Below are 57671 nucleotides of genomic sequence, written 5' to 3'. Positions count from 1 at the left end.
GAATCTCCTGGACTTGTAGTTCCCTAACCAGTACGGAGCGGCGGCCGCGGCCTGCACGGCCGACAGTGACGCGGGTGTCCACTCGTCGCCCTTGGGCGGTTGTGCGTGAGCGAACGCTGGACTGGCCGCCGCCACCAGCGCCCCGGCCATGACCGTCACGACGGCATTCCTGGTCCACGTTGTGCGCATCGTGCTTTCCCCTCGGGTTGAGTTCCTGTTCGGTGCCTCTTCGAGCCTCTGCCTGACGGATGGACCGGCGCCAGGACAGCAACAGGGCATTCAGCGGACATTCCTCTACAGAGGTTGTGGCATATGGTCATCGCCGACCTTTACTGGAATATCCGTTATGTTGGGCGGCCTGCTTATGCGGCCGGAGAAAGTACCACAAGGAATGAACGAGTCACTCTTTTTCGTCGTCCGACCATTATTCCCGGTCCGCTTGCACGTCGCCGAAGAGCCACCTCATATCGCCGCCACCGCAGGTCGGCAAGAGGTATGGGGACAGATCGCACGAATGGCACCAAGAAATGACCTAGACTTGACAGTGTCCATCCCGGCGTCATACGTTCGCTTTCATATTGCCGCAATGAAAGGCCCTGGGAAATGGACGGCTTCACGGCTGTCGCGGAGTCCGAGGAAAGCGGGGAATCGACGAATGTGGCTCGGTTGCGGTTGCTCGGCGCCTTCGAGGTCGCCGGAGGCGGACCGGCAACCGCGGAACGATGGGGAGAGCTTCCCCATAGCGCCCGTCGGCTCGTCGCGTTCCTCGGTTTGCACGGGCTCTCGACCCGCGATCTGGTGGCGGGCAGCCTCTGGCCCGAGACCCGCGAAGCGCAGGCGCAGGCCGATCTGCGTACCGCGCTGTGGCGCACCGGCACCATCTGTCCCGGGCTGGTCGTCGGCGGCCGGTCGTCGTTGCGGCTGGATCCTCGAGTCAGGGTGGACGTGGCCGAGCTGCAGGCGCTCACCCGGCGGCTGCATGCCGGGCATCCGGTGCAGTGCGGCGATGTGCCCGCGTACGGCGTGCTGCTGCCGGGCTGGTACGACGAGTGGATCGTGGTGGCCCGCGAACGCCTCAGGCAGCTCCAGTTGCACGCGCTGGAGGAGCTGGCCGAGCAGTTCCTGACACGGGGCGCGTACGGCGCGGCGCTGGACCTGGCGCTGACCGCGGTCGAGTACGAGCCGCTGCGTCAGAGTTGCCAGCACCTCGTGGCCAGGATCCACATCGCCGAGGGCAACTACGTGGAGGCGGTGCGATCGGTGCGCGCCTTCAAAGAACTGCTCTGGGACGAGCTGGGCGTGCTGCCCTCGCCCGAGCTCCTGCGCCTGGTCGCCCGCTGAAGACGGATGAACGGGGGCACGTCAGACGCGGGTGGCGATCAGCTCGGCGGGCGTCAGTGTGGACACCTCCCGGACGAAGCTCGCGTACAGGGCGAGGTCGGGGTGAAACGGTGGCAGGCCGGCGAAGTCCATCACGATCTGCGCCTGCTGCTCGCGGTTGAACCCCATGAGCCCGCGACCCTCCGCCTGCGCCCGGGCCAGCCCGGCGGCGCCGCCGTAGTCGTACCCGGCGCCCCAGATCTGGGCGTGCAGCGCCTGCGGCATGTAGATGGCGCCGGCCCGGTCGTACTGCCACACGTGCGTCAGCTCGTGCACGAGGACCTCGGGCGAGAGCCGGCCCCAGGAGTTCACGGTGTGGAAGCCGGTGTAAGGACGTCTGGAGAACGCCGGGCCGAGCACCGCCGACTGGTCCACCCGGATCGCCCCCAGATCGATGGAGCCGCCGAAGACCCGGCGGGCCGTGCTGATCTCCTGCGCGTTCAGGCTCCTGGTGTTGAACTTGACGAAGTCGGCGAGCGTCTCGTACACCTCGCCCACGCCGGCGATCTCCAGCAGGTCGACCAGCCGGTAGCCGAGCCAGCGCAGCAGGCCCAGCCAGGTCGTCACCTGGCCGAGCGAGGCCCACCAGGTCAGTGACCACGGCTTGAGGCCCTGAACGCCCTCCCACAGACCGAGCAGCAGCCGCCAGACCCGGGCCGGCAGCTTGGTGATCCAGCGCAGGATGCGCCCGAACGTGGCGAACACCTTCCCGCCGAGTTGCCCGCCGGCCCACAACAGTCCCCGCCACACGGCGCTCGCGGCGGTCGCGACGCCCCGGCCGATCGTCCCCGCCACGTCCGACACCGCCCGTCCCCACTTCTCGAACGTCGACAGCCCGCGTACGGCGACCTCGAACGTGCCCTCGCCCACCGTCAGGGACAACGTCGCGCCCTCCACCGGCACGTCAACCCGTCCGGTGACCGTGGAGGCGGCGGTCAACCGCCCGGTCACTTTGGGAGGCACGTCCGGCCCGGCCGTCAGGAGCTCTCTGGCGACCGCCACGAAACGTTGTCCCTCCGGGGTGCCGAGACACTCCCGGAGCCCGCCGCGACCGGCCGCGCATCGGGCCAGCAGGTCCTCCACCGCCTCCGCCAGCCGACGCCGCTGGAGCGCGCCGGTCAGCTCGTGGCCGAGCAGGTGGCGGCCCGAGAAGGCGTGCTCCCCGCTCGCCGGATCCCGCTGCCGGACGGCCCGGCCTTCACCGGCCGCCGCCTCGCCGGGCTGGGCGCGAAGACCCTGGTCGCCGAGAGTGCCGGTCACCGGGCCCGTGGACGACGGCCACAGGGACGTGACACGCATGGGCGTCTCCTGTCCTGTTCATGAAGGCGGAAGCTTGATCTTGAACTTGGGGTAGGGCCAGTCTTTGAACATGTAGGCGGTCTGCGGCACGCCGCCGACGATCGGTGTGACCCAGGCCTCGCCCCCCAGCCTTCCCTCGCTCAGGGCCTTGGCAAGAATCTTCGCCCACCTCTTCCCGACCTCCCCGCCTTCGCGGTGGAGCCGTTCGATGTTCCCGACCACCCAGGCGAACTCCATCTGACTCTTGGCCACCCTGGGTCCACGGCCTTTGCGAACCGTCATGCCCTTGTACTCCATGACGTAGAGGAAACCGGTCTCCGGGTTGCCGCCCTTGGCCACCATGACGTCGTCGATCCCCTGGTTGAAGGGACCGCGGTCGATGGGGTTCACGAAGCCCACGGGATCCTTCTCGCCGCTCGCGGCCGCCTTCCCGCCGGTCTCGCCTTGTTCCCAGACTTTCGTGTTGTGGATATGCAACTCTGCCGGAGTGAGCTTCGTGGGGTACTTTTTGCTCCAAATGCCAAGATTGAAGGACTTGACCCAACTGTCGAGCTGATCGGCGGTGTGCACGAGCTTGATCTGGGCGATGGCCGTGTCCAGGTCATCGCGCCAGGCGTGCAGGAACTTCGTCAGCGCGGCGCCGTCGTGCTCGCCGGTCCTGGCGATGCGGCCAAGCACCTTCTTCAGGGAGAGGACCTGTGCGGGGGTGGCTTCGGGCGGGGCGTGGAGCTGGATCTCCTTCGGAGCGGCCTGCGTGGGGGGTCGTTTGCTCCAGTGGGCCTGGTCGACGGCCCTGGTCAAGAGGTCGAGGTCCGCGGCGGTGCGCACGCGCTCGATCTGGTTGATGGCCGTGTCCAGGTCGGCGCGGCGGTCGTAGAGGAACTTCTTCAGCGCCTCCTCGTGGTGCTCGCCGGTCCTGGCGAGGCGGCGGAGCACCTTTTCCAGGCGGGTGACCTGCGCGGGCTTGACATCGGGCGGGAAACAGGAGGAGGCGCATCTCTTCAGGGCGGCGGCGGCCAGGGAGTGGTCGGCCAGCGCTTGGCGCAGCTCGTCGTTCGAGCGCAACCGGGCCTCGGACTCCGCGTCCATCTTGCCGAGGGCGGACATCTCCCGCTCGACCAGCTCCGCCCGAGCCGCGCCCCCCTCCGCCGCCGGACGGGACGGCCTGTCGGCGCGAACTTCGGGCGGCGTCTCGGCACGTTTCCCTGGCGGCGTCTCGGCGCGCGCTTCGGGTGGCGTTTCGGCATGTGGTTCGGGCGGAGTCTCGATACGGGCTTCGGGCGGCGTTTCGGCGCGCGCTTCGGGTGGCGTCTCGACATGTGCCTCGGGCAGGGTCTCGGCGCGCGCTTCGGGCGGGGTCTCGACATGTGCTTCGGGTGGCGTTTTGGCACGCGATCCGGACGGCGTCTCGGCGCGTGGCCCGGACGGCGTCTCGGTGTGGAGGCCGGGTACGGGCTCCGGCGCGCGGCGACGGGCGGCAGCCTCCGCGCGGACCTGCTGGGCATGTTCCATGGCCGCGCCACCGGCGATGATCCCCGCGCTGAGCAGGTGCTGACCGATCAGCATGAGCAGGGCCGAGGCCCGCTCGCCCGGTTCGAGCGCGTTCAGCTCGTCCAACTGCTTGAGGAACTGCGCGCCCATCAGCACGCCGTTGGCCGCGTCGATACCGAACCCGACGATCATCAGCCCCCTCCCCAGCCGGACCATCTGCAGGGACGTGGCACCGAGCCTGTTCAACCCCACGACCGCGCCGGCGATGTTGGCGATCTCCAGCGCGTTCTCCACATCAAGCTCGAACGTGCCCGCCTCCACCCGTTTCGCCACCCGGTACGCCGACGGGATCGCCCCCACGAGACCGATCGGGACCAGCAGTGACAACGACGCGCCCCCGGTGAACGGCGCGGCCGCGATGGCGGCGATGGACGCGACGGTGGCCACGTTGTCCACTGCCTCCGACAGGAGGCCGCCCAGGCTCGCCTCGATGCGGATCGTCCGCACCTCACCGCCCAGTTCCAGCGCCACCTGGCCGCGCCCGTACCCGTGGATGCTTTCGAGCAGTTCGCGCACGGCGGCCACGATGGCCTCCTCGCGGGTCCGCCCGGTGCCGGTGCCGTCGCCGCTCTTGGCAGTGGTGACGTCGGAGATGTACACCTGTGCTCGGCCGCCGACCGGCGGCCGGTCGGCGACCTCGATGCTGAGCGGCAGGTTCTGGCCGAGGTCGCTGACGAAGCGCGCGTTCAGCGACTCGGCGCCGGCCAGCGCGCGTCCGCCGCGCAGCTTGATGATCTTGTCGAGTTTCTCCTGGTCCTCGGTGGCCGCCTTCAGGCTGCGCTCGGTGGCGCCGGCCTTGATGGCGGCGGTGAGGCTCGCGGCCAGCTCGGCGCGACGGCGCTCAAGGCGCTCACCGAGCGGAGCCGCGTCCAGGCGCAGCCCGCTCAGCTCCTCCTGGATTCGCGCGCGCTCGGCGCTGTCGAGGTCACCGCGGTCGAGCATGGCCTGCAGGTCGGCGATGCGCTTCTGGGCGAGCCGGCGGCTGTCGCGGGCCGCCGTGACCCCGGCCTTCGCCATCACGGCGGGCTTGCGGGCCAGCACGGGCAGGTAGGCGACGCTGGGTACCCGGACGATCTCTTCGCCGCCCTTGCGGACCTGCGCCAGCGAGGCTCGGATGAGATAGAGGCCGGGGGAGGGGAACGTGATGAGCTTCTGGTCGTCCGGCAGGGTGAGCTGGTCGAGGGCGAGGCGGATTCCGGTGCCGAGGTAGCGCAGGATGGCGTTCGCGCCGAGCAGCGACAGGGCGCCGACGCCCGCCGGGCCCAGCTCCGTGTGCATGTTGTCGAGCGCGCGCCGGATGTCGGCCTTGGCGTAGGCGGTCGCGCGGTTGAAGCGTTCGGCGGCGACTTGGCCCGTTTCAACGCGCTCGCCGTGTTCGGCCTTGGGCGGGCCGGTCTTGGCGTGGTCGGCGCGTTCGGCCGGGGTAGGGCCGGTCTTGGCGTGGTCGGCGGTGACCGGGCCCGCCTTGGCTTGCTCGCCGTGTTCGGGGGTGGCGTCCAGCGGACGGTCTGTCTCGTCGTCGGGTATGCGGCGTACGAGGACCTGCTCCCAGGTGCAGGCGTAGCTTCCGAGCGCGTCGAGGGTGGACGGGTACTCGACGACCATGTGCATCCGGTGATCGGTGCCGAGAGCGGCTTCGTACAGCGGCGGCGGGGTGGGCGGGACCGAGGTCAGCGTCGACGGGAACGCCTGGGTGTTGGCCGTGGCCGGCCCGTTCCCCAGCTCCTCGTCGCTGAGGGTCGCCACGCCGCCGGTGCCGAGCCGCTCGGCGTAGCGGCCGAAGCGCTGGAGCAGCTCGGCGCGGGCCGCGTGGTACGCCAGCGCGTCGCGCGCCAGGACCGGCTGGGTGCGGGTGTAACCGAGGAAGAACACGGCGGCGACCTGGCTGCGCAGCCGCGCGCCGCCCTGCCGTCCCCAGAGCACCGTGTACGCGGGGTCGGCGGCCAGGGCGCTGTCACGCCGGACCGCTTCGAGGATCATGACGGGCCCGTACAGCGCGTCGATGACGTCGTTGACCGTTTCCCGGCCCGCGGCCTTGCCGGCGCCGGCGCGCACCTTGCCGAGCTGCTCGGCGTACGTCCGCAGCAGCCGCCCCTGCTGGGCCAGCTCCCGTTCGAAGATGTCCCGTGTGTACCAGGCGGGCAGCGGGTTGCCGGTCTCCTTGAGCGTGGAGACGAAGTCGGCCCACAGGTCGAGCGTGGCGCCGCCGAGCATGAGCAACTCCTCCTGCTCGGCGGTGACCCGGACGGGCAGGTGCTTGTCACCCTTCAGGAAGGTGAGCAGGGCCTGGGCGGCACGGATCTTCATGGTGATGGTGCCGACGGGTTCGCTGCCACGCGCCTCACGCTGGTCGAGGAAGCCTGCCGTACGTTCGAAGCGTCCCTTCAGCAGCTCGAACGCCTTCTGGTCCAGGCCAGGCTCACGGTCCGGGCCGACCAGCCGCTCCAGGACCAGGCTCATGAGCTGCGGGCTCTTGAGGCCCGGCCGGAAGGTGAGCGTGGCGGACGGCTCGAACACCAGGCCGCTGATCGAGGCCGTCATCCGGACGGGGGCCGCCTGAGCGGTGGCCAGGGCGTCGGCGGCCGCGTCGGCCTGCTGTTCGAGCTCGTCGGTGCCGGAGGTGCCGGTGTCCCGCTGCGGGCCCGCGGGTGCGCCCGTCCGGCAGCCGGACTGCTGCACGACGTGGGCCAGCTCGTGGGCGAGCAGTCTGCGGCCGGCGGGCGTGCCGGGTGCGTGCCGGTTCGTGCCGAAGACGATGTCGGTGCCGATGGTGTAGGCGCGGGCGTGTATCGATCCGGCGGCCTGTGCGGCGGTGTCGCCGGTGTGTACGCGTACCTGCCCGAAGTCGTGCCCGAAGTGGCGCTCCATCTCCTGGCGGACGGACGGGTCGAGGGGCCGCCCGGAGCCGGGCGGCGGACGCAGGGCCGCCTCGTCCGTCCGCGCCGCCGGAGCGGCGGGGCGCGCGGTGTCCGGCGAACGTTGCGGCCGGCCGCCACCCCGCCAGGGCTTGCCGGAGGCGCAGTCGGCGCACGGGTGAGCGTCGCCGCCCGCACCATGACACCCGCACGCGCTGCGCTGCGCCACCGGCGCGGAAGCGGAACCAGAGTCGCCAGGGGCGGGACCCGGCCCGCTGGGCGCGGGGGACCGGCCGAGGAGGCGCAGGGCCGCCTGGTTGCCGAGGTGCTGGGCGTCCGGGACGCCGCCGCCCGCCGTCCGCCGGCGGCCCGGCGCCCCATCCGTGCCCCGCGTAGCCTGGCGGTGGCGGGCCCCGCCCGGCATCACGTCCTCCGTTGCTGGGCGCGGGTGGTGGCCCGGCCTCGCTTCGGGGTCTCGGGGGCGCCCTCCTCAGCACCCGGCGCCGGCCCGTCAGCACCGGACACCGGCTCGGGACGGCCCGCCCGCGCCGGCTGAGGTTCGCCGCACGGATGCCAGGAGTCGCCGGTGGAGGGCACGATGCGGCGGCACGCGCAGTTGTCGATCGTGTCGACCATGCCGTCCTCGTCCACCGTCACCCGGGCCAGCACCACCCAAGGGCTGTCCGGCGCGCCAGGGCAGGCCGGGTTGCCCGCGGCGTCCGCCGGGGAAGGAGCCTCGTGGGAGGCCGGGCAGGCGTCCAGGATCCCGAAGGCGAACCCGTCGCGGAAGCGCGAGTACTCGCAGGCGAGCTGGTCGCAGTCACATCCCGACGGCTGCGCGTGCACCGGCCGGATCCGCCGCTCGTCGTAGCGCACGGCCACGTACAGGGGGCCGTCGTGGTCGCGCTCGTAGGTCTCGGAGCACCACGGGTCGGCCGGGTCGCCGCTGCGCAGCGGCACGTCCTGCGCGCGTTCGATGACGATCTCGTCGCCGTACGGGCCGAGGACGTAGCCGGGCTCGACGCGTACCTGCCAGGCACGTCCGGCGACCGCGCACACCAGCGCGCCGCACACCACGCCCCACCCGTGCAGGAACCGGTTGTGCCGCCGCATGCGGTCGCGGAAGTAGTCGGCCTCGAGCGTCAGCTCGTCGGCGGTGATGAGCTGGCGCGGGAAGTATCGGGGCCGTTCCAGCACGTCGGGCCCGCCCTGCCCGGACGGGCCCGGCTGCCCGCAGCAGCCAGGACGCCCGTCACTGGTGGTGTGCATACGCTCTCCTCGAAGGGGTGTCGGTGGCTATCGGCGCCGGTCGCCGCCGGACTGCTCCTCGACGACCCGGGTGATGACGTCGAAGAGCAGGGGGTTGGCGAAGACGACCGGCCGGATCTCGATCTCGATGTCCTCGATGGCGCAACCCTCGCCGTCGCGGCCCAGCCGCAGGTTGGCCAGGGGCAGGCAGGGGTCACGCGGCGGATCGGGGCACTCCCTGGTCACCCAGCGGGCCAGGGCCCCGTAGTCGATGTCGTCGCCGCGCAGGATGTCGGGGAAGCGGCAGCTCACCTCGACGGGGTCGGCGCAGCCGGGTTCGAAGCCGACCGCGTACCGTTCGAGCACCGCCCCCGGCGCGCACGGCGCGGCCGTGTCGCATTCGCCCGCGAGCACCGAGACCGGCTCGCCGTCGCACTCCTGGTAACACAGCAGGACGGTCACGGAGCGATCGGGCGGCCGGTGGCGGGAGCGGGACTCGTCGGCGACGCCGTCCTTCTCGTCCAGCACCCGGTCGGCGAGTTCGGGCGGGACGGGCACCGGCTCGCTGTCGCGCGGCACCACGATCTCGCGGCCCCATCCGTCGATGGCCACGCCCCGGGTGACGACGATCGTGCCGGGTTCGCGGCCCCGCACGACGTCGAGCCCGCAGACCACCCCCGGCCCGACCACCAAGCGGTTCATCAGCCGGCTCATCGTCAGGAAATAGGCGGTCTCCAACTCGAAGTGGTAGACGTCCAGCAGCTTGCCGTGGAAGTACCGGTTGCGGCGCGGCGTGCTCAGCCCGCCGTGCCGGTCCGGTCCGCCGGCCGTGCTCCTCTTGCTTGCGTACATCGGTGATCCTCCTTCAGTCATGAGCCCAGCACCGTGGTCACGCCGATCCGGCCGCGTTCGCCGACCTGCCCTGGCGGGCGTCCGCCGAGGACGAGGGCGCCGTCGAGGACCGCGTCGTCGTCCAGGCGGGCGGTCGCGGGCGGGCCGCCGACGATCGTGTCCACGCCGACCGTGGCCTGCACGCCGATGGCGAGCAGCGGCTCGACCACGGACATCCGGTACGCGGCGTGCGCGGGCCGCTCCCGTTCGACGACCTCCCGCGCCGCCCGCAGCCGGTCGGCGGAGAAGGCGGCGCCGCGGTAGACGCGGACGGCGAAGCGGTGCGCCCCGGCCTCCTCGAACAGCGGAGCGGCGTACTCTTCGCCGCTCAGTAGGTGCGACTCGTCCACGAGCGCCGTCGAGCCGAGCACGCTGCCCTGCGGCGGCGCGGCCGCGAGCACGGTCGTGACGCCCAGCAGGCAGGCGTGGCGGTCGTCCGTGCCGCCGCCGGCCAGAGCCCACCAGGCGGCGTGCGTGAACGGCTCCTCGATGGCCGTCTCCAGCCCGGTGCGGCGGCGCAGGGCGGCGCGCAGACCCGCGGCGGTGCCGCGGGCGGCCGCCTCGGTGAGCGCGTGCGCGACCGCGTCGCGCGCCTGCGCCGGCGTCCACGAGGGCACCAGGTCGAGCCCCACCCAGCGGGCCAGCAGCGCGAGGTCGGGCGTGGCGTCGGGGGCGAGCAGCCGCCCGAGCCCGTCGATGTCGTCCGCCACCTCGCCGAACAGGCTCTCGGCCAGCGCCAGGTAGCGGGTCAGGACCCCGTCGGGGCCCTGCTGGTGGATGGCGGGCAGGTGCCGCTCGTATCCCTGGTGGTCGTAGTCCAGCCGGATCTGCTCGACGGCGGGCGCGTCGCCGAGGCCCTCGCCGCCCAGCAGCACGCCGATCCACGCCAGCTCGCCCGGCGGCCGGTGGATCAGGAAGTCACCCAGGTCGGCGGGGCCGGGCGTCCAGGCGGGCGCGGGGAACGGCTCGGCCGCCGCCGGATCGACCGGCGGCACGGCGGCCGGGTCGTCGGAGGTGTGCACGTAGAAGCGCACCCGGGCCGTGGCCGGGACGTCCATGGCCGCGGCCAGGCGGTGCCAGGACTTCTCCGACGGCGTGAACCCGCCGAACGGGCCGCCCCAGGCGACACCGCGCCGGACGTAGGCGGCGTGCCGGTCCAGGCGCAGCGGTGGCGCCGACCAGCCCGGATGCACGAGCAGGACGCCGTCCGCGTCAAGCGCCAGGGCCGCGACGGGGCCGGGGTAGCCGGGCGCGAGCCCCACGTACGTGCCGTCCGGCCGCAGCCTGGCCAGCCGCCCCCCGCCCACGTAGATCGAGTCGGCGGTGACGGCCAGCGCGAGGGGGTCGCCGATCTCGGCGGGCAGCTCCGTCTCGCCGAGCAGCCGCCCTCGGGCGTCGGCCACCAGCACCACCCGGCGGGCCCGGTCGAGGATGTGCACGCGCGTCCCCAGCGCCGCGACGGCCACCGGCTCCGCCAGCGTCGCCTGCGCGGACAGGGTCGCCCAGAACCGGGGCACGACGTCGCCGGCCGCCGTGAACTGCTCGACCCGGTCGTCCCCGGCGACGTACACGCGCCCCGCCGCGTCCCCCGCCAGCGCCCCCGAGCCGCACGGGCCCTCCCATACGTCCACCACCTGGTACGTCGCCAGGTCCACGAGCGTCACGACCCCGTTCGCCGGGTCGGCCACCAGCAGCGCCCGGCGTCCCGGATGCACGAGCAGCCCGCGCCCGGACACGCAGGCCAGCACGCTGACCGTCCCGTCGCAGGGATCGACGCGCGAGACGGCGCCCCGTACCGAGAAGAACACGGTCCCGTCATGGGCGGCGGCCAGCCCTTCGGGACCTCCGGGCCCGCCGGGCAGTCCCTCGGGCAGCGGGCCTGCCGGGCCGGGCAGCCGGGCCGGAACCAGCCGCCCGTCCTCGATCTCGACGTCGTGGCGGACGAAGTCCGGCCAGACGCCGTCCCGGTTGGCGTACAGGTACGGCCCCATCAGCCCTCCACGCCCATCCAGCCGACCCGCCACTGCGACAGCAGCTCGGGCAGCGGCGGCAGGCCGGCCGTGCTCTCGGCGTCGAGCGCCAGCACCAGAACCCTGGCCCTGAAGCCGCCCGGCTTGGCGTCGACGATGGTGAGCAGCCCGTCGAACACCCCCTCGGGCGCGTCCCCGTTGAGCACCCCATCGGACGTCTCCCCGTTCTGCACCGGCTCGGTCGGCAGGGTGAGGATCCGCGGCCCGTCGATGCGGGCGAAGTAGCCGGGCGTGACCAGGAAACCGGCCGCGCTCGTGTCGATGTCCGCCTGCACGCCGCCGACCAGGGCGTACCCGGCGAACAGCCGCTGCTCGTCCCCGCCCAGCGGCCAGTCCTGCCACGGGGTGGGATCGGCCATGCCGCAGGCGATGCGCGGCACGGCCGCCGGGCGGGCGTTGCGCCGCTGCGCGACGCTGAGGTCCTTGTCCAGCTTGCAGTTGCGGACCGCGATCTCGGCCAGGACCAGCGCCCGGCCGCTGAGGATCTCCGCCTGGCTCGCGGCGGGGCTGCCGTCGGGATTGAGCGGCACCCAGCAGAACACCGGCTCCTCCCGCAGCCGTACGGCGCCGCGCGTGTCGCACAGCCCCTCGCGCAGCTCGACCTCCTCCAGGTCCTCGTCCGACGGGTAGCGCACGGTCAGGACGTAGCGTTGCGGCCCTCCGCCGGGGTCCCCGGCGACGGGCGGAACCGGGATCACCCGCTCGCCGGTCAGCACGATCTCCCGGCCGAGGTCGTCGACGGCGTAACCGGCGCCGGCGCGTACCTCGCGCCCGTCCTTGCGGCCGTGGACCTCGAAGCCGTTGCCGATGCCGGGCTGGTGCAGGCTCTGGTTGTGCAGCCAGCGCATCTCCCGGTTGAACGCCTCCAGCCCTTGCAGGTCGGCGGCGAACAGGCGCTGCCCGTCGAAGAAGCGCTGCCGCTCGACCGAGCGTGCCGCGTCAATGAAGCTCATGCGTGCCGCCGTCTCCTAGCTGGTGCGATGAGTACGGTTGAAGCTGCTGGATCCCGATCCACGTGACCGCGAGACCGGTGGACCTGGCCAGCGCCGCCACCTGGGCCGCGTCGCGTTCCTCCTGGTGCAGCCAGGGCATCAGCAGCCGGTAGCGGAAGCCGTCCTTGGTCGCCTGCGCGATGTGCCCGAGCGGGACGAAGGGCCGGTCCGGCTCGGCCGGCGTCACCAGGGAGCCGGTGAGCTGGGCGAAGTAACACGGCGTGCCGGTGAATCCGGCCGCCGAGGTGTCCACCGCGACCTCGATGCCGAAGGCCCGCACGCTGCAGTGACGCTTGCGGGTCAGGCGCAGCCAGGGGGTCTGGCCGGTGACGGTGGCGCCGTGCCCGATGAGCGGCCGGGCCTGGGGCCGCGCGCGCGGCGGCGTGAACGTGCTGCCCTGCTCGTCCGCGTCCAGCGGCGCAGCGTCCTGCTCGTTCGCGTGCGGTGGCGCCGTGTCCTGTCCGTTCGCGTGCGGTGGCGCCGTGTCCTGTCCGTTCGCGTGCGGCGGCGTCGCGTTCTGCTCGTTCGGGTACAGCGGCGTCGCGTCGTGCTTGTGCTCGTGCAGTGGCACCCCGTCCGCCGCCGCGAAGAGTCGGCGCGGCACCCAGCGCAACGCCGGCTCGCCGCCGGTGTGCGTCAGCACCAGGTAGGACGGCTCCTCGCCGGGCAGGGCCACCGTCCGGCGGGAGTGCAGGATCAGCTCGCGGCCGTGGCAGTCGTAGGCGAGTCCCGGCTGCACGGTGGCGCCGCCGGCCTCGATCGTGACCGTCAGTCCGCGGACGACGCCGTACGCGTGATGCAGGGCCCGGTTGTGCCACCACCGCACCTGGTCGTCCAGGCGGCCCTGGTCGTCGAAGTCGCGCCGGGCCAGCCGCTCTCCCTGGACGTGCACCAGACGCTGGGGGTCCACCGGTGTCAGCGGGGTCATGGGGTCACCTCGATCTCGTGCGGCCCGGACGCCACCAGGCCGGTCGGCCCGACGCACAGGTCCGCGCATCCGGGCGGCCCGTCGCCGGCCGCCAGTTCCAGCGCCGCCACGTGGGAGACCCCCGGCACCTCGTCCAGGACGCGCAGCACCTCGGCCCGGTAGACGTCCCGGCCGAACGGCCAGCCGGCGCCGTCGGGGCCGCCGGTCAGGGGGTCGAAGAACCGGTCGAGCGCGGTGTGCACGGCGGCGGGCAGCTCGGCCGGCCGGGCGCCGGGCGCGGGCGCGACCGTCGCGCGAACGGTGACGGTGACGTACACCGGTCCTGCGACCTCGATCCTGGTGCCGAGCACCCGGCGCGGGCACAGGTGCGCGGCGACGGCCCGCAGCAGCCCCGGGCTCGGCTCGGGCCGCCCCGCGGGCAGGTGGGGCAGGACGAGCACGGTCACGATGCCGGGCGTGGTCAGGCAGGGGAAGCCGGGATGCGCGTTGGCGCGTGCCTCGGCCCTCGCCGGCCGGGTGCCCGGGGTGGCCAGGGCCAGCGCCACGTGGTCGTCGAGGGTGACGGCCCGCGCGGGGGAGGTCCATCCGGCGGCGGCGCGGTGCCCTGCCTCGGCGACCGTCTCCTCGGCGGCTCCGCCGGTCGCGGGCACGACGTTGCGTACACCGAGCGCCGTGATGATCTCGTCCAGCCCGGGCAGCAGCGCCCGGTTGACCGGGGTGCCGGCCACCCGGTCGATCGCGCCCACCGGCAGGTTGCCGTGCTCGGCCCGGGTGAGGCGGGCGGTGAGCAGGAGCGTCGAGCCGGGCGGCGCGGTCCGGCCGCGCTCACCGTCGCCGAGCGTCACGCTCCCGCCGGTACGGCCGGCCACGGCGTGCGCGTCGGCCCGTCCCGAGGCGTCGAAGTCCGGCCGGATCGCCCACGTCCGCCACGACCCGCCCTCCTGGCTGTGCAGCCGGAGATCGTCCTCGGAGATCGGGGCCCCGGGGATCTCGATGCGCTGGGAGGGGGCGCCGGTGCCCCGGCACACGGCCGCGACGGCCAGCGTCAGCCTGCGCTCCGCCAGGTCGCATTCCAGCACCCGGACGAGCGGCCGGTCGCCCGGCGAGAACGGTCCGGCGGGGGAGTCCGGGGAGGACGGTCCGGCAGGGAGGCCCGGGGAGGACGGTCCGGTAGGGAGGCCCGGGGAGGACGGTCCGGTAGGGAGGCCCGGGGAGGACGGTCCGGCGGGGAAGCCGAGGCGGGTCACCTCGCCGGCCGGCGACAACTCCAGGTCCAGGTGGACCCGGCTGCCCGGCGCGGGCGGGTCGCCCTCGACGACCGCGTCACGGGCGATCGTCAGCGTCGTCACCCCCGGCACCGCCTGGACGGCCTCGACCGCGTTCATCGCGAGCGCCGTCAGCACCGGCGGCGCGTCGTAGCCGCCACGGGCCAGGCGGACACGGATCCAGGCCAGCCCGTCCTCCCCGGGCACCGCACGCGCCGGGAAGGTCAGCGAGACCCGGGCGGGTCCGCCGCGAGCGGTGAGCGGGGCCCACGTGCCGTGCCGGGTCAACTGCTCCCATGCCAGCTCCGCCGAATGCGCGCCTCCGTCGTCGGCGAAGGCCGTCCCGAGACTGAGCACGGTTCCGGCCGGCCACGGACACGGCAGGTCGAAGCCCAGGTAGAGCGCGGCACCCGGCCGGGGGTCCGGCCCGAAGGGCAGCACCGGCCGCTCGCGCGCCAGCGACGCGGACACGTCGCGCCGCACGCCGCCGTCGCCGCTCGGGCCCGCCCCGGCCGCGCCCGTGGCGACGGTGACCAGGCGGCCGGGCTGGACGGTGAGTCCGTGCCGGGCGCGGAAGCGGATCCGCTCGCCGAACGGCCCCCGCCCCTCGAACTCCAGCCCCGCCGGCACCGCCAGCGCCCGCCCGCAGGACAGCCCGAGCAGGGTGCCGGCGGGCCGGGGCGGCAGCGGGGTGATCCCGGCCAGCGCGAGCAGCCGGCGCCGGTGCCCGTCCGTCACCTGGTTGACGCGGTACAGGTCCATCTCCGCGAGCCAGGCGAACAGCTCCATCAGCATGATGCCCGGATCGTGCGCGTTGTGGTCGGTCCAGCCGGGCGCGTACAGCGGGATCAGCGCACGGGCCTCGTCCACGAGGTCCTGCCAGCGCCGGTCGTCCAGGCCGGGCAGCGGCAACCCGGTCACCATGGTCGTTCCTCCCTCATGTCAGCCTCAGCCTCAGCTCGCCCGCCACCACGGTGGCGTGCGGCGGGATGTCCACCCGGTTCCCGCCGATCCGGCCGCCCGCCGAGACGGCGAGCCGTTCGACGTGGTCGACCCCGTCCACCCGAGCGAGGACGGTGGCCACGTCGGACAGGTGCACGGCCCGTCCCGGCGGCCAGCCGCCGCCGTCGGGGCCGCCGCGCAGCGGATGCAGCAGGTCGCCCAGCGCCGCCCTGGCCCGCTGCTCGACCGCGCCCGCCTCCGCCGGGTCGCGCGGCACGAGCGTGGCTTCGACGTCCACCGGCCGGTAGGCGGGTCCGGTCACCTCCAGCAGCCGCAGCCCGGCGAGGCCGGCCGGGGCGCGCGCCTCGACGTAGGCCCTGATGTGCTCGCGCAGCCCGTGCGACGGCCACGGACGGGGATCGGGGGAGGCCGGGATGACGACGAGCGTGACGTGCCCGGGCCGCCGCCCGCCGCCGGCGGGCAGCGCGTGCGCGACGGCGACCGCCGGGGACGACTCGCGGGCCAGGGCCTCCAGGTCGGCGGCGGTCAGCCCCCGGCCGTGGTGGCGCAGCGTGGCCGGGCCCCGCTCGCGTACGGCGGGCAGCGACTCGGCGTCGGCGCCGCCCTCGGCCGCGACCGGGTTGGTGACGGCCTGCACGCCGCCGATGGCCGCCTGGAGCTGGGTGACGGTGTTGGCGGGCAGGTTGCCGAAGGAGCCGCCACCGCTCTGATAGCGCCGGGCGAGCACGGCGGCTCCGGCGGGCGGGACCATGCCGTGCGTGCCGTCGCCGAACGCCAGCCGCCCACGGGAACGTTCCAGCGCGTAGTGGCGGTCGGCGGGGCCGGAGCCGAGCAGGTCGGCGCGCCCCGTCCAGCGCACCCACACCTCGCTCACCCGCTTGACCCGGTCCCGGCGCAGCCGCAGGTCGCCGTAGTCGACGTCGAGCCCGCCGCCTTCGCGGCCGAGCAACTCCTCGATCTCGCGGACCGCGCGGCGGCCGTCGGGGAAGAGGGCGTGGGCGACGATCCGCCATTCGACGCCGGCTCGCGGCCCGGCCAGCTCACGTACCTCGATGCGCTCGCCGGCCAGCACCGGGATCTGGGGCACGGCGAAGACCTGGTCCGGCAGGCCGGACGAGGCGCCGATCGGGTCGTCGAGCAGTGTCTGCCGCTGCACCGCCCAGACCGCGTTGGGGAACAGGCCGCGGATCGCGGGCGCGCCGGGCGGGCCGTCCTCCTTGAGCCGGGCGCGCAGCCAGCTGCGCGGGGTGCCGAACCGGGCCAGCGGCGCCGCGTCCTCCGGCCCGATCAGCCCGATCAGCCCGGGCAGGCGCAGGCCGCGGGTCTCGTCGTCCACGTGCAGGCCGCGCCAGGCGCCGCCGTCCCAGTATTCCCACACCATGGCGGGGCCGGTGGGCTCGGCCGGGTCCTCGATGACGTCGGCGAGGAGGCCGAGCCTGGCGACCGGCAGCGGCCGGTCGAACCCCAGGTAGAGCGCGGGCGTCGGATCGGCGGGCGGCGTGAAGGGCCGGAACGTGCGGCCGGGCCAGACGGCCTCCCCCGTCCGGTCCGCGTACTGGAAGTCGTTGTAGGCGAGCACGTGCTCGGGCGGGAACGGCCCGGACGTCCACGCGTAGCCGAGCTTGAACGCCGACAGCGCGGGCGGCCGGTTGACGACGTAGGTCAGCGTGTTGACCTGCTCGTCCGCCCCTTGCCAGGTGATCGTCCTGGTGCTGCCGTAGCCGCCGCTGACCAGGCGGGCCCGCATCCATCTGGCCTCGACCCCGGCCACCTCCACGGGCTCCATGTCGGCGGGCACGATGGTCTGAATGGTGCCCGACGGGGCCGAGGACGGCGGGTCGAGGTCCGCGGGCGCCGACGTGGCGGCCGCCAGCAGGGGGAGCGGCGCCCAGATCCGGCCGTTCCAGTATTCCCAGGCGACCAGGTGCGGCAGCGGCTGGTCATCGGCGGCGGCCGTGCGATCCTGCGGCGTCTCGGTACGGACGTAGCAGATGCGCAGGTCGGCACCCGGTTTGGTGAACGCGTCGGCGGAGCTGAAGAAGAAGACCGAGCCCGGCCCCGGCTGCGGGCCGAAGGGGTGGAACGGGGCGCTCAGGTCGGCCTCGACGCCGTCGGCGACGCCGTGATCGGGTGTCAGCCCGCCGGCGATCTCGGGCGGGCCGCCGGCGGGGGAGCGTACGGCGATCTCGCGGGTGACGACGGCGGCCAGCCTGATCCGCTCGACCTCGGGCAGCAGGAGGGCCGGGTCGGGCGGCAGCGGCTCGGTCAGCCGTGCCCGCACCCAGCGGCTCTCGACGCCGCCCACCGCGACCGGCTTGCTGCTCGCGCAGCCGCTGACCAGATGGACGGCGCCGGTCCGCCGCAGCCGGTCGGTGCCGTCCTGCCGGTCGGCGGCGGCCCGGTCGCAGGCGGCGACGTTGTTGGCGAACGGCCGCCAGACCTCGCCGTCCCAGTATTCCCACACGGTGTCGAACGGCTCGGAGGCGCCCTGGCTCAGCTCGAACTCGACCGTGATGTGGCAGTCGCCGGACAGGTTGAGCAGGGTGCGGTGCGCGAGGTAGAGGTGGTGCGGCATGTCCTCCAGGTCGGACCGCAGCCAGGGGTGGAACGTCCGGCTCTCGGTGAGGGCGGGCAGGTGGTCGATGGACTGGTCGCGGCCCGGCCACACGCTGCGCAGCTCGGCCAGGCGGGCGGCGGCCAGGCCGGTGGAGCGCTCGGTCTCGAAGATCACCTGGTCGGGCGGTGCGGTGCGCGGGATGTCCGTGCCCGGAGCGGGCGCGGGCGGCTTGGCCAGCAGCCTGGTGCCGGCGGGCACGGACGTGTCGGCGGCGTCCGGGGCCAGGCTGAGGACGACCGGCACGCGGGCCGCCTGCGCGGGGATCAGGCGGACACCGAGCAGGTCGAGCAGGACGAGCTGCAGCTTGCCCGGCACGTGACCGAGCCGGAGCTCGACGGCGGCCAGGTAGCGGGCGAGCACCTCGGCCAGGGCCACGTCGGGTCCCTGCGCGCCGGGCCGCCACTCGGGCACATAGCCGGGACGGCGGGCGTGCAGCTCCGCCACGAACGCCGCCGCGTCCCGCGGTTCGTCCGGGGCGTGCAACTCCGTTACGAACGCCGCCGCGTCCCGCGGTTCGTTCCCCGGTCGGGGCGCGGTCGTCGGGGCGGTCATCGGGGTGCCCCCTCGCGCAGGCAGGCGGTCATTGGGGCGCCCCTTCGCGCAGGTAGAACGGGTAGACGAGGTTGTGCAGGCTGTTGGTGGCGCGGATGCGGTAGCCGACCTCGATATCGAGCCGCCCCTGCCGGTCCGGGTCGGCGGTGACGGTGACGTCGAGCACGTCGATGCGGGCCTCCCAGTCCACCAGCGCGTCGCGCACCCGGTTGCGGATCCTGGTCATCGTGGTGGCGTTGATCGGCTCGAAGACGAACGTCTCCAGGCCGGCGCCGAAGTCGGGCCGCATCACCCGCTCACCCGGGTTCGTGCCCAGGATGATGGTGATGGCCTGGTGAACGTCCTCCTCGTAGGAGGCCGTGGCGAAGGCGCCGTCCGGTCCCACCGAGACGGGGAAGGCCCATCCGGTGCCGAGGAAGGCGCGGGGGTCGTCGGGGCCGGGCATCGGCTCAGCCTCCGATCAGCACGGTGGGCAGGCCGGACACGATCGGCGCGCCGCAGCCGGACAGGTCGCCGGCCCGCGCCGCGCCGCGCCCGCCGATCAGCACGGTGAGGCTGCCCAGCACGAGCGGGCTGGGCGGATGCGGCCCGGCGGGCGGCGGCATGGCGCAGGCGTGGTTGTCGCCGAACACGGCCGCGGGGAGGCCGCCGATCAGCACGGTCGGCACGCCGGGCCCGATGATCGAACCGGGGTGGCCGGTGGGGTCGAGCACGCGTGCGGCTGGCGGCATGGCAGGATCTCCGGTCTCAGTTGATCTTCACGAGGGGTGCGGTGACGTTGCAGACGCCGCCTGACTTGACGGTCGTGGTGGCCGCGCCGTTGATCTCGACGGCGGCTCCCTCCAGCGAGATCTTGGGCGCCTTCAGCTCGATGGCGGCGGCCGAGGTGATCGACACCTTCTGCGTGGCGTTGTCCAGGATGATCCGCACGGTTCCGGCCAGGTTGGTGATCTCGATCTTCGTCGGATCCATGATGATCTTCTGTCCGGTGCTGGTGCTGACCTTCACGCTCTGCACCAGGTCGTCCATGACGATCTCGTGGCCGGTGCCGGCCGTCATCCCGCTGCGCACGACGCGCGTGGACTGCGCGGTCACCGGGTCGGAGACGGGGATCCGGTCCCGGGCGTTCCACAGCCCGCCGAGCACGAACGTGTCGGTGGGATCGTTCCCGGCCATCGCCACCAGCACCTCGTCACCCACCCGCGGCACGTAGAACACGCCCGCGCCGTTGCCCGCGCCGGGCGCCGTCAACCGGGCCCACACCTCCTGGCCCAGGGCCGGGACCCGGACGAGGACCTTGCCCTCCATGACCAGGTCCAGGTTGTTGACGACGGTCGCGGAGGCGATGCTGGCGGCAGGCCCGCGCCCGCCCTCCTCCTGCCCGGCGCTCCGCTCGAACAGCGTCGACATGTCGCTCCCCTCATCCGATCCGCTGGCCGTTGACGCGGGCCAGCCCGGCCAGCCCGGACGGCGTCGGCACCGGCTCGAACCACACCTCTTTGCGGACCTCGAACGCGGTCCTGAACCCGCCGCCGTCGATGGTGTGCGTGGCGGAGGTGACCCGGTACAGGCCGCTGAACTCTTTGCCCAGGCCACGCAGGTCGATCACCCGGCCCGCCTTGATCGCCAGATCACCGACCGCGCTGCCGCTGCCGGTCAGGCGGCCGTTGAGCCGGGGCAGCAGCTCGCTGAGCAGTTTCTTCGGCATCGTGGCCGGGCCGACGGCCGAGGTCGTGAGCACCTTGCGCGCCTTCTTCTCGCCGAGCAGGCTCTCCAGCCCGTCCAGGCCGGGAAAGATCCGCAGATCGAAGGCGGACCGGTCGTAGTCCCAGCTCAGCACGACGACGATCTCGGCCTTGACGCTCGGCAGCCAGACGCGGGCGGCGACGCCGGCCACCTGGCCGACCGTGCTCAGCCGGGGCGTGAAGTCGGTCAGCGACCGCCCCCAGACGAGCGCCGCGCTGGGCGCGTAGTCCTGGATGAGGAACTGGAAGCGCAGCACCCGGCCACGTGGCTCCAGCGTGTGGTCGATGTACATCTCCCAGCCGTTGTCCTTGGCGATCTGGCTGAGGAAGCCGAAGTCGCTCTCCTCCTGCTGCAGGCGCACGCCCCTCCTGGCCTCCGTCGGGCTGGCCGCGTACGCGATGGCGGCGGTGAGGAACGACAACGCGGCGCCCACCGGGTCCGGCAGCGGGATCAGCAGGTTCTCGGCCGACACCAGCGAGGTGACCAGCGGGTCCGGCAGCGGGAAGTGCCCGATGGCGGGAACGTTCACCATGAAGCCGCGGTCCTTGGTGCCGATGGTGAGCCGCTGCAGGAAGTCGTGCGCGACGACGGTCAGCGTGGGCATGCCGCCGTTCGGGAAGGTCGCGGTCACCCCGGTGATCTCGCCGGTGAAGACGAGTTCGAGCGGGTCGGGCGCGTAGCCGAGCGACAACGTGAACGGCTGGTCCACCTGCAGCAGCGGATGGTCGAGCCAGCGCAGATCCGGGTTGGCGACGGTCACCTCGACCCGGTCGGCGCCCTGCAGGCCGTCGGTGTGGCTGATGCGGCTCACGCAGCCGCGCAGCGCGGCGGGCAGCGGACCGCCGTCGATCTCGACCCGGAAGTCCGGCGCGTAGGAGGGGAACCTGGCCATGTCAGCGCACCACCTCGCCGCTCTCCGGATCGTGGTACGGCAGCGCCGGGATGCGCAGCACCAGCCCGGAGGGCAGCGCGCCGGGATCGGCGAGCGCGTTGGCGAGCGCGATCGGCCGCCACAGGCGCGGATCGTCGTAGTAGCGCGTGGAGAGGTCGCTCAGCGTCTCGCCGTCCACCAGGTGGTGCACCTTGGAGAAGTCGGCGGTCTGGCGGTCGACCTCCTTGGCCTCGCGCTCCGGATCGATCACCCGGTTGAACGTCACCGACACCCGCGCCCGCACGGGGCGGCCGTCGTCGGCGAACATCTGGAACTTCTGACCGGCCCGCACCAGCACGCAGTGGAAGTCCAGGCTGCCCCACTGCACCCGCAGCACAGGCGGCGCGTGCAGGTCCTTGTCGATGTCGAGCAGCTTGGTGATCTGGCCGGTCAGCTCGCGCACGTCGCGTTTGACGGCGCTGGGCGTGCTCCAGGTGTCGAACAGCAGCTCCATCTCCAGGGTCTGCGTGTTGCCGTTCACGAACTGCAGGATCGGCCCCGACAGGCCGGGGATGGCCTGGGTGGCGAACGTGTTGTCCCGGTTGAGCGTGTACTCCTCGGGATTGAGCGGCAGGTGCACCACTTCGCCCGTGTGGACGACCGTCACCTGGAGTTTCTCCAGCGCCATCGAAGCCTCCCCTCAGCCGCTCAGAAGCCCCGGCCGAACCGCTCGCGCTGCGCGGTCAGGCGGGCGTCGAGCCGGTCGACGATCTGGTCGGTGAGCCGCTCCAGGTCCGGGGACGTGCCGGTGCCGGTGCCGGTGCCGCCGGGCCACGACGGCTCCGCAGCGGTGGCGAGGGCCGTGGGCCGGGGATCCCGGACCTCGGTGGCCCGGGAGTCCGGGCCCGTTACCCGCGCCGGGTGAGATCCGCCCCTGGCCGCCTGGCGGACGACCGCGGGAGCCGCCGCGACCATCAGGGCGGCCGGCGGCGTGCCGGGGCGGGTGGTCCGGTCCGGCACGCCGGGCCGGACACCGCGAACGGGGAGCTGCTCGACCCGCCGGCGGGCGTGCACGAGCCGGGCGACCAGCTCCGTCCCGGCGGCAGTCCTCACAGCACTGACAATCCCCGCAGTGCCGGTAGTCCCCGCCGCCCGGAGCGCCGGCACGCCGGGCAGCACCATGCGCCGCCCGAGCGCCTCGCTCCGCCGCGGCCCCACGGGCGACGCCGGCCGCGCCGGCGACGCGGGCGGACGCCCGACCGGCACGATGACGATCCGGGCCGTGTGCCGGATGACCGGGTAGGGGCGGGACGGCGGCGAGCTCCACCGGCTGCCGCGCACGAAGAGGACCCGGCCGGGCACGCGCAGGAACGTCATGCCGACGCCGCGCGGCCGGTGCCGCGCCCCCGGGCGGACGGTGCGCCCGCGCGCCCACGCCAGCCAGCGGTTCTGCGTCACGTCGGGTTCCCTTCGTTGATGCGGTGGTTGATGGCCGAGATCTCCGCGACCCAGCGGCCACGGTCGGCGTGTTCGAGGTCCATGACCGACTCGACGGGCCAGTGGAAGTGATAAGCGATGAAAGCTACCTCCTCGTGCAGGGCCTTGAGGGGGTAGCTCAGGATCCCCCCGAGCCGTTCACCGCCATCGCGTACGCGTGCTCGCAGCGCGGGCAGGTGGTCTCGGCCGCGCCGTGCTGGTTGACCTGGTTGTAGAGCTCCTGCAGGTAGGCCAGGTCGGCCGCGTACAGGCCCTCGATCACCTTCGGGGTGATCTGGGAGAGCGAGCCGAGCGAGGTGATCACCCGCGACAGGATGATGACGATCAGGTACGCCTCGTTCTGCTGCACCCGGTGGTCGCGCAGCGGATGGATCTCGTCGGCGGCCGTGGCCAGGCGCAGCACACCCTGCCGGTGCAGGGTCCCCTCTCCGTCGAGGTAGCCGAGCGGCAGCGTGAACTCGTGCTCCGTCCGGAACATGCTCAGGCCCTCTCGATGCGCTCGTGGGCGAGTTCGAGGGTCTCGATCGCGACGTCCGTGCCCTTGGCGGAGAAGTCGGGGCCGTCCCATTTCGTGGGCCAGGCCTCGAAGAAGTTCCAGCGCAACGCCTCCTGCTTGCCGGACAGGTCGAGCAGGATGATGCTGCCGTTGCGCCGCGAGACGATGCCCTTGGTGACGTCGCGGAACCAGTCGTACAGCTCGCGGGAGTCGGTCAGCCCCCACTTGAGCATGATGTTGGGATATTTGGTCTGGCCGGGCAGCTTCAGGTTGGTGGTGTTGTCACCACCCTGGCGGTACTCGATGGGGTCGACGCTCGCGCCGAACCCCGAGCAGTCGGTGAAGCCGGCCTGGGTGATGCCGTCGATCTCCAGCAGGAAGTTGTAGTTGCGGTAGGGATCGACGCGCGCTCCGGTCGCCATCTGCGACGCCTCCTCGGGACGGGACGGGTTACTTGGCGGGAATCTGGGAGAACTGCGCGATGCGGAAGACCACGAACTCGGCCGGCTTGACCGGCGCCACGCCGACCTCGATGATCACTTGCCCGGCGTCGCGGATCTCCGGCGGGTTGGTCGAGGCGTCGCACTTGACGTAGAACGCCTGCTCGGGCTGGTCGCCGAAGAGCGCGCCGTCACGCCAGACCCGGGTCAGGAACGCCGTCAGGGTGCGGGTGATCTGCTGCCAGAGCGGATAGTTGTTCGGCTCGAAGACCGCGAACTGGGTGCCCTCGTCGATGGACTCGCGCAGGAAGATCATCAGGCGGCGTACGTTGATGTAGCGGGTCTTCTCGCTGTTGGCGGCGCCGAGCGTGCGCGCGCCCCACACCCGCACCGCGCCGTTGAGCACGCGGATGACGTTGATGCCGGCCGGGTTGACCACGCCCTGCTCGGCCTTGGAGGTCTGGTAGGTCAGGCCGAGCGCGCCGCGCACCACCTCGTTCGCGGGCGCCTTGTGCACGCCGCGCTCCTGGTCGACGCGGGCGTAGATGCCGGCCATCAGCCCGCTGGGCGGCAGCAGCACCTCCTTCTCCTTGCCGCTGGGGTCTCTGACCTTCACGTAGGGGAAGTAGATGGCCGCGTAGTCGCTGTCGTTCACCAGCGAGCCCATGATGGCGGCCTTGGTGATGGTCGTGGTGACCTGGCCGTCGAGGATGGCGAACCGGTCTCTCAGGTTGGCGTCATCGCAGTGCTCGATGAGCGCGAGCTGCACGTCGGCGGCGTGCGCGCCGGGCGCGGCCACGATCGCGATCTCGTCGATGGCCGCGAACTTGGTCAGCACGCCCTGGACGGCGGCGGCGTCGCCGAGGTTGGCCACGCGGGTCACCCAGCAGACCGAGCCGCCGTTGTTGAAGAAGCCGTAGACGGAGTGGGCGAGGATCTTGTTGCCGGGGCCGTCGGCGTCGCCCGGGTCGATGTCGCCGAAGTGCCGTTTGAACTGCTCGAAGCTGGTGATCTGGATCGGCTGGCCGAGCGGCGCGGCGGGGTATTTCGTCACCCCGTCCGGCTGGAACGGCATGAGGGCGCAGGTGGAGACGCCGATGATCCCGGCGGTACTGGTGCCGACGCCGCTGATCGACGGCGTGAGCTCAACCTCCTCGACGTAGACGCCGGGAGTCGCGTAGTCGGCCATCGGAACTCCTTCTCAGTTCTGCAGTTCGAGGTCGTAGGCGCCGAGCGGCGCGGGAACGGTGATCGTGCGCTCGGCCGGGCTGTGGCCGGGCGCCGTGGCGCGCAGGACGTGTGAGCCCGCCCCGACGTGGGACAGGACGTAGCGGCCCGCGGTGTCGGTGCGGGCGGATCGGGCGGCGTCGATGGTGACGGTGACGCCGGGGACCGGCGCGCCGCCGCCGGCGAGCCGGACCGTGCCGCCGATGGTGTAGCGGCTCTCGCCCGTGGTCGCCGGGGTGAGGTCGTCGTCCAGCGTGACCCTGCTGGTCGCCACCGGCGGGCCCTCGGGCTGGGTTTCCTGGGGGTCCACGGTGACGGTCACCGACAGGTGGAAGGCCGGGCGCGGCGCCACGCCGAGGGCGCTCCAGAACTCGCCGAGGCTCCGTCCGTCGTCCTCCTGCGCCGGCCACACCTGGAGCGGATACGGCTGGTCGGCCAGGCTGCCGCGCAGATAGGCCGGCGGCACCAGCGGGAACCGGACGATCTTGGCCAGGGCGAGGCCGAGCAGCCGGTGCTCCTCCTCCACGGCGGCGTCGCCGGTCCGCTTCGACCAGGCCGTCACCAGGTAGTCGCAGTCCAGCCGCAGCGGCGGCGTGCGCCGTACGAACGTCGCGCCCACCCGTTCCACGATCGGCACCGGGTCGCGCAGCACACGGTTCTCGCGCATGCCGTACAGGAACAGGTTGACGGTGGGGCCGTCGAAGCCGAATCCCTTGTCCGGCGCTCTGAACGTGATGGACACCCCGTCCATCGACGGTGGCACGTCCGGATCGGCGAGCATCGCCCGGATGGTCGCGTCGAGGTCCTGCAGCATGACTACCGGCCCTCCTCTCCGGCGAGCAGCGCGGCGTACTCGCCGACGTCGGCGGGCGACAGCACCCGGCCGATCTTCTGGTATTCGCGCCAGGCCGCGCGCACGAGATGGGACATGCCGATCGGCCGTCCCTCCCCGCAGGCCAGGTACGCGGCGGCCAGCACGATGTTCTTGATGTTGCCGCCGGACAGCCGGAACTCGCGGGCCAGGAACGCGTGGTCCACGCCGTCGTCCGCGCCCTCGTTCACGGGCGCCTCCGGCGGCAGGAAGCCGCGCCACATCCGCTCGCGATGCGCGTCGTCGGGCATCGGGAACTCCACCACGAAGTGCAGACGGCGGAGGAAGGCGTCGTCGAGGTTTTCGCGCAGGTTGGTGGCGAGGATCGCGATGCCGTCGTAGCGCTCCATGCGCTGCAGCAGGAAGGCGATCTCCAGGTTGGCGTAGCGGTCGTGGGCGTCGCGGACCTCCGAGCGGCGGCCGTAGATGGCGTCGGCCTCGTCGAAGAAGAGCACGGCATTGGCGCTCTCGGCGGCGCTGAACACCCGCTCCAGGTTCTTCTCGGTCTCGCCGATGTATTTGCTGACGACGGTCGCCAGGTCCACTTCGTACAGGTCGAGGCCCAGCTCGCCGGCGACCACGCCGGCGGCCATCGTCTTGCCGGTGCCGGACGGGCCGGCGAACAGCGCGCAGATGCCGCGGCCGAGTGCCAGCGTGCGGCCGAACCCCCATTCGCCGAGCACCCGGCGCCGGCGCGCCATCCGGTCGCACAGCTCACGGAGCTGGCCCAGCGCGTCCTCCGGCAGGACCAGCGCGCCCCACGGGCTGACCCGTTCGGCCTTGCGGGCCAGCGCCGCCAGCTCCTGGCCCGACTGCGCCCTGGCCGCGGCGAACAGCTCGCGCGGGCCCGGCTCGGCGCCGTGCTGCCAGTCCGACCGGGCGCGGGCGGCCGAGACCGCCTCGGCCACGCCGGCCGCCTTCAGCCGGTACTGGCCGGCCAGCCGCTCGACCATCTCCTCGTCCGGGACGAGGCCGGCCGCGGTCAGCTCCCGCTGCCAGTAGTGGCGCCGCAGGTCGGCGGAGGGCTCGGGGAACGGCACCACCACGACGGCCCCGCCCGTGGGCCGCCGCCCGCAGAGCACGGTGAGCGTACGGGCCCCGGCGACCTCGCGGGCCAGGCACGCGGTGAGTCCCGGCTCCGGGGGCAGCTCCTCCAGACCGAGGACGAGGATGGCGCAGCCCTGCAGCCACGCCTCGCGGAAGGCCACCTTGAGCACCTCGCGGACCGGCGCCTCGGCCTGCTCCAGATCGACGGTCAGCAGCCCCAGCCCGCGCTCGGCGGCCAGCGCCGCGGCCACCTCCGCCTGCCCAGCGCCGGGCGGACCGGCGAAGAACAGCCGGGCGGCGTCGCCGGTGCCCTGCGGTGGCAGCGCGTGCCGGGTGGCCGGATCGAGCCGCAGCTCCGCCGCGCTGCCGGAGGGACGGCTGAGCCTGGCGCAGGGGACGAGCCGGTCGTCCAGGGTCCGCTCGCCGATGAGCAGGCGCACAATCTGGTCGTCCACCCGCATCGTCCGGGCGAGCAGCGGCCGGCCGTCCTCGCCGGACAGGTGGAGCAGCCCGTGCCGCAGCAGGGGCGCGCCGGCGGCGAAGTGGCGGCGGGCCGCGATGCGTTCGTCGGCGGCGGCGCAGAGCAGGTTGAGCGCGAGGTCCACGCTGGGGCGCCGCCGCGTCACGTCGTCCTGGAGGTAGGCGTAGAGCCGTTCGTAGCGCAGGTCCAGGTCGGGGGCGGTGGCGAGGACGAGGAGGTCGAGGTCGAAGGACGTGAGCGCGAAGGCGTCCATCAGCGTGCCGAGGATCGCCTCGTGCCCGGTGGCCGGGCCGTCCGCGCACCCGCCGGTGTCGAGCAGCGGGCCGAACAGCGGCTCGCCGGGGTCCCTGCGCAGCAGCCTGCCGACCTCGTCCGGCCCGATGACCAGCCCGCGGTAGGGGTCGCCGGACGCGGACGGTCCGTAGACCTCGGGGACGAGGTCGAGCGCGGCGGCGAGCAGGGCGTCGAGCCTGCGCAGCGCGGGCAGCAGCGCGAATCCGGGCAGGATCGCCGTAGCCTCCCCCATGCGTGCCCCCTTCACCGCAACCGGTCGACGCGAACCATGGTGCTGGGCAGGCGTCAGCCCACCATCTCGGCTCCGTCTCCGGATCATCACCGCGGCGCGAACCCGCGCGGGTGCCGGGCTGAGCGGCGCCCGCGCGGGCGAGAGGGCGGTGATCAGGCGAGGGCACCGCCGGAGTCGTAGCCCGGGTCGCCGGGCATCGGTCCTGGTGCCATCTCTATGGACTCACCCGGGTTGAGGAACTCGTCCAGTGCGCCGAGCCGGCAGGAGATGTCGTTGTCGCAGCCCCAGAACTTCAGGACGAAGGACGTGCCCCGGGCGTTGTGTTCGAGCGCGCTCTTCGCCCACCCGGGGGTTTTCATGATCTCGGTGACCTCGGTCCAGCCGAAGGAGACCCAGGCCCCGCCGCTGGTGGAGATCCCGGGCAGGACGATGAAGGTTCCGGTGGGTCTCAGGTGGGAGTCGAGGCTGACGCAGACCGTGGTGGTCAGACCGTACGCGCCGCCGCCGGCGCACACGCCCCAGCCGGCGATGTCGTCGATGTTGTGCGCGTTGGTGCTCATCAGCGAGATCGTGGCCGACAAGCCCGGTTTCTTGGTGCCGATGCCGGCGAGGGAGTCCACCCTGCCGATGTTCTCTTCGGTGACCAGAATGCACTCGTCGCGTCCGCCGCCGATGACCGGGATGTTGAAGGGCAGGGTGTAGCCGCGGCACCCTCCCCGGCCCGACCACTCGCTGTTGAGCAGGTCGTCGGCCGCGTCCTTCAAGGCTTCGACGATCGCGTCCGGCAGGGTCGGGACGCGGCCGGCGCCCTGGCCCGGCGGGCCGGACCCGGGGGTCTTGCCGATCGCGGTGCCCTTCTTCTTCTTCTTTTTCTCCTTCTTCTTGTCCTTGGACGGAGACGGAGCCACCACACCGTCCCCGCAGTCGGGGGTGTCGCAGGCGTCGAGCCCGGAGGGGTCGGCGAAGGCGGCGGGGTTGTTCAGGCCGTAGGCGTAGGGGTTGAGTGACTGCGGCACCTCCTGCCGGAACACCGGGTCGGGGGAGATGAACCGGCCGATGACGGGGTCGTAGTAGCGGGCGTTGAGGTAGTCGAGCCCGGTCGCCTTGTCCTCGACCTGGCCGATCCAGCCCCGATCGGTGGCGGTGGCGTCGGTCGTGCGCGGTTTGCCGTAGGGCTGGTAGGTGCGGACCTTGCTGGGGCTGGTGGCGCCGGTGGGCACGGTGAGCGTGACCGAGCCCTGGTTCTCGGTGGCGAGGTATTCCACGCCGGTGGCGGAGCGGGTCGCCGTGGCCGTGCCGTCGAACAGATAGCTGCGGACGGCGGTGACCGCGCCGGAGGCCGGCTTGGTGATCTCCTGGCCCTCGACGTACAGGGTGGTGGCCGTCGCGGTGGTGCGCAGCAGGCGGTTGCCGTCGGGGTCGTAGACGAAGGACGCTCCGGCCAGCGCGGTCAACTGCCGTTCGGCGTTCCAGGTGAACGTCTGGCTCTGGGCGCCGGTGACCCGGGTCGCCATGTCGCCGTTGGCGTTCCAGGTGTAGGCGGTGCCGCCCACGGCGGTGGGGGTGTGCGGTCGCGGCCCGCCCGCCGGTGGGTAGGTGTAGGGCACCGGGGTGCCACTTTCGACACGCTTGGTGAGGTTCCCGTCCACGCTGTACTCGTAGGTGTGGTTGTACGGGTTCGGCCCGGTTCCCGGCGGTCCCGCGGCGCAGGTGCCGGTCGTGGTGAAGGCTCCTGTCAGCCGCTGGCGGTCGTCGTGGGCGAAGCACTCACGCCAGCTCTGCCCGTTCAGCAGGGTGTCGCGCTCGATCACCTTGCCGAGGGTGAGGTCGTAGCCGAACCGCATGTCCTGCATGAGGGTGCTGCCGCCGCCGGCCTGGATGCGCGACAGCCGCTGGTCGGCGTCGTACGCGAAGGTGCGGCTGAACGGCACCGTGCGTGAACCGGAGAGCACCCAGGCGGCGCGGCCCCGGTTGTCGTAGATCGTGTTCCAGACGTACTCCGCGGCACCGGTCAGGGTCTCGGCCAGGCCGACGGCGTTGTAGGCGGTGGTGACGGTCTCGGCGGGCAGGCCGCCGACGGCCGGGTAGGTCACCGACGTCTGGTGGTCGGCCGCGTCGTAGCCGTACCCGACGGTGTGGTCGCCGGCCAGACCGGCCACGCCGGACGGGACGGTCCAGGTGCGGCCGGTGACGCGTTCCCGGTCGTCATAGCCGGTGACGTCGACCACCCAGGTGCCGGTCGCGTCGAATCGGGTGGACTTGTTCAGCAGGCCCTTCTCGCCCGTCGCGTCGTAGGACCACGTGGCGAGCAGCGGGCCGGACGGCGAGTCCTTGCGCCGCTCGGTCTGGCGGCCGATCGCGTCGAAGGCGGTGTGGAGCTGGACGCCGGTCGCGCTGGTGGAGCGGATCTGGTTGCCGGCCGGGTCGTAGCCGTAGGTCCACGCGCCGAGGTCGGGGTCGCTCATCGCGGTACGCCGGCCGGCCATGTCGAAGGTGTAGGTGGTGGTGTTGCCGGCCGGGTCGGTGGCCGACACCAGCCGGTCGGCGGCGTCGTAGCCGTAGCGCGTGGGCCGCCAGGCCGAGCCGTCGAACTCCTCGACGCGCACGGTGCGCCCGTAGGCGTCGGCCGTCGACCTGATCACTCCGCCCGCCGCCGGATGCGGGGTGTTCTTGACGGTGTCGTGGGTGTACTCGGTCACCGTGGAGGACCGGTAGGCCCCCGCGGCCCGCTCGATGACCCAGTCCGGGCGGCTCAGCTCGTCGTAGTGGGTGAGCCTGTCGTTGGCCCATCCGGCCGGCGGGGCGGGCAGGAGGCCCTGCCCGGCGGTCCCGGCGACCGCCTCCGGTCGCGCGACCGCGGTCGCCAGCCCGCGGTTGTCGTAGGTGGTGTCGGTGGTCAGCGCCTTGCCCGGCTCCGGCGACAGCCGCTGCGACTGCCTCTCCCGCAGGAAACTGTCGTAGACGGCCCAGGTGTCCACATAGCGGGTGGTGTCCTGCAGCAGGCGGGACCGCACGATCGCCGGGGCGGCCCGGTCCGGGTCGACCTGGTAGGTGAACTCGGCCGACGCGGGCGAGCCCTGGGCCTGCTCGGTGGGCTTGCGCGCGGAGGTGAGGCGGCCGAGCGCGTCGTAGACGTAGGAGGTCTTCTTCCCCCGCGCGTCGGTCTCGACGCGGGGGGCCTGTCGCGGGCGGTGCCATGCGGTCGTCTTGGTGTGCCCCAGGTGATTGGTGACCGTGGTGGTCACCGGGTACCGCTCACCAGGCGTGTACGCGGTGGTCAGCGTGTGGCCGCCCGGGTCGGTCACGACCAGGGGACGGCCGAGGCCGTCGTAGGTGGTCGTGCTGGTCGACCAGGCCGGGCTGGTGTTGATCTTCGTACGCGTGGTCGTCTTGTCCCCGGTGAGGGGGCCGGCGCCGAAGGCCTGGCCGTCGTAGGCGACCTCCTGCCTGGACACCTCGGCGCCGGAGCAGGAGGCGTTGGCGTACCGGGTCACCGAGGCCTCGAAATCGAGCATCCACCGGTCGACGTTGAACGCCGGCGCCGTCACCGTGCAGCGCTCGTCGCCGGAGACCGCGGTCCAGCCGTGCTCCACCGTGCGGTCCGGGGTGCCCAGGAGCGCGTTGTAGACGGTCTCGGTGCGCCGCTTGGCGTAGCTGCCGTCAGCCGGGTTCCGCCGCCGGTCGACGGTGTCGCTGGGCACGACGAACCAGGCGTCGTCCAGCGGGTCGGGGGTGCTGGTGACGTCCACGGTGCGCTGGGCGTGGTAGCCGTGCACGGTGCCCCACTCGACGGTGCCGCCGGCACGCAGTGACTGGGTCTCCAGCGTACGTCCGGCCAGCCGGTTCTCGTCGTTGACGTTGGACACCGAACCGTCGAGGCTGGCCACCTTGACCACGCGCGAACCGGGCCCGGGGAACGGGTCGCCGGCCAGCCGGTCCCCGTGCATCCCCCGGTAGAGGCGATGACGTGTGCGGCTGTCGCCCTGCGCCTGGACGACGTCGGCGTAGCCGCGCCACTCCGACCAGGACTGCACGCTGTTGGGGGCGAACTCGTCCCGGTCATGGTGCCAGGCGCCGTTGGGCAGTCCGGCCGCCACCTGGTCGCCGTACAGATAGGTGGTGACCGCAGGAGGGCCGCCGCCCGTGGTGTCCCGCTCCTCGACCTTGGTGGTCAGCCATTTGTGGAAGACGGCGAACCCGGCGGTCCCGCCCTCGGGGGAGTGCCAGTGCGGGAAGCAGTCGCGGGAGTTCTCATCCCAGTGGGGTGGGTCCGGGATCGGGTTCGGGCACGGATGGGGCTGCCCGTAGGTGACGATGGTCTGCCCGCCGTACTCGTTGGTCACCGCCGCGATCCGGAAGTGCGGCATCGCCGACAGCGTGCCGCCCGCGGTGTCGATCCGGTTGTTCAGCAGCACGGGGAAGAACGTGACCGGGGGCAGCGGGATCTTCGGCTGGGCCGACATCCCGGTGCGCTGGATGTGGGTGAGATAGAGCTTCTGGTCCCCGGGCCTCGCGGCGTCGGGATCGGGGAACGCGTGGCTCAGCGTGATCCGGTCGACAGGGGTGAAATCACCGTCGTTGACCTCCGTCCGGATCTCGGTGTAGCGCAGCGTGGTGAAGAAGGCCGGCGCGTGCTGGGAGCACACCGCGGTGAAACACATCAGGTCCACCGGGGTGTCGGGATAGTCGGCGGCGGTGGCCGCGGTCGGCGCCGGGCAGCCGTCGAGCGTGACGCAGCGGTAGTCGTGGTCGAACTCCACGCTCGCCGCGGGGGTGACGTCTCCCGGGGCCTTGCGCTTGCCGTACTTGACCCGCTTCAGCACGCCGGAGCGGACATATTCGGTGTGCTCGAAGCCCGGCCAGCCGTTCAGCGCCGCGTAGTGACCCACTTCCTGCTCGTACTCCCACTGCTGCACGTTGCCGTGGGGGTCGACGACGATGTCCAGGTTCCACCGCCAGGCCTGTACGCACCAGGGCAGCGGAGTGGCGTCGTGGCACGGCTCGCCGGCGTCGTCGCCGAAGACCGGCACCGTCCACGCCGACCGGGTCTCCACGCCCACGTCCGGGTTGGCGCCCAGGCCGAAGAAGTACTGCACGCCGTCGGGCGTCGTCACCCTCCAGTGCTCGCCGTCGTTGTCACCGTTGTCGGCGCCGGTGAGCAGTTCGACGCGCCAGCGCGGGTCGTCCTTCAGCCGCCATTGGCGGGGAGTGGTGCCGGGCACCGGCACCAGCTCGCCGGACCGGCCGTTCAGCGAGATCGTCGCGTTGTCGGACTTCCAGCACAGGTCATCGCTGACCTGCCCGTCGTCGCGGCAGGACGTGTAACGGCGCTCGATGAAGGAGTCGGCCAGGCCGCCCCAGCCGAGCCCGATCTGCCCGCTCTGGGTGTTCCGGCCGGAGACCAGGCCGTCGATGGCGGCCGAGGAGTACGAAAGCCCGAACTGCGGCGTCGGCCCGGCGGGCGCCTCCGGCAACGGCACGGTGTAGGTGTAGGAGAAGTTGCCCGATCCGGTGGACACCTGCCAGTCGCCCGCCAGCGACAGCGGGGTGGCCTTGAACGTGCCTTCCTCGCCGTCCGGCCCGGCGGTCACCGCGAACACGCCGGCCGGCACGCGCGCGGTCAGCCGGGTGCCCGTCCTCTTCGCGGGCACGGCGACGCGGCCGGAGGCGCCGCGCAGGCTCGGGCGGCCGGTGCCGGCCGGCGTACAGGTGCCGGTGGGAGCGCAATCGGGCAACCGCACCAGCCTGAGCCGGTCGGCGTAGCCCGCGCCGAAGCGCTCGGCGAACGCGCTGTAGTCGACGGAGACGTCGCTTTCTGCGGAGGCGCGGAAGACGAACCCGGACACGCCCGCCCGCTCCGCGGCGGCCGCGTCCAGCACCTCCACCTGCGCGGTCCGCCCGGGCGTGCCGCTCACCTCCAGCGGTCCGACCCGCACCGGGCGCTCCCCCAAGGACACCGAGGCCGACGTCGCCGCGGGCAACGCGGTCCTGGTCGCCGGCTTGCCGGCGGTGCTGCGTACCAGCTCGGCCGGCCGGACCGGCGTGACCGGCGGCGAGCCGGGCGCCCGCCCGTCCCCCTCGGCCTGCCGCAGAGCGGCCTGCCAATCCAGGGCAGGCGGGGCGGACGCCTCGGCTGACGGCGCCGGCGCGAGGCCCACGCTCGTCAGGACCAATAAGACGACGATCAGCAACCGGAGCGGAAGTGCGACAGGCGAACACCCGGACATGGCCTCTCCCGGAAGGGTGCGCAGGACCTGAGGACCTGCGGTGGGGTCACCGCTCAGCGATCACGGAAGGGACTGCGGCGGGGTCACCGCACAGTGATCACGAAACTGGACCGGAGGGTCGGCGCGCGGGTTGTCCGCGGCTAACACATGATGGCAACAACCCCTGTCAATGGATCTATGTACTTTCTTCCAGCGGCTTGCCACGCTGGTGGCCTTGAGCGCGATTCCTCTCGGAGGCTCTGGTGGAGCTTCTTCTGCTCGGACCTGTCCAGGCCCTCGTCGACGGTCACCCGATCGACCTCGGGGTGCGGCGGCAACGCTTCGTCCTCGCGGCGCTGGCGCTGGAGGTCAACAAGCCGGTGACGACCGAGCGGCTGGTCGACCTGTTGTGGCAGGGTGCTCCGCCGTCGTCCGCGCGCGGCATCGTCCACACCTGCATCAGCTCGCTGCGGACGATGCTGGCCCGCGCTCAGGCCGGCGGCGGCGCGGTGAGCCTGCAACGTCAGGGGTCGGCCTACCTGTTGCGCTGCGATCCGGCCCGCATCGACGTGCACCGCTTCCGCGACCTGATCGGCCGGGCGCACCACAGCCACGATCAGGATCGAGTCGTGCTGCTCGGCCAGGCGCTGGCGCTGTGGCGTGGCCCGGCCATGGCCGGCACGGCCTCCGACGACGTGCGGGCGCGGTTGTGCGCGGACCTGGAAGAGTCACGGCTGAACGCCCTTGAGGACCGCATCGACGCGCGACTCCGCCTGGGCCACGAGCAGGGACTGCTCGAAGAGGCGCTGGCCGCCGGCAGCGAGCATCCCCGCCGCCCCCGCCTGATCGGCGCGCTCATGCGGGCCCTGCACCACGGTGGCCGCACCGCCGAAGCCCTGCACGTCTACCAGCGGTTCCGCCGCGACCTCCGCGACGAGTTCGGCCTGGACCCGCCGGCGTCCCTGGTGAACCTGCACCTGGCCCTCCTGCGGGCCGGACCCGCACCGCACCGCGTCCCGGCGCCGGCGTCCGGCTCCCTGCCCGAGCACCCGGCGCAACTGCCGGCCGACCTGACCAGCTTCACCGGTCGTACGACCGAGCTGGACCGGCTCCTGACCCTGGTGTCCGATCTCCGCCCCGCCACCGTGGTGATCACCGCCATCGACGGGATGGCCGGCATCGGCAAGACCACGCTGGCCGTCCACGCCGCACACCGGATGACACGGTCCTATCCGGACGGGCAGATCTTCGTGGATCTGCACGGCTTCACCCACGGCGTGACACCGGTGGCGCCGGGCGCGGCGCTGGACCGCCTGCTGCGGGCCTTCGGCATCCCCGGCGGGCAGATTCCGCAGGATCTCGATGAACGTTCCGCGATGTGGCGCAGCGTCCTGTCCCGCCGGCGCGTCCTGATCGTGCTGGACAACGCCGCCGACGAACCACAGATCCGGCCCCTGCTGCCCGGCAGCGCCGACTGCCTGGTGATGGTGACCAGCCGCCGCCTGCTCACCGGACTGGACGACGCGCACCAGCTCACCCTCAACACCCTGTCCACCGGCGACGCGCTCATGCTGTTCTCCCGCGTCACCGGCCACCCGCCCGAGGACCCGGCGGCCGGCGACCTCGCCCAGACCGTCGTCGAGTTGTGCGACGGGCTGCCGCTGGCGATCAGGATCGTCGGCGCCCGCTGCCGTGGGCGGCCCGCGGCCGCCCTGACCGATCTGGCCAGGCGATTACACGCCGGGCACCTTCTGGTGACCGAGCTCACCGCCGGGGGACGCAGTGTGGCCGCCGCGCTCAGCTTGTCATCCGACCGGCTGCCCAAGGCTCAGCGCCGCCTGTTCGCCCTGCTCAGCCTGCACCCGGGAGGTCAGTTCGACGCGCCGGCGGCCGCCGCGCTGGCTGCGGCCGGGCTGGAGGAGGCCAGACGGGCCCTGGACGGGCTGCTGCAGGCCAGCATGATCGGCGAGCCCGCACCGGGCCGCTATCAGCTGCACGATCTTCTCCGCTCCCACGCCGCCGAGATCGTGGACGGGGAGATGTCCGCGGCGGAGCGGCGGGCCGCCCAGACGCGCGTGCTGGACCACTACACGTGCACCGTCGCGGCCGCCATGGACGTGATCGCCCCGCACGAGAAGATCCGCCGTCCCCGGATGCCCCCGCCGGCGACGCTGCCGGCGCCCTTCGCCGACGCCGGCGCCGCGGTCCGATGGTTGCGGACCGAGCTGCCCACCCTGCTCAGATGCGCGGGCCTCGCGGCACGGGGCGACTGGCCGGATCACGTCGGTCATCTGTCGACGTTTCTCTGGCGCTACCTGGACGAGCACGGTCATTACACCGACGCGCTGCACCTGCACACCCTGGCCCTGGAGGCGACCCGCGGCCGGGATCCGGCGGGGGAGGCGCGGGCGCGCGGCCGGCTGGGCACCGTGCACTGGCGGCTGGGCCGCTACGAGGAGGCGATCGCCTACCTGAGCCAGTCGGTCGACCTCAGCCGTCAGGTCGGCGATCTGCCGGGCGAAGCGGGAATCCTGATCTACCTGGGCGCCGGGTACTGGCGGCTGGGCCGCTATCCGGAGGCGATCCGCTATCTGGAGTCAGCCCTCCAGATCACCCACCAGATCGGCGACGGGGTCAGCGAAGCCTACGCCCGGACCGCGCTCAGTGCCATCCACCTGCGGCAGGGCCTCTGCGCCCGGGCCGTCGAAGAGAGCAGGCAGGCACTGGACCTGCAGCGGCAGGCGGGCAACCAGGTCGGTGAGGGCATCGCGCTGAACAACCTCGCGGTCGCGTACTGGCGCTGGGGCCACTACCGGCAGGCGATCGAACCGCTCACGCAGGCGCTCGCCGTCAGCCGGAACGTCGGAGACCGGGCCACCGAAGGTCACGCCCTGGACGGGCTCGGCTACGTGTACGGCCGGCTCGGCGCGCCGGAACGCGGCCTGGAACATCTGGAGCGGGCCCTCGCCATCCAGCGCGAGATCGGCAACCGGGCGGGTGAGGTGGCCGCGACAGCCCATCTGGGATTCGTCCAGGGGCGGATGGGGCACCACGAACACGCGCTGGAGAGCCTGCACCAGGCGCTCGACCTCAGCCGCAGCACCGGCGAGCGCGTCCTGGAGGCCGAGACGCTCAACTGGATCGGCGAGGTCGCCCGGGTGGCCGGACAAGGCCGGCAGGCACTGGTCTACTTTCTGGACGCGCTCGCGCTGGCGACGGACCTCGGCAACCGGATGGAGCAGGCCCGCGCGCACCGCAATCTCGCCTACGCCCACCGCGACCTGGGCCACAGCGCCCGCTCCGCCGAGCACGCCCGGACCGCCACGGCGCTGTTCTCCGAGCTGGACGCTCCTGAGCGGGTGCGCGGGCTCGCCGCGAGCGGGGGCTCCGGCATGCAGGCCATGACCGGAAGCGCGGGCACGAGCGCGAACGCGGGCACGAACGCGGGCACGAACGCGGGCACGAACGCGGGCACGAACGCGCACGAACGCGGGGACTGACGGGCCGCGTTAGCATGACGTTTCTCGCACACTCGAAGGGAACCCCCCGCAGGTCAACGGCCGGCGGTGTGCTGGTCCGCACGTGCGGAAGCGCGCGCCGTGACCTCCCGGCGCGCGCTCGCGTCCTCGTCGTTACTCGTTCGTGTAGATCAGGTGCAGCACGCCCGTGCTGAACGTCGTCGAGCCCACCAGCTTCAGCGGGACCTTGGCCGAGCCCTCGAACACCCGCTGGCCGGTGCCGAGCACGACGGGGTGCACCAGCAGGTGCAGCTCGTCGATCAGTCCCTCCGCCAGCAACGATCGCACCAGCGTCCCGCTGCCGGTGATGCCCAGGTTCTGCTCGGCCTTCAGCGCACGTAACCGGTCGTACACGTCGGCGCCGCCGAGCACGGTGGTGTTCTCCCAGGTGGCCTGGGTCAGCGTGTTGGACACCACGTACTTCTGGGTGCCGTTCATCTGCTTGGTCATCGGGTCGTCGGCGTCCGCGTTGGGCCAGTAGCCCGCGAACTCGTCGTAGGTGCGGCGGCCGAGCAGCATGGCGTCGTTGCCGCCCATGAGCGCGCCGACCGCGCCGCCCATCTCGTCGTTGAAGTAGCCGAAGTGCCACGTGTCCGGGGCCTCGGTCACGCCGTCGAGCGAGACGAACAGGCCGGATTTGATGCTTCCCATGTCAGAACTCCTCAGGGGTCAGGCGGGCAGGCCGTCGAGCCAGGCTCGCCATGCTTGCGCGGTGTCGGTGTCGTCTTGCCGGAAAAAGTGGTGCCCCAGGACGATCGAGCCGAAGTAGCCCTGGATGAAGCGGTAGAGCGCGTCGGGCGCCCGGATGCCGAGGGCCTGCGCGTTGACGAAGTCGACGACTCCCTCGATGGCCGGCAGCCCGGGCACGGTGATCCGGGCCGGGTCTCCGACCCGGGGCGAGTCGGTCAGGCCCAGGGCCCGGTGCAGTCCGGACCAGGTGGCCGGCCAGTCGGTCACGGGCGGTCCCGACACGTTGATCGAGTGCCCGGCCCGGCCGGCGAAGTGGTCGAGGTAGGCCACGAGCGTCGCGAAGTACATCGCCCCGCCGAGGCTCATGGCCTCGAATTCGGTCTCCCAGTCGTCGCCGGGCAGGAAGCCGTTCGACACCAGCCGCACCACGGTGCTGCCCTGGTCGCGGCCCTCGATGATGTACTCGTAGGCGATGAACCGGCCGTCCGGGCCATCGGTGCCGCGGTGCGCGAACCGGTGCGGCGGCTCCCACCCGGTGACGGCGGAGTCCATGGTGAACGATCCCATCGACGTGCGGACCGCGCCGTCCGGGCCGGGGTCCACCTCGTTGCGGCCCATGAACCACGAGTCGAGCCCCGGGCCGGTGGCGATGGCCTCCCACACCTCCTCGACGCTCGCTCCGACCGTCGCCTCGTCGCGCTGCTCCCAGTGGTGACCCACGTCAGGACTCTTTCCTCTCGTTGGCGGACGGCTTGGTGTCGTCGCTCGCGGGCTGCGGGATGGACGGGTGGACGGCCAGGATGACCCGGTAGGCCCGGCCGCCGGCCGCCTTCTCGTCGTGGTATTTGGCGACCAGCCCGGTCACCGCGTTGGTGAGCTCCTCCGCGAAGGCGGCACGGTCGGCCGCCGTGGCGAACCGCACCTCCCCGTCGAGCGCGTAGGTCGCCACCCGCTTGCCGGCCTTGGTCGCCCCGGTGATGAGCGTGCCGACGTCGCGCACCAGCCGCGCGCCCACCGCCAGCAGCCAGCGCGCCGAGAGCCGGTCCGGCGACCGCGCCGGGTCCGGCTCGACCGCGGCGAGCGCCGCCGGCGAGATGACGTACGACGACGCCGTCGCCTGGAGCACCCGCTCGGTCATGTTGCCCTTGCGCCGCTCCTCGACCAGCTCGATCAGGCCGTGCCGCTCCAGCTCCCGCAGGTGGTAGTTCACCTTCTGCCGGGGTTGCCCGACCCGGGCCGCCAGGCTGCTCGCCGAGCCGGGCTGGATCAGCTCGGCCAGCAGCCGCGCCCGAATCGGGTCCAGCGTGATTCCCGCCGTCGCCGCGTCCTCGATCACCGCCACTTCCCACATACCGGAAGCTTCTCAAGGACAATTATTTTTGTCAAGACAAAACTATCCGTCGGCGGTGCGGATGTGCGTCGCCCGCTTTCGTGACCCCAGTCGGTTGTCCGATATGTTCTCTTTCGGTCATGTCAATGCTCGGTCGGCCTTGGGGGACGATGCCGGTGCGCGGAAAGTTGCCGATCGCGGCTCTCGTCTTGAGCCTGTCCGGCTGCGGTGTGATCCCCGGGACCTTCGCGCTGCCCGCCGACGCGCCCACGCCCACGCCGGCCCCGTCACAGGCCACCTCACCGCCGCCTTCGCCGGCCCCCACCGCGCCGCCCACGAGCGCCGCCCCCACCCCCTCCGCGTCCAGGGCGGCCCTGACCAGTGCGCAGGCCAAGCAGGCTGTGCGGACGTGGGTGGGCAAGTACAACGCGACGCTCAAGAGGTCCAAGTGGTGGAATTCGGACGCCCGGGTCGACGCGCTGTTCACCGAGGCGGCGCTGTACGAGGCCGTGGTCGAAGGCAACCACGAGTCCTTCAAGTGGCCGCCGGGGCACAAGCCGATCAACCTGACCGGCACCCCGGCGATCTACCTGCCCAGGCCGGAGCAGCAGCCGTCGATCGGTGACTGGTTCATCGCGCAGGCGACCTACAAGGACGTCAAGGGTTATGCCCGCCCGCACGTGCTCGCGTTCTTCCGGGCCCCAGGGAAGCCCTTCAGGCTGGCCGTCGTGACCCCGATCCACTGGGGCCAGAAGATGCCCAAGCCGAAGCTCGACGCCGACGGCTACATCACCGACATGGACAACGCCATGGCGCGCCCGGTCGCGCAGGAGTACCTGAACTTCTGGAACGACGAGAAAAAGGAGGGCGATTCCGGCTACCGCCTGGCCAAGAACAGCTACAGCCGCAAGGCGTTCCCCCAGGTGCACAAGGGACTGTACGCCTCGTTCGCCGAACACAGCGCGGTCTTCGGTTTCCGTACGGCGGACGGTGGCTCGTTCTTCCTGTTCGGCCTGCTCAACGCGCCCAAGAACGTCATGCAGGTGCTGAGCGAAGCGCTGCTGGTGCCCAAGGGCAGCAAGACCATCCAGGAACTGGGCGCCAACTGGTTCGCCTAGCGCGGGGCTAGCGCTCGCTGCGCAGCAGGCGCACCGCTTCCAGTGCCAGTGCCAGGTCCACGATGTCCCGGGGCCGCGCGAGTGAGCGCCCGGTGAGCTGCTCGATCCTGCGGACCCGGTTGATGATCGTGTTGCGGTGGCAGAACAGCCGTCCCGCGGCCCTGGCGGCCGAGCCGTCGCAGGCGAGCCACGTCTCCAGCGTCGTCAGCAGGGTGTCCCGGTCGGCGGGGTCGAGCGCGAGCAGCCGCCCGAGCGCGCCGTCCACGAGGTGGCCGGTGACGTCGGGCTGACTGATCATCAGCACCGCCGGGACCCGCTCGTCCAGCCGGGCGATCTCCGGTCCGCCGTCCACGCAGGTCCGCATGGCCAGGGAGGCGAGGTCGTGTGCGGTCCGCATCTGGTCCAGGCCGTCCACGACCGGGCTCACGCCCGCCACGCCGCTGACGATGAGGCTGAGCTCCTGGCACAACTCGTCCAGCGTGGCCTGGCCGAGCGCGACCACGGCGACCTCGTGCCCGGGGCGCATCCGCCACAGCAGCCGCATGGCGCCCAGGGTCGCGGGCAGCCGCACGTCCTGGTGGTGGCGGAAGCGGGGGAAGCGCACGGTGACGACGGCGTAGCGGCCCCGTTCGGCCAGGTCGAGCGCCGCGGCGGCGGCCCGCACGATCCCGGTGTCGGCGGTGCCGTCGAGCAGCGCGTCCAGGAGGGCGTTGACCCGCTCCTGGCTGCGGCCGAGTATCTCCTGCTCGCGCCTGCTGTAGATGTCGCAGGCCACCATGGACTGCCGGTCGATCGCGTGCCACACGTGGCTGGCCGCGCGGACCAGGACGGCCAGGCTGTCGGGGCGCTCGCGCTCCATGTGCTCCACGATCGCCGACCAGGTGACCTGGCCGGCCAGGCGGTACATGCGTAACAGGGAGTCCAGCGGCACTCCCTGCTCGCCCCGGCGCTGCGCCATGGCCGCGGTGAAGGCCAGGTCGCGCCGCTCCGAGGGCTTCTGCAGGATCGCGGTGAGGCCCAGGCGCATGCCTTCGAGGGTGCTCTTCCAGTGCTCGTCGTAGGGGACGCAGGAGCAGTAGACCATGTCGCTGCCACGCGTCCGGCTGACCAGTTCGTCCGTGAGCTCGGGCAGGCGTTCGAGCAGGGCCTGGGCGGCGGTGCGCAACGTCTGGCGGACGTCCTCGTCCACGACGGTAGGGGGACGCATCCCTCGAGGCTGTCATCCGCGCCCGCTCTAGAACAAGGCTCTGTAGCGTTTTGTGATCTGCCGTTGTGCGGCTGCACAACAAGCCCCGGGCCGCGGTGGGCAGCGCGCCTGATTTCACCGTGGCATCTGGACGACGGTGCACGTCAGCGGTTTGGGTGAGCCGACATGGGGTCTTGTGAGGACATCGAATGGCGGAGCTGACAGTCGACGATCTCGTAGTGGACTACGGTCCCGTCCGGGCTCTGGACGGGGTCTCCATGCGCGTTCCGTCCGGCTCGGTCGTCGCCGTGCTCGGCGCGAACGGCGCGGGCAAGACGACACTGCTGCGTGCCGTGTCGGGAACGCTCCGATTCCAGCGCGGCCGGGTGGCCAGGGGCACGATCGGCCTCGACGGCGCGCGCGTCGACGGGGTGCCCGCCGCCACCGTGGTCCGGCGGGGCGTCACGCACGTGCCCGAGGGCCGCCGCGTGTTCGCCCGCATGACGGTGGAGGAGAACCTGCGCGCGGGTGGCCTGGGCACCCCGCGCCGGGCCGCGAGCCGGGCCAGAGGGCGGGTACGCGAGTTGTTCCCGGTCCTGGCCGAGCGGGCCCACCAGCGTGCGGGGCTGCTGTCGGGCGGCGAGCAGCAGATGCTGGCCATCGGCAGGGCGCTGATGGCCGAGCCGTCGGTCCTGCTGCTCGACGAGCCGACGCTCGGCCTGGCGCCGCAGATGGCGGCCAGGATCGCCGCGACGATCAAGACGATCAACGAGGCGGGCACCTCGGTGCTCCTCGTCGAGCAGAACGTCGCCACGGCGCTGTCGCTGGCCTCCTACGCGTACGTGCTCGAGGTCGGCTCGGTCACGCTGGAGGGGCCCGCGGCCACGCTCGCGGACAGCGACGAGGTCAGGCGCCGTTACCTGGGCGTCGGCGAGGAGACCCCGGCCCTGGAGGCCAGGGCCGGGTTGTCGAGGTGGTCCGCGTGACCACGACATACCAACTGGACGGTACGCCCGTGCTGGAGGCCCGCGACGTGACGGTCCGCTTCGCGGGCCTGACCGCGCTCGACGGCGTCAGCTTCACGGTCGAGCCCGGCACGGTGCACGCGATCATCGGGCCCAACGGAGCCGGCAAGTCCACCTGCTTCAACGTGTTGTCCGGGGTCTACAAAGCCACCTCGGGCAGCGTGCGGTTCGGCCGGGACGAGCTCACCGCCCTGCGCCCGCACCAGGTGGCGGCGCTCGGCGTCGCGCGCACCTTCCAGAACATCGCGCTCTCGCCCCGCCTGCCGGTGCGGGACAACCTGCTGCTGAGCCGTCACCGGCTCACCCGCGCCGGCTTCGTGTCGGCCGGGCTCGGCCTGCCACGCGCCCGCCGCGAGGAGCGCGCCCACACCGCCAGGGTGGCGGAGATCGCCGAGTTCGTCGGGATCGCCGGCCTGCTGGCCACGCCGGTCGGCCTCCTCCCGTACGGCGTGCAGAAGCGGGTGGAGCTGGCCAGGGCGCTGGCGATGGAGCCCCGGCTGCTCCTGCTCGACGAGCCGGTCGCCGGGATGAACAGCGGCGAGCGGGTGGAGATGGCCGAGCTGATCGTGTCGGTCAAGGAGAGCCTGGGGATCTCCATCCTCCTGGTCGAGCACGACATGGGCATGGTCATGCGGCTGGCCGACCGGGTCACCGTCCTCGACTTCGGCCGCCGCATCGCCGACGGCCCGCCCGCCGAGGTGCAGAACGACCCCAAGGTCATCGGCGCGTACCTGGGCACAGAGGAGGTTGTGTGATCACGTTCCTGGAGCTTCTCGTCAACGGGATCTCCATCGGGGCCGTCTACGCGCTGATCGCGCTCGGCTTCGTCGTCATCTTCAAGGCGACGGAGGTGGTCAACTTCGCGCACGCCTCGCTGCTGCTGGCCGGCGGCTACGTGGTGGCGCGGCTGCACCCGTACGTCGGCTTCTGGCTCGCCCTGCTGATCGGCATCGCCGCGGCCGCGATCATCGGCGCGCTGGTGGAGTTCCTGGTGATCCGCCGGTCCAAGGCGGGCTCGCACAGCGTGCTGGCCATCGTGACCATCGGCGTGGACATCGTGCTGACCACCGAGCTCACCCGGCGGATCGGCACCGAGGTGCTGGCCATGGGCGACCCGTGGGAGTCGCGCGTGCTGCACATCGGGGGGATCACGATCGCCGAGACCAGGATCGTCGCGCTGGTCACCGCCGGCGTGCTGATCGGGGCCTTCCTGCTGGCGTTCAAGTTCACCGGCTGGGGGGTGGCGATGCGGGCCACCGCCGAGGACCCCGAGACCGCCGCCCTCATGGGGGTGCGGCTGGGCCGCATCTCGCTCAGCGCCTGGGCGGTGGCCGGCGCCCTGGCGGCGGTGGCCGCGCTGTTCCTGTGCGTCTTCCCCACGCCGGGCCTGGACCGCAGCTCCTCCCTGGCCGCGCTCAAGGCCTTTCCCGCCGCCATACTCGGCGGCCTCGACTCCACCACGGGCGCCCTGGTCGGCGGCCTGATCGTGGGCGTCACCGAGGCGCTGATGACCGGCTACCAGAACGACCTGTCCTTCCTGGGCAGAGGGATCGGCGACGTCGCGCCGTTCCTGATCATGATCGTGGTCCTGCTGCTGCGGCCCGCGGGCCTGTTCGGGACCAAGGAGCTGGCCCGTGTCTAAGATCATCGGCCTGTCCGCCGTCCTGCTCGTCTTCGTGGCCGTCCCCTTCTACCTGGAGGGCTTCTGGCTGCAGGCCGGCCTGTTCGCCATGTCGGCCGCGATCGGCGCGATCGGCATCAACCTGCTGACCGGCGCCACCGGGCAACTCTCGATGGGGCACGCGTTCTTCCTGGCCGTGGGCGCCTACGCCTACGTGTACTTCGCCGCCGAGCCCACCCGCACCCTGGGCGGCCTGGGTCTGCCCACCCCGCTGGCCGCGGTGCTCGCCGTCGTGGTCGCCGGGGCGGCGGGCGGGTTGTTCAGCCCGATCGCCGGCCGGCTCAAGGGCGCCTATCTGGGCATCGCCACGCTGGCGCTCATCTTCGGCGGCCAGCACCTGCTGTTCAACGCCGAGCCGGTGACGGGCGGGTTCAACGGCCGGGCCGTGCCGGCCATGGAGATCTTCGGTCTCACCTTCGCCGACGCGCCCGAACTGGTCATCGCGAACGTGCCGTTCGGGGTGCTGGAGCGGCTCTGGTTCCTGGGCGGGCTGGTGCTGCTCGGGGCGGCGCTGTTCGCCCGCGGGGTGCTGCGCGGCCGTCCGGGGCGGGCCATGAACACCATCCGCGACCACGAGATCGCGGCCGGGGTGATGGGCGTGCCCGTCACCCGCTACCGGGCCGGCGTGTTCGTGTTGTCGTCCATGTACGGCGGCCTCGCGGGCGTGCTGCTCGCCCTGGTCTTCCAGCGGACCGTGCCGGACTACTTCGGCATCCTGCTCTCCCTCGACTACCTCGCGATGATCGTGATCGGCGGGCTCGGGTCCGTGGGCGGCGCGGTGATCGGCGCCGTCGTCGTCTCGCTGCTGCCGCACCTGCTCACCCGCTACAGCGACGCCATCCCGCTGGTGGCCGCGCCGGGCTCGGCCGGCGTCTCCCCGTCCGAGGCCGCCCGCATCCTGTACGGCGCGGTCGTGGTCACCGTCGTGCTCTTCCTCCCGGGCGGCCTGCTGGGCCTGCTCCGTTCGCTTCGCCGGCGGTTGTCCGGCCTCCGCTTGTCCCTGTCACCCACTCCGTCCCCCGACACCAGGAGCTCACATGTCCCGTAACCGCACGGCCGCCCTGGCCGCGCTCGTGGCGCTGGGGCTGGCCGCCACCGCCTGTGCCAGCGACAAGGCCACCGGTGGCGCCGCCTCGGCGCCCGCCACCGCCGCCGGCGACGGCGTCAAGACCGGCCCCGGCGTGACCGCCGACACGATCGGCCTCAGCCTCCTCACCGACCTGACCGGCCCCTACGCCTCGCTCGGCAAGAGCCTCACCCAGGCGCAGCAGCTCTACTTCGAGCAGATCAACCAGGCGGGCGGCATCTGCGGGCGGAAGATCGAGACCATCGTGCGCGACCACGGCTACGACGCGCAGAAGGCGATGGCCTCCTACGCCGAGGTCGCGCCGAAGACGGCCGCGATCCCGCAGTTCATCGGCTCGCCGATGGTGACCGCGCTGAAGGAGAAGATCACCGCCGACAAGATCCTCACCCTGCCCATGGCGTGGGCGACCGGCCTGCTCGGCAGCGAGGCCATCCAGGTCACCGGCACCACGTATGACGTCGACATGGTCAACGGCGTCGAGTTCCTGACGAAGGAGAAGGGCATCAAGGCCGGCGACAAGATCGGTCACCTGTACTTCGAGGGCGACTATGGCGAGAGCGCACTCGCCGGGTCCAAGTACGCCTCGGACAAGCTCGGGCTCTCCCTGGTCGAGCAGAAGATCAAGGCGACGGACCAGGACATGACCGCCCAGGTGGCGGCGTTCAAGAAGGCGGGGGTCAAGGCCGTGCTGGTCTCGGTCGGCCCGCGCCAGGCCGCCTCGCTGGTGGGCGTCGCCCTGGCGGGCGGCATGGACGTGCCCTTCGTGGGCAGCAACTCCGCCTACAGCCCGCAACTGCTGGCGACCCCGGCGGCGCCCGCGCTGCTGAAGGACTTCTACTACGTGACCGCGGGCGCGCCCATCAGCGCGCCGCTGCCCGCCTACCAGAAGCTCATCACCGACTACCAGGCCAAGTACGCCGGCCAGCCCCTGGACAGCGGCGTCGCGGCCGGCTGGACCGCGGCCATCATCGTCGGCGACGCGCTGCGCAAGGCGTGCGAGGCCAAGGACCTCAGCCGGGAGGGCATCGTCGCGGCCCACCGGGGGCAGAAGGCGTGGGAGGCCGGGCTGGGCGGGACGCCCATGGACTTCAGCGTCTACGACCAGCCCGCCTCGCGCTCCTCCTACATCGTCAAGCCGGACAAGAACGCGGTCGGCGGCGCGACGATCTTCAAGGAAGCGGCCGTGTCCGACCTGGCCAAGGGATACTCCGTGCCGCCGGCCGGCTGATCGTGGCCGCGTTACTGGAGGTCGGCGGGCTCACCGTGCGGTTCGGCGGGGTCGCCGCCCTGTCGGGCATCGATCTGTCCGTCCGGCAGGGTGAGCTCCTGGGGGTCATCGGGCCCAACGGCGCGGGCAAGAGCACCTTGTTCGACTGCCTGACCAGGCGGTGCGGGCCGCAGGAAGGCTCGATGCGCCTCGGCGGCGAGGACCTCACCCGCCTGCCCGCCCACCTCGTGGCCGAACGCGGCATCGCCCGTACCTTCCAGAACACCGCCCTGTTCCCCGGCCTGTCGGTGCGCGAGAACGTCATGACCGGCGCGCACCGGCACGGCCGGGCGGGGTTCTGGGCCGCGGCGCTCGGCCGGGCCACGGGCGAGGAACGGCGGCTGCGGGCCATGGCCGACACGCTGCTGGACCGGTTCGGCCTGGCGGACTACGCCGACCATCCGGCCGGCGGCCTGCCGTACGGGCTGACGAAACGGGCCGAGATCGCGCGGGCGCTGGCGTCCGGCCCGCGGCTGCTGCTGCTCGACGAGCCCGCGAGCGGGCTCGCCCCCGGCGAGGTGCCGGCGCTCGCCACCCTGATCAGCCAGATCCACCGCGAAAGCGGCGTCACGATCATCGTCGTGGAGCACCACATGGACTTCGTTCTCGCACTGTGCCGCCGGATCGTCTGCCTTGAGCTGGGCCGGAAGATCGCTGACGGCCCGGTCGGCGCGGTCCGGCAGGACCCGGGCGTCATCGCCGCCTGCATGGGGGTGGTCCGGTGAGCGGCCTCGACGTGCGGGGGCTGCGCGCCGGCTACGGCGCGGCCCGGGTGCTGCACGGCGTCGACCTCGTCGCCGGCGACAACGAGATCGTGGTGCTGCTCGGTCCCAACGGCGCGGGCAAGACCACGCTGCTGCGCGCGCTGTCCGGGCTGGTCGGCGGGCGCGGGGCGGCCACCCTCGACGGGGTCGCGCTGCTGGGCCGCGCGCCCGAGGAGATCGCCAGGCTCGGCGTCGCCCACGTCACCCAGGAGGGCGGCACGTTCGGGCCGCTCACCGTGGAGGAGAACCTGCGCGTCGGGGCACAGGCCCGCCGGCGGCCGCGCGGCGGCGTCAGCGAGGACGTGGCGCGGGTGTTCACCTACTTCCCCGTCCTCCAGGCGCACCTGGGCCGGCCCGCCGGCACGCTGAGCGGCGGGGAGCAGCGGATGCTGGCCATCGGCCGGGCGCTAGTGGCCAGGCCGCGGCTGCTGCTCCTGGACGAGCCCACGCGCGGCCTGGCGCCGCAGGCCAGAAGCAGGTTGTTCGGCACCATCCACGCCATCAACAGGCACGAGGGAACCATCATGATCATCGTCGAGCACAACGTGGCGGCGGCGCTGGAGGTGGCGCACCGGGCCTATCTCGTCGAGTCGGGCCGGATCGCCGACCTGCGGGCCCGCCGGGGGTGGTGACCAGGTGTTCTTCCAGCAGATGATGGAAGGGCTGGGCGCGGGCGCGGGATACGCCGCCCTCGCGCTGGCCCTGGTGCTCACCTACCGGTTCACCGGCATCGTGAACTTCGCGCAGGGCGAGCTGGCCATGCTCGCCACCTACGTGGCCTGGCAACTGGTCGACTCCGGCATGCCGTACTGGGTGGCGCTGCCCGTCACCGTCGCCATCGCGTTCCTGGCCGGAGTCGTGACCGAGCGGGCCGTCATCCGGCGGGTGGAGAAGGGCGCGGGCGAGACCGCGCTCGTGGTGACGACGATCGGCCTGTACGTCCTGGTGAACGCGATCGCCGCGCTGGTGTGGACCTCGGCCCTGCGCTCCTTTCCCAGCCCGTTCCCCGACGGCCCGGCCGGGGCCGCCGCGCTCGCGGCCGCGTGCGTCGCCGGGCTGGTGCTCGGCGCGGTGGCCCTGCTGGTCCGCCGCACCGGCCTCGGCCTGGTGATGCGCGCCGTCGCCGCGGACCCGCGTTCGGCCCGGTTGTCGGGGGTCCGGGTCGGACGCGTGCTGGCCCTGGGCTGGGGCGCCGCCTCGGCCGTCGGCGCGGTCTCCGGCGTCCTGCTCGCTCCGATCCTCTTCCTGGAGCCCTCCATGATGACCGGCGTGCTGGTCTACTCCTTCGCCGCCGCCACGCTCGGCGGCTTCGACAGCGCGCTGGGCGCGGTCGCCGGCGGGCTGATCGTCGGCGTCACCGAGACCCTGGCGGGCACGTACCTCGGCTTCGTCGGAGCAGATCTGAAGATCGCGGTGCCGCTGGTGCTCATCGTCGCGGTGCTGCTCCTGCGACCGCAGGGCCTATTCGGCTCGGCGCCCGTGGAGCGGGCGTGAACACGGTCGCGGCCGGTCACCGCAGGCTGCCCGTCGGTCAGGTGGCCGGTGACCGGCGGCAGACGTGGCCGTGGCGGCGCGCCGGGCTGGGCGCGGTGGCGGTGGCCGCCGTGGCGCTGCCGTTCGTGCTGCCGCCGTACCCGCTGTTCCAGGCCACCCTGGTGCTGATCTACGCCATCGCGCTGCTCGGCCTGGACCTGGTGGTCGGGCACGGCGGGCAGATCTCCCTGGGCCATGGCGCGTTCTTCGGCGTCGGCGCGTACACGGCGGCCGTCATGATCGCGCAGCTCGGCCTGCCGTACCCGCTGACCCTGCCCGTCGCGGCGCTGCTCACCTTCGCGCTCGGCTGGGCGGCCGGGCTGCCCGCGCTCCGGCTGCGCGGCCTTTACCTGGCCATGGTGACCTTCGCGGTCGCCGTCGTGCTGCCGCCCCTGCTCAAACGCTTTCCGGCGATCACCGGCGGGGCGATGGGGATGCCCGTGGAGACCCCGCGGGCGCCTGTGCTGGACGACGACCAGTGGCTCTACTTCCTCGTGCTCGCGGTGGCCGTCACCGCGTTCACGGGCATCCGCAACCTGACGGCCTCGCGCGGCGGCCGGGCGCTCACCGCGATCAAGGAGCACCGGGCGGCGGCCGAGGTGCTCGGCATGCGCCCCGCCACCCACATGACGCACGCCTTCGCCTGGAGCGCCATGTACGCGGGCACGGCGGGCGCCCTCTACACCTGGACGGTCGGCTTCGTCTCCCCGGACTCCTTCACCCTCAGCCTGTCGATCACCCTGCTCGCCGGGGTGGTCATCGGCGGCCCGGCCACGCTGGCCGGGCCGCTGCTCGGCGCGTTCGTCGTGATGGGCGTGCCCGCCGTCGCCCAGGGGCTCAACCCCGCGGCCCCGGGCATCGTCTCGGGCCTGCTGATCCTCCTGGTCGTCTACGCGGCGCCCACAGGTCTCACCGGCCTGTTGCGCAAGGCCGCCTGGGGCGTGGTCGGGAGGCGCACGTGAAAGGCGGGCCGCTCACCCGGTGTCTCGCCGGGCTGCTCCTCCTCCTGGCGACGGGCTGCCGCCTGGCCGCCGGCGAGGTCACGCTCACCGGCGACTGCGCGGGGCAGGTGGCCACCGGGATCACCGACGCCTCCGTCAAGGTCGGCGGCATCTACCCGCTGTCCGGGCCCGCCTCCGCCTACGCGGCGGTCGCCCAGGGCGTCCGCGCCCAGTTCGACCACGTCAACGCGCGCGGCGGCGTCCACGGGCGGCGGATCGAGTTCCTCGTCCGCGACGACGCCTACCAGCCCGCCCGCGCGGTCGAGGAGGCCCGCCGCCTGGTGCTGCACGACCGGGTGTTCGCGCTGTTCCAGACGCTCGGCACCCCCTCGACGGCCGCCGTGCGCGAGTACGCCGGCCGGTGGGGGGTGCCGCAGGCGTTCGTCGCCACCGGCGCCACCCGGTGGGGCAGCGACACCGGGCGCCCCTGGACGATCGGCTTCCAGCCCAGCTACGTCGCCGAGGCCCGCGTCTACGCCCGCTACCTGGCCGAGGCCAGGCCCGAGGCCAGGGTCGCGGTGCTGTACCAGAACGACGACTTCGGCCACGACCTGCTCGACGGCTTCCGCCAGGCGATCGCCGGCACGTCCGTGCGGATCGTGACCGCGCTGAGCTACGAGGTGACCGACCCGAGCGTGCAGGGCCAGCTGGCCAACCTCGCCGCCTCCGGGGCCGACGTCCTGCTCGACGTCAGCACGCCGAAGTTCGCCGCCCAGGCGCTGGCCGCCGACGCGGCCATGACCGGCTGGAACCCGCTGCACATCGTCAACGGCGTGGCCGCCTCGCCCGCCGTCCTGAAGCCGGTCGGCTACCAGAACGTCCAGGGGGTCGTGAGCGCCGGGTTCCAGAAGGAGCCCGGCGCGCCGGAGTGGGCCGACGACCAGGGCATGCGCACCTACGTGGCCGCGATGGCACGGTACGCGCCCGAGGCCGACCCCGCCGGCCAGCAGACCGTCTTCGGCTGGACGGCGGCGCAGGCCTTCGTCAAGGCGCTCGAACATATGCGGTGCCCGTCCCGGGAGGGGCTGCGCGACGCGATGCGCGGCCTGGCCGACGTCGAGCTCGACCTGCTCCTGCCCGGCATCACGCTCTCCACGGGGCCCGACGACGGGTTCCCGATCGAGTCGATGCAGCTCACGCGCTTCGAGGGCGACCGCTGGGTCCGGTTCGGCAAGGTCATCGACACCCGCGCCGCGTTCGGCCCGGTCGAGCCGCATCCTTGAGGGCCGCGGCTCAGTCTCCGTCGTGGTAGACCATGGGCCCGACCGCGTGGTAGGCCGCCTTGGAGGCGTCTTTGAGCCACGGCACGGTGCTCGAACCGTTGCTGCGATTCGTGTAGATGGCCATGGTGTGGATCACATAACGGTGCGTGGACCCGGTCCAGCCGTACAACCGGGCTCGGAGCCAGCTACTCGAATGGCAGAGGCCGGAACCCGCGCCCTTCTTGGGGCAGACGATGCCCCAGGCCTCCGCGTAGGCGTCGCTGGTCCGCCCGTACAAGGTGTCGGCCCGGCTGTCGTTCTTCAACGGGACGACCCACACCGACACCATGATCCGCCTGTTCGCCGCCGCGTGGGGGTTGACGTAGACACCCTTGATCATCTTGCTGCAGTGCGCCTTGCGCAGGGCGCTGCGGACACTGCTGTTGTGATAGGAGTCCGGGCACTTGCCCGAACTGCCCGCCTTGAGGTTGTAGCGCACACCCTTGGCGCTCGTGAAGGAATCCGCGAGCAGCGCCCCCGTGGTGATCGGGGTCGGGTCGGTGCTCTGAGCATCGAGGTCGGCGGTGCTGAACGGATCTTCGGTGGGCTCCTCCGACGGCGACGGGGACGGCTCGGTGGAGGCCGACGGCCACGGGTCGGGGGAGTAGGTGGTGGAGGGCTCGGTGAACGCGGACGGCGTGCCGGAGGACGACAGGTACGAGCTCTCGGCGGCGGGGTCCACGGAGAGCACGGCCACCGTGGCCACCACGAGCGCCACGGCGAGCACCAGGCCGAGCACTCCCGCGCCGATGCCGAGGCCGATCTTCGTCGCGGGGGTGAGGCCGGGGCGAGGGTGCGGCGGTGACCCGGAGGCGAAGGGCGGTGCCGGGGGAAAGGGCGGCGGCAGCACGGCGGTGGGCGCTGCGGGCATGGTGGGCATGGTGGCGGCCGTGAGCGCGGCCTGTCGCAGTTGTACGGCCCACTGTCCCGGAAGGGGCCGCTCAAGCGGGGGCCGCTGCAGCGCCGCCGTCGCGAGGTCGGCCAGTGCGGTGCTGACGGCGGCCAGCGGGCCGAGGTGGGTGGAGGTCTGGTCGCGCGCGAAGACACGGATGACCAGCAGCGCGAACTTGTAGGCGTCGCTCTGCGGCGTGCCCTTCTGCTCGTCGGCGGGGATCTGCCAGTCCGGGGTCTCCACCTGGGGTAACGCCTCCGCGCCGGCCAGCCGCATCGCGTCGCAGTCGATGAGGAAGCACGCCGGTGACGCCTCGGTCGAGAACAGCAGGTTCTTGGGCGACAGGTCGCCCACGATGATGTCCATCGTGTGCAGGCGGGTGAGCGTGTCGGCCAGGTCGGCCAGCAGCAGCAGGCGGTCGCGTTCGCTGATCCGCAGGCCGATGCCGCCGACGTAGGCGTCGTCGTTGAGCAGGAACTCCCACGTGGCCAGTTTGCGCTCCGAGCCCGACAGGGTCCGCAGATCGAAGGAGAATCCGTAGGGCACGGACCGCATCAGGAAGCCGGTGACGACGCCGTCCTGCTCCACCAGCTCGGCGGGCCAGGCCGTCTTGTCGCACAACCACGCCGCGTCCCACCCCGGGAGCCGGCCGATCAGGCCCGTCATCGCGGTGAGGGCGGCGAGGTCGAGCCGGGACAGGACGTCGGGATCGTAGGCCTTGTACGCGACGTCCCACTGGCCGTTGATCTTGTGGTCGAGTATCTCGTGGACCGTCCCCTGGCCGCCCTGACCGAGGCGCCGGCCGAGAGTGAGGGTGACGCCGTTCGCCTGGATCATCGTGCCCCGCTCCGTGGCCACAGGGCCAGCAAGGTTCTGTCGTCGTCGAAGGTCTCCCGCGAGAAGTCGAGCAGGTGGGCCAGCCACGGCGGGGACGGCGGTGTGGCCAGGTGCTCGGCGAACAGCGCGCCGACCTGGCCGTCGCCGTCTCCGAGCGGATCGCCGAACCCGTCGGTCCCGATCAGGAACACCTCGCCGGGCACCACCGTGCCGGACCACTGCTCCAGCTCCGGCGGCACCCTGGGCAGGGCGGTGACCGAGCTGGGGACGACGTCTCCCTCGGTCTTCGCGCCGAACAGGGGACGGAACCGGGGCCCGGTCAGGTCGAGGGCCCAGGCGCCCGAGTCGCCGACCCGGAACAGGGACACCTCGATGCCGTCGGCCCCGGGGCGGGCCGTCCCCGCGACGAGGGTGGTGGCGAGAAGCTCCTCCACCTGTGCCAGGTCCGGCTCCTGCCGCGACATCGTGGCCGCCTGCCGGTGCAGCGTCCGCGCCGCGTGCCGGACGACCGCGGGGAAGTCGGGGCCGGGACGGCCCTCGCCGAGCTGGGCGTACATGGCCCAGACCGCCGCCCGGCACGCCTCGGCCGCGCCGATCGTCGCCGCCGTGGCGCTGGACAGCCCGTCGGCCACGGCGAACACCACGGCGCCCGACTCCTCATGGGCCACGGCGAAGGTGGCGTCCTGCCGGGGCTGGCGGTAGTAGCGGTGCCGTTCGCCCCGCACGGAAGCCGATCGGAGCGTCACCCGCGAGGTGGACCACCCGTCGCATTCGACGTCGGGGCACGTGCCTCCGAGCACGCGTGGTGGGGCCGGCTCGAACTCCAGGCCGGGGATGTCGATGACGACTCGTCGCCAGGGCTGGACGCGACCATCGGCTTGTGGTCGTACGCGCTGCACGTGACCGGCCTCCTGAGCTCGTGCCGCCGTCAGATCTCGTCGATCGCCAGGCGGAACTGGTCCGGCCGGTTCACGACGAGCTGCGGGTCGCCGCCGGCCAGGGCACGGCCGGATGCGACCAGGCTCGCCGTCAGCGCGTGGAAGAACTCCGCGATCGCCCTGCCGATGTCGGCGCTGGGCAGCGCGACGAAGGCGAACTCCCGGCGGGTCGCCACCTGCAGCATGGTGTCGGCCCGCGCCGACCCGATCCCGCAGGCGATGATGTTGGGCGCGAAGGGCGACACGTTCCGGTCGACGAGCGTCCGGTGCGGGTCGTGCCAGTGCCGGCCGTCCGTGGGCTGGCCGTCGCTCAGGAAGAACGCCACCGGACGGTGCACCTGGTAACCGTCGTTCTTGAGCATCCGCACGTCGTGGGGGATGCGCTGCGCCAGGTCGGCGAAGGCCGCACCATAGCTGGTCGCCCTGCGGACGGCGAGCTGCGGCAGCCTCTCGACCGTCCGCATGTCGCTCAGCCCCTGCCGTACCTGCACGTCGTCGGAGAACCCGAGGATCGCCAGCCGCACCTTCGCCGCGATCATCGGCTCCGCGCGTAATCCGTCGCACAGCGCCGCCAGCCCGCCGGACAGATCCTGGTAGTACGGGCCCATCGACGCCGACTCGTCCGCCACCACATAGGCGGGCAGCAACACGCCTCTCGCCTCGGCCACGCGCATCCACCGTTCCTCGGAGTCCGCCTCGCATCGCACACCCACCGAGCGATCGCCTTGATCATCGCCCGATGGTACGGTCACCTTAGCCTAAGTTTCGGTGCATTACTTAGATGGGGACATGCCGGGGCGGAAACGAGTCCGGCCACTACGTCCCTCACCGAACCCGGCCTCATCGTCGGCGAGATCCGCCGCCTCGTCGAGGCCGTGAACGAGCGCTAGTCCCGTTCTCCGGCCAGGAGGCGGGCCAGTGCGCGGCGGGCGCGGGTGGCGGCCAGCGGGTCGTGGTGCAGCCGCACGGCCTGCGCGGTGGCCAGGGCGACACCGTTGAGCTCGAACGCGAGCTGGCCGGGGTCGGTGTCGCGGGGGAGCTCGCCGGAATCGATGGCGGCGGCGAGCTCGTCCAGGACGTAGGCCGACCAGCGGGACAGGGCGGCGAGGACGGCGTCCCTGACCGGGCCGGGGCGGTCGTCGAACTCGGTGGCGACCGCGGTGAGGAGGCAGCCGCCGTGGTCGTCGGCCATGTAGTCGAACCATTCGCCGAACGCGCGCGCCAGCCGTTCGGCCCCCGGCCGCGCGCCCACCACCCGTGCGGGCACCCGCCGGACGAACCTGTCGGCGGCGGCGTCGATGACGGCCAGTTGCAGGGCCTCCTTGGTGCCGAAATGACCGATCACGCCGGCCTTGCTCATGTCCAGTGCGCCGGCCAGGCGGCCGATCGTGACACCTTCCAGGCCGTCGGCCGAGGCCGAGACCAGGGCGCACTCGACGATGCGGGTGCGGGTGGCGGCCGTTTCGACGACGGACTTGCGCGGGCTCATGAAGCGAGCATAACCTACCGATCGTTCGCCAAAAACTGACGAACGTTCGTACGCTAAAGAAAGGGTGCCGTCATGCGGATCCACCACCTCAACTGCGGATCGGTGCGCGAGATCGAGGCCACCTACGAGGGGCCGGCACCCGCGCACGCGGTCAACCACTGCCTGCTGATCGAGACCGACGCCGACGGCCTGGTGCTGGTCGAGACCGGCCTCGGCGTGGACGACGTGCGCGACCCCGCGGGCACCCTGGGAGCCGACTGGGTCGAGATGGCCCAGCCGCTGCTCGACGAGCGGGAGACCGCCATCCGGCAGATCGAACGTCTGGGCCACGATCCCGCCGACGTGCGGCACATCGTCGTGACCCACCTGGACGTGGACCACTGCGGCGGCCTGCCCGACTTCCCCGGCGCCCAGGTCCACGTCATGGCCGCCGAACTCGACGCCGCGCTGGCCGAGGCGCCCAGCTTCCGCTACCGCCCGGCGCACTGGGCGCACGGCCCGCACTGGGTCACCTACACCGTCGCCCGGCCCGCCGAGCAGTGGTTCGGATTCGACGCCCTGCCGGTGCAGGGGCTCTCGGGCATCCTGCTGATCCCGCTCGGCGGCCACACCCACGGCCACACCGGGGTGGCCGTCCGGGACGGTGACCGCTGGCTGCTGCACGCGGGCGACGCCTACTACTACCACCGCGAGCTCCAGCCCGACCCCCACCCGCACCCGCTGCTCGACTTCGTCCAGACCACCTCGGAGGTGCACCACGATCTGCGGCTCGGCTCCCACGCCCGGCTGCGGGAGCTGGTGCGCGACCACGGTGACCAGGTCAGCGTCTTCAGCGCCCACGACCCGTGGGAGCTGGCCCCCTTCGTCGAGCTCGCCGACACCGCGCCCTGATCCCCAGCACGACGCCGTGCGGCATCTGGGATATGAACGTGCTGCTTCCCCCACCGACCGCCTGCTGATGGGAAAAGAGCGCAGATGCTGACGGAGTTCTTACGCGACCAGTGCTTCACGACGGCGTGGTTCGGGCTGATGTCGTTCGTGTGGTTCGGCTGGTCCCAGGAGGACCCGCCCCGGCGCTGGCGGATCTGGCTGGGTGCGGGGTCGGTCCTGGGCGTCGGGATCGCCGTTGCTTTCGGGGTGCTGACCGCTGCGAACTGGGATCAGCCGAGTGCGCTGGCGGGAAAGTACGCCTGGTTCGGCGTCCTGGCCGCGCTCGGTGCGGTGGCACCACGCCTGCGCGGCACCACCACACCGGGCAGTCGAGTGGCCGGGCCGATCATGGGCGCGACCCTGTTGCTGAGCGCGGCGATCGGTGCGGTGATCGCGGCCCCAGGGCTATGAGGACGTCTGCCCCCCAGCCTGACTCGCCGAAAAGGGCAAAAAGCACAAAAGCCACCAATTCCTATTATCGGAAGTTTCTGGTGATCGAACTTTCTGTGAACGAATGGCGAGTCGCGGTCTTCGCGCAGCAGCAAGACGAGAATTGAACCAGTTTGGCCGAAGGGGGCGCGTCGGTGGCGCCTTTCCGACCGGATGGCACGCTGGGTCGGCGGCACACCGAACCAGGAGGCCGCCGAGCCCGAGTGGCACGGCGTGCGGATGGACCGGCTGGCGCTCAAACGCGGGCAGAAGGCCAAACTCGTCGTCGTGCTGCGGGAAGCCGGTCCCGGCGGTGACGACGACATCACCAAGATCGTGCACCACGTCGGCAAGCTCAAGGACGCCGGCCTGATCAAGGACGAGCGCCTGGCCCGCCGCCTCACGCTGCCGCGGGTCAGCACGACCCTGGTCATCCTGCTGAGCCTGGTCCTGGTGCTCAGCCAGCTTTCCCGGCCGCCCGGCCGATCCATCGCGTGCGCGTCCGGCGAGCTGCGGGTCGAGGGGTCGAGCGTGCTGATGTCCACGATGCGGGCGATCGCGGACGAGTACGCCAAGGTCTGCGGGGACGACGTCCGGATCACCACCCAGGCCAACGGGTCGCTGAGCGGCGTACGCGGTGCGCTGGAGTCCGATCCGGCGCGACCGGACGGGCTCATCGCGCTTTCGGACGGCAAGAGCAACTATCACGACCGGC

At 72.4% G+C, this 57671-nt stretch carries 47 protein-coding genes (2 of these 47 cut by a window edge); 16 read left to right on the top strand and 31 right to left on the bottom strand.

What is annotated here, in order from left to right; translation table 11 throughout:
* Positions 1-150, bottom strand: the beginning of a protein-coding gene (locus tag ACWD0F_RS39250) for an RICIN domain-containing protein (RefSeq protein ID WP_449885729.1). Its footprint begins 414 nt before the window's first position; 150 of the gene's 564 nt are visible here — the first part of the coding sequence; the start codon lies at positions 148-150; its stop codon lies off the left edge, out of view.
* 621 nt (positions 151-771) lie between these two features.
* Here ACWD0F_RS39250 and ACWD0F_RS39245 point away from each other — a divergent pair.
* Complete coding sequence (locus ACWD0F_RS39245; protein ID WP_449885709.1) at positions 772-1341, top strand: AfsR/SARP family transcriptional regulator; 570 nt, start codon at positions 772-774, stop codon at positions 1339-1341.
* A gap of 21 nt (positions 1342-1362) precedes the next feature.
* On the opposite strand, the gene ACWD0F_RS39240 is transcribed toward ACWD0F_RS39245, so the two are convergent.
* From ACWD0F_RS39240 to ACWD0F_RS39135, 22 genes are all read right to left on the bottom strand, one after another.
* Positions 1363-2679, bottom strand: coding sequence for a hypothetical protein (locus ACWD0F_RS39240; RefSeq protein WP_449885707.1), 1317 nt, complete (start codon positions 2677-2679; stop codon positions 1363-1365).
* 18 nt (positions 2680-2697) lie between these two features.
* Positions 2698-7509: an eCIS core domain-containing protein gene (locus ACWD0F_RS39235; protein WP_449885706.1), complete on the bottom strand. Its 4812-nt coding sequence runs from the start codon at positions 7507-7509 to the stop codon at positions 2698-2700.
* Positions 7509-8354 (bottom strand): hypothetical protein, encoded by an 846-nt coding sequence (locus ACWD0F_RS39230; protein WP_449885704.1) that lies wholly within the window; start codon positions 8352-8354, stop codon positions 7509-7511. The genes ACWD0F_RS39235 and ACWD0F_RS39230 overlap by 1 nt, the downstream gene beginning before the upstream one ends.
* A 27-nt stretch (positions 8355-8381) precedes the next feature.
* Positions 8382-9185 carry a hypothetical protein gene (locus tag ACWD0F_RS39225; protein WP_449885701.1) on the bottom strand — a complete coding sequence of 268 codons (804 nt, stop codon included), beginning with the start codon at positions 9183-9185 and terminating at the stop codon, positions 8382-8384.
* 17 nt (positions 9186-9202) lie between these two features.
* The gene (locus tag ACWD0F_RS39220) at positions 9203-11215 is read right to left on the bottom strand and encodes a phage tail protein (protein WP_449885698.1); all 2013 of its coding nucleotides are present in this window, start codon (positions 11213-11215) and stop codon (positions 9203-9205) included.
* Positions 11215-12207, bottom strand: a complete 993-nt coding sequence (locus tag ACWD0F_RS39215; RefSeq protein WP_449885695.1) for a hypothetical protein — start codon at positions 12205-12207, stop codon at positions 11215-11217. The genes ACWD0F_RS39220 and ACWD0F_RS39215 overlap by 1 nt, the downstream gene beginning before the upstream one ends.
* Complete coding sequence (locus tag ACWD0F_RS39210; protein ID WP_449885692.1) at positions 12194-13174, bottom strand: hypothetical protein; 981 nt, start codon at positions 13172-13174, stop codon at positions 12194-12196. The genes ACWD0F_RS39215 and ACWD0F_RS39210 overlap by 14 nt, the downstream gene beginning before the upstream one ends.
* A complete protein-coding gene (locus tag ACWD0F_RS39205) occupies positions 13171-15363 on the bottom strand; it encodes a putative baseplate assembly protein (protein ID WP_449885689.1) in 2193 nt (730 codons plus the stop codon). Before ACWD0F_RS39205 ends, ACWD0F_RS39210 begins: the two co-directional genes overlap by 4 nt.
* Before the next feature lie 13 nt (positions 15364-15376).
* The gene (locus tag ACWD0F_RS39200) at positions 15377-18571 is read right to left on the bottom strand and encodes a putative baseplate assembly protein (RefSeq protein WP_449885687.1); all 3195 of its coding nucleotides are present in this window, start codon (positions 18569-18571) and stop codon (positions 15377-15379) included.
* A 28-nt stretch (positions 18572-18599) separates the two neighbouring features.
* Positions 18600-19016 (bottom strand): GPW/gp25 family protein, encoded by a 417-nt coding sequence (locus ACWD0F_RS39195; RefSeq protein ID WP_449885685.1) that lies wholly within the window; start codon positions 19014-19016, stop codon positions 18600-18602.
* Between the two features lie 4 nt (positions 19017-19020).
* The gene (locus ACWD0F_RS39190) at positions 19021-19302 is read right to left on the bottom strand and encodes a PAAR domain-containing protein (protein WP_449885682.1); all 282 of its coding nucleotides are present in this window, start codon (positions 19300-19302) and stop codon (positions 19021-19023) included.
* 16 nt (positions 19303-19318) lie between these two features.
* Positions 19319-19981 (bottom strand): phage baseplate assembly protein V, encoded by a 663-nt coding sequence (locus ACWD0F_RS39185; RefSeq protein ID WP_449885680.1) that lies wholly within the window; start codon positions 19979-19981, stop codon positions 19319-19321.
* Positions 19982-19991: 10 nt separating this feature from the next.
* Positions 19992-21209 carry a phage late control D family protein gene (locus ACWD0F_RS39180; protein ID WP_449885678.1) on the bottom strand — a complete coding sequence of 406 codons (1218 nt, stop codon included), beginning with the start codon at positions 21207-21209 and terminating at the stop codon, positions 19992-19994.
* Between the two features lies 1 nt (position 21210).
* Positions 21211-21876 carry a CIS tube protein gene (locus ACWD0F_RS39175; RefSeq protein ID WP_449885675.1) on the bottom strand — a complete coding sequence of 222 codons (666 nt, stop codon included), beginning with the start codon at positions 21874-21876 and terminating at the stop codon, positions 21211-21213.
* A gap of 20 nt (positions 21877-21896) precedes the next feature.
* Positions 21897-22646: a hypothetical protein gene (locus ACWD0F_RS39170; RefSeq protein WP_449885673.1), complete on the bottom strand. Its 750-nt coding sequence runs from the start codon at positions 22644-22646 to the stop codon at positions 21897-21899.
* Positions 22643-22786 (bottom strand): DUF6760 family protein, encoded by a 144-nt coding sequence (locus ACWD0F_RS39165; protein ID WP_449885727.1) that lies wholly within the window; start codon positions 22784-22786, stop codon positions 22643-22645. The genes ACWD0F_RS39170 and ACWD0F_RS39165 overlap by 4 nt, the downstream gene beginning before the upstream one ends.
* Before the next feature lie 17 nt (positions 22787-22803).
* Positions 22804-23163: a phage tail assembly protein gene (locus ACWD0F_RS39160; protein WP_449885670.1), complete on the bottom strand. Its 360-nt coding sequence runs from the start codon at positions 23161-23163 to the stop codon at positions 22804-22806.
* A gap of 2 nt (positions 23164-23165) precedes the next feature.
* On the bottom strand, positions 23166-23603 hold the full coding sequence (locus tag ACWD0F_RS39155; RefSeq protein ID WP_449885668.1) for a phage tail protein: 438 nt from the start codon (positions 23601-23603) through the stop codon (positions 23166-23168).
* Between the two features lie 28 nt (positions 23604-23631).
* Complete coding sequence (locus ACWD0F_RS39150; RefSeq protein WP_449885665.1) at positions 23632-24810, bottom strand: phage tail sheath family protein; 1179 nt, start codon at positions 24808-24810, stop codon at positions 23632-23634.
* A 12-nt stretch (positions 24811-24822) separates the two neighbouring features.
* Positions 24823-25662: a Pvc16 family protein gene (locus ACWD0F_RS39145; protein ID WP_449885662.1), complete on the bottom strand. Its 840-nt coding sequence runs from the start codon at positions 25660-25662 to the stop codon at positions 24823-24825.
* Positions 25663-25664: 2 nt separating this feature from the next.
* On the bottom strand, positions 25665-27773 hold the full coding sequence (locus ACWD0F_RS39140; RefSeq protein WP_449885659.1) for an ATP-binding protein: 2109 nt from the start codon (positions 27771-27773) through the stop codon (positions 25665-25667).
* Positions 27774-27925: 152 nt separating this feature from the next.
* The gene (locus ACWD0F_RS39135; protein WP_449885656.1) at positions 27926-33931 is read right to left on the bottom strand and encodes an RHS repeat-associated core domain-containing protein; all 6006 of its coding nucleotides are present in this window, start codon (positions 33929-33931) and stop codon (positions 27926-27928) included.
* A 311-nt stretch (positions 33932-34242) separates the two neighbouring features.
* On the opposite strand from ACWD0F_RS39135, the gene ACWD0F_RS39130 reads away from it, so the two are divergent.
* Positions 34243-37479, top strand: a complete 3237-nt coding sequence (locus tag ACWD0F_RS39130; RefSeq protein ID WP_449885653.1) for a tetratricopeptide repeat protein — start codon at positions 34243-34245, stop codon at positions 37477-37479.
* 132 nt (positions 37480-37611) lie between these two features.
* Here the strand turns inward: ACWD0F_RS39130 and ACWD0F_RS39125 are convergent, their stop codons facing one another.
* From ACWD0F_RS39125 to ACWD0F_RS39115, 3 genes are read right to left on the bottom strand one after another with little or no spacing between them, the layout of a single operon-like run.
* Positions 37612-38148, bottom strand: a complete 537-nt coding sequence (locus ACWD0F_RS39125) for a dihydrofolate reductase family protein (RefSeq protein ID WP_449885651.1) — start codon at positions 38146-38148, stop codon at positions 37612-37614.
* An 18-nt stretch (positions 38149-38166) separates the two neighbouring features.
* Positions 38167-38907 carry an SRPBCC family protein gene (locus ACWD0F_RS39120; protein ID WP_449885649.1) on the bottom strand — a complete coding sequence of 247 codons (741 nt, stop codon included), beginning with the start codon at positions 38905-38907 and terminating at the stop codon, positions 38167-38169.
* 1 nt (position 38908) lies between these two features.
* A complete protein-coding gene (locus ACWD0F_RS39115) occupies positions 38909-39538 on the bottom strand; it encodes a winged helix-turn-helix domain-containing protein (protein ID WP_449885646.1) in 630 nt (209 codons plus the stop codon).
* A gap of 155 nt (positions 39539-39693) precedes the next feature.
* On the opposite strand from ACWD0F_RS39115, the gene ACWD0F_RS39110 reads away from it, so the two are divergent.
* Entirely contained in the window at positions 39694-40635 is a 942-nt protein-coding gene (locus tag ACWD0F_RS39110) for a hypothetical protein (protein ID WP_449885643.1), read from the top strand.
* Positions 40636-40642: 7 nt separating this feature from the next.
* On the opposite strand, the gene ACWD0F_RS39105 is transcribed toward ACWD0F_RS39110, so the two are convergent.
* Positions 40643-41842: a PucR family transcriptional regulator gene (locus ACWD0F_RS39105; protein ID WP_449885640.1), complete on the bottom strand. Its 1200-nt coding sequence runs from the start codon at positions 41840-41842 to the stop codon at positions 40643-40645.
* Positions 41843-42030: 188 nt separating this feature from the next.
* Between ACWD0F_RS39105 and ACWD0F_RS39100 the strand changes: the two genes are divergently transcribed.
* From ACWD0F_RS39100 to ACWD0F_RS39055, 10 genes are read left to right on the top strand one after another with little or no spacing between them, the layout of a single operon-like run.
* Positions 42031-42807: an ABC transporter ATP-binding protein gene (locus tag ACWD0F_RS39100; protein ID WP_449885638.1), complete on the top strand. Its 777-nt coding sequence runs from the start codon at positions 42031-42033 to the stop codon at positions 42805-42807.
* On the top strand, positions 42804-43601 hold the full coding sequence (locus ACWD0F_RS39095) for an ABC transporter ATP-binding protein (RefSeq protein WP_449885635.1): 798 nt from the start codon (positions 42804-42806) through the stop codon (positions 43599-43601). Before ACWD0F_RS39100 ends, ACWD0F_RS39095 begins: the two co-directional genes overlap by 4 nt.
* On the top strand, positions 43598-44488 hold the full coding sequence (locus tag ACWD0F_RS39090; RefSeq protein ID WP_449885632.1) for a branched-chain amino acid ABC transporter permease: 891 nt from the start codon (positions 43598-43600) through the stop codon (positions 44486-44488). The genes ACWD0F_RS39095 and ACWD0F_RS39090 overlap by 4 nt, the downstream gene beginning before the upstream one ends.
* Positions 44481-45575 (top strand): branched-chain amino acid ABC transporter permease, encoded by a 1095-nt coding sequence (locus ACWD0F_RS39085; RefSeq protein WP_449885629.1) that lies wholly within the window; start codon positions 44481-44483, stop codon positions 45573-45575. Before ACWD0F_RS39090 ends, ACWD0F_RS39085 begins: the two co-directional genes overlap by 8 nt.
* Entirely contained in the window at positions 45565-46842 is a 1278-nt protein-coding gene (locus ACWD0F_RS39080; RefSeq protein ID WP_449885626.1) for an ABC transporter substrate-binding protein, read from the top strand. The genes ACWD0F_RS39085 and ACWD0F_RS39080 overlap by 11 nt, the downstream gene beginning before the upstream one ends.
* A 2-nt stretch (positions 46843-46844) precedes the next feature.
* Entirely contained in the window at positions 46845-47606 is a 762-nt protein-coding gene (locus ACWD0F_RS39075) for an ABC transporter ATP-binding protein (RefSeq protein WP_449885623.1), read from the top strand.
* Positions 47603-48277 (top strand): ABC transporter ATP-binding protein, encoded by a 675-nt coding sequence (locus ACWD0F_RS39070; RefSeq protein ID WP_449885621.1) that lies wholly within the window; start codon positions 47603-47605, stop codon positions 48275-48277. Before ACWD0F_RS39075 ends, ACWD0F_RS39070 begins: the two co-directional genes overlap by 4 nt.
* Positions 48278-48281: 4 nt before the next feature.
* The gene (locus ACWD0F_RS39065) at positions 48282-49139 is read left to right on the top strand and encodes a branched-chain amino acid ABC transporter permease (RefSeq protein WP_449885618.1); all 858 of its coding nucleotides are present in this window, start codon (positions 48282-48284) and stop codon (positions 49137-49139) included.
* Positions 49136-50140 carry a branched-chain amino acid ABC transporter permease gene (locus tag ACWD0F_RS39060; protein ID WP_449885616.1) on the top strand — a complete coding sequence of 335 codons (1005 nt, stop codon included), beginning with the start codon at positions 49136-49138 and terminating at the stop codon, positions 50138-50140. The genes ACWD0F_RS39065 and ACWD0F_RS39060 overlap by 4 nt, the downstream gene beginning before the upstream one ends.
* Positions 50137-51402 carry an ABC transporter substrate-binding protein gene (locus ACWD0F_RS39055; protein ID WP_449885613.1) on the top strand — a complete coding sequence of 422 codons (1266 nt, stop codon included), beginning with the start codon at positions 50137-50139 and terminating at the stop codon, positions 51400-51402. Before ACWD0F_RS39060 ends, ACWD0F_RS39055 begins: the two co-directional genes overlap by 4 nt.
* 10 nt (positions 51403-51412) lie before the next feature.
* On the opposite strand, the gene ACWD0F_RS39050 is transcribed toward ACWD0F_RS39055, so the two are convergent.
* The 4 genes from ACWD0F_RS39050 to ACWD0F_RS39035 form a co-directional block, all read right to left on the bottom strand.
* Positions 51413-53170: a hypothetical protein gene (locus tag ACWD0F_RS39050; protein ID WP_449885611.1), complete on the bottom strand. Its 1758-nt coding sequence runs from the start codon at positions 53168-53170 to the stop codon at positions 51413-51415.
* Positions 53167-54069: a protein phosphatase 2C domain-containing protein gene (locus tag ACWD0F_RS39045; protein WP_449885609.1), complete on the bottom strand. Its 903-nt coding sequence runs from the start codon at positions 54067-54069 to the stop codon at positions 53167-53169. Before ACWD0F_RS39045 ends, ACWD0F_RS39050 begins: the two co-directional genes overlap by 4 nt.
* A gap of 29 nt (positions 54070-54098) precedes the next feature.
* Complete coding sequence (locus tag ACWD0F_RS39040) at positions 54099-54782, bottom strand: vWA domain-containing protein (RefSeq protein ID WP_449885606.1); 684 nt, start codon at positions 54780-54782, stop codon at positions 54099-54101.
* A 212-nt stretch (positions 54783-54994) separates the two neighbouring features.
* Positions 54995-55597, bottom strand: a complete 603-nt coding sequence (locus ACWD0F_RS39035) for a TetR/AcrR family transcriptional regulator (RefSeq protein WP_449885603.1) — start codon at positions 55595-55597, stop codon at positions 54995-54997.
* A 72-nt stretch (positions 55598-55669) separates the two neighbouring features.
* Between ACWD0F_RS39035 and ACWD0F_RS39030 the strand changes: the two genes are divergently transcribed.
* The 3 genes from ACWD0F_RS39030 to ACWD0F_RS39020 all read left to right on the top strand — a co-directional run.
* On the top strand, positions 55670-56488 hold the full coding sequence (locus tag ACWD0F_RS39030; RefSeq protein WP_449885601.1) for an MBL fold metallo-hydrolase: 819 nt from the start codon (positions 55670-55672) through the stop codon (positions 56486-56488).
* A gap of 84 nt (positions 56489-56572) precedes the next feature.
* Positions 56573-56938 (top strand): hypothetical protein, encoded by a 366-nt coding sequence (locus tag ACWD0F_RS39025; RefSeq protein ID WP_449885599.1) that lies wholly within the window; start codon positions 56573-56575, stop codon positions 56936-56938.
* A 192-nt stretch (positions 56939-57130) separates the two neighbouring features.
* On the top strand, positions 57131-57671 hold the 5' portion of the coding sequence (locus ACWD0F_RS39020) for a PstS family phosphate ABC transporter substrate-binding protein (RefSeq protein WP_449885597.1). The gene runs 638 nt beyond the window's last position; only the first 541 of its 1179 coding nucleotides appear in the window; the start codon lies at positions 57131-57133; the stop codon falls past the right edge of the window.

The organism is Nonomuraea sp. NPDC002799, assembly GCF_053592075.1.
The sequence above is the reverse complement of the archived record's forward strand: the minus strand, read 5'-3'. Positions and strand labels throughout refer to the sequence as shown.

Bases quoted from the DNA above. Each gene is read 5' to 3' on its own strand.
- ACWD0F_RS39240 (WP_449885707.1), bottom strand. From the start codon at position 2,679: ATGCGTGTCACGTCCCTGTGGCCGTCGTCCACGGGCCCGGTGACCGGC.
- ACWD0F_RS39235 (WP_449885706.1), bottom strand. From the start codon at position 7,509: ATGCCGGGCGGGGCCCGCCACCGCCAGGCTACGCGGGGCACGGATGGG.
- ACWD0F_RS39230 (WP_449885704.1), bottom strand. From the start codon at position 8,354: ATGCACACCACCAGTGACGGGCGTCCTGGCTGCTGCGGGCAGCCGGGC.
- ACWD0F_RS39225 (WP_449885701.1), bottom strand. From the start codon at position 9,185: ATGTACGCAAGCAAGAGGAGCACGGCCGGCGGACCGGACCGGCACGGC.
- ACWD0F_RS39220 (WP_449885698.1), bottom strand. From the start codon at position 11,215: ATGGGGCCGTACCTGTACGCCAACCGGGACGGCGTCTGGCCGGACTTC.
- ACWD0F_RS39215 (WP_449885695.1), bottom strand. From the start codon at position 12,207: ATGAGCTTCATTGACGCGGCACGCTCGGTCGAGCGGCAGCGCTTCTTC.
- ACWD0F_RS39210 (WP_449885692.1), bottom strand. From the start codon at position 13,174: ATGACCCCGCTGACACCGGTGGACCCCCAGCGTCTGGTGCACGTCCAG.
- ACWD0F_RS39205 (WP_449885689.1), bottom strand. From the start codon at position 15,363: ATGGTGACCGGGTTGCCGCTGCCCGGCCTGGACGACCGGCGCTGGCAG.
- ACWD0F_RS39200 (WP_449885687.1), bottom strand. From the start codon at position 18,571: ATGACCGCCCCGACGACCGCGCCCCGACCGGGGAACGAACCGCGGGAC.
- ACWD0F_RS39195 (WP_449885685.1), bottom strand. From the start codon at position 19,016: ATGCCCGGCCCCGACGACCCCCGCGCCTTCCTCGGCACCGGATGGGCC.
- ACWD0F_RS39190 (WP_449885682.1), bottom strand. From the start codon at position 19,302: ATGCCGCCAGCCGCACGCGTGCTCGACCCCACCGGCCACCCCGGTTCG.
- ACWD0F_RS39185 (WP_449885680.1), bottom strand. From the start codon at position 19,981: ATGTCGACGCTGTTCGAGCGGAGCGCCGGGCAGGAGGAGGGCGGGCGC.
- ACWD0F_RS39180 (WP_449885678.1), bottom strand. From the start codon at position 21,209: ATGGCCAGGTTCCCCTCCTACGCGCCGGACTTCCGGGTCGAGATCGAC.
- ACWD0F_RS39175 (WP_449885675.1), bottom strand. From the start codon at position 21,876: ATGGCGCTGGAGAAACTCCAGGTGACGGTCGTCCACACGGGCGAAGTG.
- ACWD0F_RS39160 (WP_449885670.1), bottom strand. From the start codon at position 23,163: ATGTTCCGGACGGAGCACGAGTTCACGCTGCCGCTCGGCTACCTCGAC.
- ACWD0F_RS39155 (WP_449885668.1), bottom strand. From the start codon at position 23,603: ATGGCGACCGGAGCGCGCGTCGATCCCTACCGCAACTACAACTTCCTG.
- ACWD0F_RS39150 (WP_449885665.1), bottom strand. From the start codon at position 24,810: ATGGCCGACTACGCGACTCCCGGCGTCTACGTCGAGGAGGTTGAGCTC.
- ACWD0F_RS39145 (WP_449885662.1), bottom strand. From the start codon at position 25,662: ATGCTGCAGGACCTCGACGCGACCATCCGGGCGATGCTCGCCGATCCG.
- ACWD0F_RS39140 (WP_449885659.1), bottom strand. From the start codon at position 27,773: ATGGGGGAGGCTACGGCGATCCTGCCCGGATTCGCGCTGCTGCCCGCG.
- ACWD0F_RS39125 (WP_449885651.1), bottom strand. From the start codon at position 38,148: ATGGGAAGCATCAAATCCGGCCTGTTCGTCTCGCTCGACGGCGTGACC.
- ACWD0F_RS39115 (WP_449885646.1), bottom strand. From the start codon at position 39,538: ATGTGGGAAGTGGCGGTGATCGAGGACGCGGCGACGGCGGGAATCACG.
- ACWD0F_RS39105 (WP_449885640.1), bottom strand. From the start codon at position 41,842: ATGCGTCCCCCTACCGTCGTGGACGAGGACGTCCGCCAGACGTTGCGC.
- ACWD0F_RS39100 (WP_449885638.1), top strand. From the start codon at position 42,031: ATGGCGGAGCTGACAGTCGACGATCTCGTAGTGGACTACGGTCCCGTC.
- ACWD0F_RS39080 (WP_449885626.1), top strand. From the start codon at position 45,565: ATGTCCCGTAACCGCACGGCCGCCCTGGCCGCGCTCGTGGCGCTGGGG.
- ACWD0F_RS39050 (WP_449885611.1), bottom strand. From the start codon at position 53,170: ATGATCCAGGCGAACGGCGTCACCCTCACTCTCGGCCGGCGCCTCGGT.
- ACWD0F_RS39040 (WP_449885606.1), bottom strand. From the start codon at position 54,782: ATGCGCGTGGCCGAGGCGAGAGGCGTGTTGCTGCCCGCCTATGTGGTG.
- ACWD0F_RS39035 (WP_449885603.1), bottom strand. From the start codon at position 55,597: ATGAGCCCGCGCAAGTCCGTCGTCGAAACGGCCGCCACCCGCACCCGC.
- ACWD0F_RS39030 (WP_449885601.1), top strand. From the start codon at position 55,670: ATGCGGATCCACCACCTCAACTGCGGATCGGTGCGCGAGATCGAGGCC.
- ACWD0F_RS39025 (WP_449885599.1), top strand. From the start codon at position 56,573: ATGCTGACGGAGTTCTTACGCGACCAGTGCTTCACGACGGCGTGGTTC.